Genomic DNA, 57671 nt, shown 5'->3' on the forward strand with positions numbered 1-57671 from the left:
ATGCAAACTGGATACGTGCCAGTTCCAGCGCGGTTAGCCCTAAATTCATGCTGCCTCCTGCTGATCAATTGAATACAGGGAGGACATCAACGGCGCTGATTGATGCAGTGAAACTGACACACCTTGCCGGACATTGATCCTCTGGTATAGAGATGCACCCCGTATACTGGATACTCTATAGACTTTTTTGAGGGCGAACGAAACCATTACGCTGTTAGCGAACAGCGAAAACTGAATTTTCATGATTAAAACTCTTTAAGATGCTGTGTAGTGCAAACAAAACAACTGTTTGACGTGACCAATCGTGTCCTAAAAAGTCAGAGGTGGCGCTCTGCCCTGTGGCAGCAAATACAGCTTCTGCAAGCTGAAATAGACATGCCGGAAGAAAGACTGATAGAAATTTAGTCGAACCTGAATCCGGTCCAGAACTTCATCGATGCCCAGTTTAAATGGCAGTACCAAATCACCATAGACAGTGCAGTATTGGCACTGATGATTATGCTGATGGTGATCTTGGGATTGCTGAGGAATCAAATCCTTGAGCAGCTCATGATGAGCCAAGTGGGCATGATGATCAGCAGACGAAAGAAGATTGTGGGTAATCGACATACAGACCGGAGCAATGTGAAATTTTTCCGGCAGCAGAGGCTGCAAATATACTGCGATTTGCAGAAGTAAGACTGCAAATGCAATAAAAAATCCACTTCGCTTCAGCAAACTTTCTCTCGACTGGAATCGAATTAAGAGGGATACATTGAATAAAAACATGAAATTTCAGAATAAATTCCTACGTATTTACTCGACTTTTCACTTTATAAATATATAACATATAACCAGTTTTGAAAAGCAAAAAAATTAAACGAAAGGTGAATTAAATTAAAGACTTAAAATAAAAAATAAACTTGTTCTGTATAAACTGCCGAATAAGTTTATTTATTGACTAAAGAGTGTCCACAAAAAAATTTACTGAATTGAAATGCATGAAAGGAAATTTTAAATAAGAGACGCTATTTTGTTCTAGCCAGGAAAAGCGTCATGCATTCCTAATAGATGTATTTGAGGATTAAAAAATATTGCCCCCTCGGACCAGCCAAACTTGTTTTATTTATTTAAATAAAACATCTCTTACTGCAGATTTAGCCTTTAGTTTTCGATACACGGCAAGTCATTTTTCCACCAGGATTTCATGCCACCTTTTAACTGTGAGACCGAATACCCCATCTTGGCCAGTTTACGTGTCGCAGGAATGCTTCGGTGTGCTGATAAACAGATCGTTACCACAGGTTGATCTGTTTTGAGACCTAATGAGCATATTGCAGATTCTGTAAACCGGGTAATCGGCAAATTGACGGCACCTTCTATATGGCTGTGTTTAAATTCTTGCTCAGTTCGAACATCCACAATTTGTACATTTCCTCGTTGCTCCCATAATTTCTTTGCCGGAGTTTCAGGCACCTTGCCCCAAGGGACATACATCAGAATGTTAAACATGATTTCCCTCTATCAAAACAATTCTTATCTATAATTTATAAGAATATAGAATAAAAATAACGATTAAAATCACTATAAATCAATATTGGATTGAACTCTAAGTTTATGCTTAAAAATAGATGATGCCTTCAAATCCAGCAGAAAAATAAAACTATGTTTAATAACAGATTAGAATTAATGTAATAGCTTATTTTTTTCAGTTCTAAATTTCATATTTTGTTATATTATAATTCATGCAATATCCATAAAAGCGTAGTGAAGTGCTCATAATGTTGGGAAGATTGTTGGGATTATCCGCAATCTTGTTACAGATCGCTGTGTTCCTGCAGCCTTTATTGCCAGAAAAGCACAGTGTTTTTTCGGTATGTAAAACTGTTGCCGTTGCATTAGATCTGCAAGTTAATAGCACTCACAAAACTCTTAATTTTCCAACATCCCATCCACACGTCCATCACACCAGTGCAGCAGATCAGAACGATGTACAGGTCGTCACCGACGTGCAGGATCAGCATGCACCACACCAACAGCAGAATGATTCACACACCACTCATGACTGCCAGTTCTGTCTGGTGCACAGCTATACCCTACCGCTACTGGACACCAAGCTCAGACCAGTACTGGTCAGAACTCAGACCTTACTTCTGTTCTTCAGTGCCTCTGTCCCGCATGTACTGACCCCACCCGCTCCCTGGTTCCTGATTCCTCAGGGCCGTGCTCCTCCTTTAACACTCACCCACTAAATCAACAGATGTGGTATCGCTGAGTAGTCTGCCTACGTTTGAATATCGATGCAGTATGGCTCTATCTATCGCAAGGCATCTCGTAACCCATATCTTCAGCCACAGTGGTCCAATCCGTAATAGGTGATCATGACGTTTAGTTTAACTGTGCTCAAACCTGCTTGGAGTTCAGTTGTTACTGTCTTAATTACCTTTGGATTTTTTTAAAGTGTTATTACAACTTTTTGATGTATCAATAAGGAGGAGATAATGATGAATCTACTTCAGCATGATCATGCACACTCGCAAAAAAATGATTTTAATAGCGGCTGTTGTCTAGATTTGGCGCAACAGATTGTCCGGATCAGACATGCCCTTAATATTTCACAGACAGAACTGGCGGCCAAACTGTGTATTTCTGCCCGTACCTTGGAGAGCTGGGAACGCGGAGTGCGTCATCCCTCAAGTTCGGCACAGGCTTTGATCAAACTATTTATAAAGTCGCCTCAATTTGTACTGGAAAATCTAGCTTGAGGATAATCGGGAATAATTTAAACCCTTATGATTATCATCAATTTAAATCAATATTGGTTTGGAATACACTCCATGTTAATTGTAATTACATCCCAGAACCGGCGTCACATTACTCCACATGCTGGAAAATGTCGAAAATTCTGGAAATATGAATTAAAAGATGAAAAAGTGACTGACAAACAGCTTATTGAAGTGGAAAAAGAAGATTCTTTTTCCCAATCTGGAGAAGTACTCGAAAAACTTTTGCCTATGGACATATTTGTGACCACAGGAATCGGAGATCGATTACGAGAAAAGCTCAGAAATATTGGTGTACATGTCATCGTGACTACAGAAATTGAACCAGAACAATTTATCTGCGGTTTGGCTTCAACTAAATAAACAATTTAGATTTATATCATCTTAACTTAAATAAAAGACCCTGCATCTGCAGGGTCTTTTATTTAAATTTCTAATTATTAATAAGTATACGAACTATCACACCATGTGTAGCGGCAACGTAGCCTGAAATGTTTTTATCCCGACTCAACCTAGCATAAATGCTGTATTTCACAATATCGCTCTGCTGTCTAATTTAATCTGACTTAAATCGCCTAGCTCTAAGCACTCTATTCCAATGTAATTTTTTAAACTGGTTCAGTTCCAACATGCACACCCATGCGTATACCCCAAATAGTTGGAATATCAGACATTTATTACCATTAAATACTTGTAATTTATACCAATCAGAATATTTTTAATAAGGGTGAAATTGAATAAGGCTATTTTGTGGGCATCGTTTCTGAATTTAAAAAATTTAATGCTGATCTTAAGAATCCGAACTGGTCGGTATCTTCAATTAGCTCTAACAATCAGCTAATTGTTAGTTTATGGGGACATAAACCTTTATTATCTAAACACCCAACTGAAAGAAAACAGGTCTATCGTGACCGTATTGATAGATGGTCGGGCAATGGACGTAATGAGTTTAAGAGAAATCTTGATCTTGCTTTGGAAGAAAACTTAAAAATTAGACCAATTATAGCAATGCTCAATAACAGTTCTGATTTTCAAAATATTTTAGAGGGTAAAGATGGCAGTAAATACCCGAAAAGATTTAATGCAAAAACAAATTGGATTGGTAAATTAACTGTTTGGGACGGTACTCAATTTGAAATTGTATTTAGGCTTGATCAATAACTTAAACTTAAGCTAGGTTTTTATTTAATGCTTACTATTAGCTTACGTTGCATAACCCTAGAAACAACAAAGCCCTGATCAATGATCAGGGCTTTGTTTTAAATTTGGCGGAAGCGGTGAGATTCGAACTCACGGAGGACTCACACCCTCGTCGGTTTTCAAGACCGGTGCATTAAACCGCTCTGCCACGCTTCCATGTGCGCCATGATACGGATCTTTTTAAAAACTGACAAGTAAAAATTACAAGCAAACTATTCAAATGAATATTGTTTCACCAAATTAACTTTAAAAATTATAATTTGGCTGCCAATTCAGCACCCTCACGGATTGCACGCTTGGCATCAAGCTCTGCCGCCAGTTTGGCACCGCCAATAATATGGTAATTCGCCAAGGTAAATTCATCCGCCGTTGGCATGATGTCTTTGACTGACTCCTGTCCTGCACACACTACCACAGTATCTACACGTAACAATTGATCGTGGCCATTGGTTTCAATCCATAAACCTTCATTGGTCACAGACTTGTATTGCACACCACGTAGCATCTTCACAGCGTGTTTTTTCAATTGCGCACGATGCACCCAACCTGTGGTTTTACCCAAGCCAATCCCCAGCGGTGTCGTTTTACGTTGCAAGAGATAAATTTCACGGACAGGATGAGCCACTTCGGCAGCTTGTATGCCACCCTCAGAAGTATAGTTCGGATTCGGGTCAATGCCCCACTCCCTTTGCCAGTCTGCTAATGGTTGCGGTTGAGGCTGATGTTCAGGTCTCAACAAAAATTCAGAAACATCAAAACCAATACCACCGGCACCAATCACCGCCACCCGATTGCCAACTGCTGCTCCACGCAACACTTCTGCATAAGACAACACTTGCGGTGCCTGACTGCCTTCAATATTTAAGGCACGCGGAACAACTCCAGTCGCAACCACGACCTCATCAAAGCCTTCACGCTCCAGTTGTTCACGGTTCACTTTGGTATTTAAGCGCAGTTCTACCCCAGTTCTTTCAATCTGAACTTTAAAATAACGGATGGTTTCATGGAATTCTTCTTTACCCGGTACCACTTTAGCCAGATTGAACTGGCCGCCCACTTCATGGCTTGCTTCAAATAATGTGACTTTATGCCCCCGACTGGCAGCTACCGTTGCAGCCGACATGCCTGCCACACCACCACCAACAACAGCAATTTTTTTCGGTGCTTTGGTTTTTACATACACCAGTTCCGTTTCATAAGCAGCGCGCGGATTGACCAGACAGGTTGCACGTTTATTTTTAAAGGTGTGGTCCAAGCAAGCCTGGTTACAGGCAATACAGGTATTAATTTCATCTACCCGATTGGTGGCGGTCTTGCTGACCCAGAAAGCATCCGCCAACAATGGTCGTGCCATCTGCACCATATCGGCTTTTCCAGCTGCCAAAATGGCTTCGGCTGTTTCAGGCATGTTAATCCGATTGGAGGAAATCACAGGAATAGCGACATGCTTTTTCACTTCTGCCGTGTAATCGGCAAATGCTGCACGCGGTACGGAAGTGACAATGGTCGGAATACGGGCTTCATGCCAGCCAATCCCGGTATTCAGCAAAGTAACTCCTGCTTTTTCCAAAGCCTGTGCCACGGTAATCACTTCTTGCATGGTGTTGCCATCATGTACCAGATCAAGCATGGACAAACGGAAACAGATAATAAATTTTTCACCGACTTTTTCACGAATGGCTTTGACAATTTCTACTGCCAAACGCATGCGGTTTTCAATGTCACCACCCCAGTGGTCGGTACGCTGATTGACATGACGGCTTAAAAACTGATTCAGCAAATAGCCTTCAGAACCCATAATTTCCACACCATCATAGCCGGCTTTTTTGGCAATGCTGGCCGTGTGTGCATAATCCTCAATAGTCTCTAAAATCTGCTTTTCACTCATTTGACGCGGTTTAAAAGGTGAAATTGGAGATTTAATCGGGCTGGCAGAAACCACAAAAGGCTGATAGCCATAACGGCCAGAATGCAAAATCTGCATTAAAATTTTTGCACCATGCTTATGTACAGCATGTGTCACCAAACGATGCGGCGCCACATCCGCCAAATTATTCATGGTACCGCCCGCAGGAAGCAACCAGCCCTGACGGTTTGGGGAAATCCCGCCAGTGATAATCAGACCTACACCACCTTTTGCCCGTTCGCCAAAATATGCGGCCAATTTAGGATAATTATAAAAACGGTCTTCCAGACCAGTATGCATGGAACCCATCACGACACGGTTTTTAATGGTCGTAAAGCCCAAATGTAGCGGTTTTAATATATTTGCATAGCGAGTTGTCATGATGGATCCTTTATATATTGGCTTTGCAACTTGTTGCATATTACTTTACCTATTTTTATTCTTTTGTTTATGACTTGTTTTACACATTGTCTGACGAAACAGTCAATTTTTCATAAAAAAAAGCGCAGTGCTTAGACTGCGCCTGAGATAGAACCCGTTATTTTTTATTATAATTCAGTTTTTTAATTTGTTTCTTGATTCCAGTATTTTAATTTGGAGGTATGACCAATCCCCACATTAAAGCTATTGGTCGGATCCAGTTTTTGATAATGGTTTTTTAGCGCAGGCTTGGCCACATATAAATGCCCGACATTATGTTCTGCAGGATATTCAGCCCCGCGTTCATCCAGTAAACTCCACATTTGATGTTCTATTACTAAAGGATCAACACCTTTTTTCACAATATAGTCCTGATGAAAGACATGACATAAAAAATGACCATAATACAGTTTATGGATAATCAGCTCATCCATTTCCTTCGGCAAAGTTTCTACCCATTCACGGTCATTACGGCGTAAGGCAATGTCCAACGCGACAATATCTTCAACTTCTGAACGATGGGTGTCGCGATAACGAATGGCTGCGCCGGCTACGGCAAAACGGTGTAGAAAGGCTTTACGTCCTTCTTCTTCGGTACAGTGGAAATAATTTCCAGTGGTATTGGCTGAAAAATAGTGCTGCAAAAATTGCTGAACCTGCTCCACATCCTGATTTTCGATACGTAGTACCAGATGATGCTCATACAAATCCCGGAATTCATTCATGCGTTTCGGTAAATGCGACGGTAAAAATTTGCTCAGCATTTGCAGGACTTTATCAGACAGCCCTTTCATGCCAACTTTTTCCAGGTAGCCATCGACCTTATCTTTCATGGCAAAAGCCGCCGGTACTTTGGCTGTTCCGAATTTTTCGATAAACATGAAGGTATCTTTGCCATATTCAGCACCAATATCGTAAGCCACCCGGTGAATATATTCGCCCGCAATCGGTAAACGCGCTAAACCCGTGAGTAGAAAACGGCGGATTGCGGTTAAATCTTGCTGGGTATTGGTGCCGACATAAAACACCTGACTGGGAATTTTTTCAAAGGTATCCAAACGTACCGCAAACACGCAGACTTTCCCTGCTGAACCTGACGCTTCATACAAACGTGATGGATCGGCATTAAAACGCGCAGGCGTGTTCTCATCGACTTGAGTCACGTCATGGGCGTAACGATGATCCGAAGCACAGCAATGCTGATCATTTTTAATATCAGCCAATTGATATTGCTGATTTTCAAGATTAGATAAAATTTCTTCTGGCGTTGAACCGAGCTGGATGCCCAAATGATTGATAAGTTCCAGTTGTCCCGATTCATTTACTCGGGCATACAGGGCAAGTTCCGTATAAGCAGGTCCACGGCGAACCAGCGCACCGCCCGAGTTATTGCAGACTCCACCTAAAACCGATGCACCTATACAGGAGGAACCAATCACCGAATGCGGCTCACGATTAAACACTGCCAGTTTTTTTTCCAGTTTGTCTAGTGTTGCACCGGGCAAACAAACCACTTGCTTCGCATCATTAATCACTTGAATGCCAACTAAGCGTCGAGTGTTGATCAAAATCACAGGACGGTCATAATCATCGCCAAAAGGGGTTGATCCACCGGTAAGCCCGGTATTGGCAGCCTGCATAATCACAATACAGTCTGCGTCCACCGCAGCCTGCAAAACTTGCCACTGTTCCAGCAATGAACCCGGGACGACCACGGCCAGCACTTGGCCGGAACCGTAACGACGACCTTGACGGTATAATCGTGTGTCATTGTCATCCGTGAATACATGTTGCTTGCCGACAATGTGGATGAGTTTTTGAATGGTTTGCTGTGCATCTAAATTGGATGGCATTTGTCATATCCTATTGATGAATTGTCGCGCTTAATCAACACGGTATTCATTACTGCGGAGTCTTTCCAATATTATTTATATATTCAGGAATTAACCTTCGGTTCGACCTACTTTTCTTTCGGGAAAAGTAGGCAAAACCATTGTCATCCGCAAAACTCGTCATATTCCGTCAAATCTTTATTTTCATCGCAGAAACATGATGTTAAGTATGAAGTCCTGCCTCAAACAGTTGCGGATGACGTTTACGCGTATCAAATTCAAGCTTTGACTAAATTTAATATTCAAAATTATTATTTAAGCCAACTCTCTATCTAACTTCACCAAACAATCCGAAGTAATATCGGCAATGGTTTTGGCACCAGTCAGCGTCATTGCTACGCGCATTTCCTTATCAATCAATTCGAGCAGATTGGAAACACCCTCACCACCGGCAGCGCCCAGTGCATAAACAAAGGCACGACCCAACATACAGGTGTCGGCACCTAAGGCCAGCATACGCACCACATCCAGACCATTACGGATACCTGAATCGGCTAGAATTTTAATATCACCTTTGACTGCATCGGCAATTGGCGGCAAAGCACGCGCAGAAGATAAAACACCATCCAGCTGACGGCCACCGTGATTCGACACCACAATACCATCTGCACCGAAACGTACTGCATCCTTGGCATCTTCGGGGTCTAAAATACCCTTGATCACCATTGGACCATCCCAGAACTCACGAATCCATTCCAGATCTTTCCAGGAAATCGAGGGATCAAAGTTAGAACCTAACCAGCCAATATAATCTTCAAGACCGGTAGGTTTACCCAAGTATTTAGAAATATTGCCCAAATCATGTGGACGTCCCATCAAGCCAACATTCCAGGCCCAATGTGGATGGAAACAGGATTGCATATAACGGCGCATTGCTGCATTCGGTCCACTCATACCTGAGTGGGCATCACGGTAACGTGCGCCCGGCACAGGCATATCTACTGTAAATACTAAGGTTGAGCAACCTGCCGCTTTGGCACGTTCCAGGGCATTTTTCATAAAGCCACGGTCACGCAGCACATACAACTGGAACCACATTGGACGCTGAATCGCTGGTGCCACTTCTTCAATCGGACAGACTGAAACAGTAGACAGGGTAAAAGGAATACCTTTTTTATCTGCCGCCACTGCCGCCTGAACTTCCCCGCGACGTGCATACATACCGGTCAATCCCACCGGAGACAATGCCACCGGCATCGACAGGGTTTCATCAAACAGTTTGGTTTCCAGACTTAACTGCGACATGTCATTCAGTACACGTTGTCTCAACGCAATTTTTGATAAATCTTCCACATTACGCTTCAGTGTATATTCCGCGTATGCGCCACCATCAATATAGTGAAAAAGAAAAGGGGGCAACCGGCGTTTCGCAGCTTCACGATAATCATTCGCAGAAGAAATAATCATGCTTATATCCTGTTTAATCTACTGGCACGCTGGCGACGAGCTTCTTCTTCATCAATCAAGCGTACCTGTTGTACTACAAACTCAATGTGTCCACAGACTGCACTGCGTGCAGCATCAGGATCACGGCGTTCAATTGCATCCATTACCTGAAAGTGCTGGTCATGCAATTGATCAAAACGGTGCGATTCGCTATAGACTTTGCGCCGGCCCAAAACCACATTGTATTTCAACAGGTCAAACAGGCTGCGCATCATCTGTATTAGCACTAAATTATGTGAGGCTTCGGCAATGGCTAAATGGAATTCAGCATCCGCTTTTGCTGACTGGTCATCATCCCCAATAGATTGATAATGGGCAATCCGATCGTAGCAGCGGCGAATATTTTCCAGGTCTGCTGCTGTTGCACGCTGAGCGGCATACCAGGCGGTACCGCCCTCTAAAACGCTACGGGCTTCCTGCACATCAAATCGGTAAGCTGGGTCCTGATCAATCAGATTGCCTAAAGGTTCTACAATTTGATGATTGGTCCAGGCGCTCGGTAGCAACTGCAAAAAAGTTCCCGAGCCAGCCTTGCTCAGCAACATACCCGTACTGACCAGATGCTGAATCGCTTCACGCAAAGATGAACGTGACACTCCGAGCTGTTCACATAATTTACGTTCTGCAGGCAAACGGTCTCCAACCTGCATATTGCTCTGTTCAATCAACATACGGAGCTGCTGTACGGCTTGGTCGGAAACTTTCATCTGCATTTCTCTACTCTTGCATCAATTCCAGTTTATGGAATCATCCATGGGAACACATAGGCTTGTAATGTGATGATAATACCAATCATCACGGTAAAGGAGATACTGTGTTTCACGGTAAAGCGGAACAAATCAGATTCTTTACCGACCAAACCTACAGCCGCACAGGCAATAGCAATCGATTGAGGTGAAATCATTTTTCCGGTTACACCACCACTGGTATTGGCCGCAACCAGCAGTACTTCTGGCACGCCAATCTGTTGTGCCGTGGTCGCCTGAAGTGCCGAGAAAAGCGCATTGGCAGACGTGTCCGAACCAGTCAGGAATACCCCTATCCAGCCCAGGAATGGAGAGAAGAAAGTAAATGCCTGACCTGTATGTGCCAGCGCTAAAGCCAGCGTGGCCGACATGCCTGAATAGTTCGCAATAAAGGCAAAGGCCAGTACCATACCAATGGAATAAATAGGAACTTTCAATTCATTGATGGTTTCGCCAAAAGTGATGACTGCTGCTTTGGGCTTCATTTTCAGGAAAATGATGGTGATAATGGCGGCAATGAAAATGGCTGTGCCTGTGGCAGAAATCCAGTCAAATTTATAAATCGCATCGTAGTCCTTAATTTCAGGGACCACCGGCGGAATCTTCTGGATCAGCTGATGCAAATATGGCACCTTGATGGAAATCACCATATCATGCAGCGTGCCATCTTTGGCAAATAAATCCTTAAAGGGCTTGATACTCCAGATGGTGACCATCGCAGTTAAAATAGCAAATGGTGACCATGCCTTGGCAATTTGAGCAATGCTATATTTTTGCTGTTTTTGAGCTGCAAGCTGTTGAGCAGCTGCTTCATCAACATTTGCGTCTTGGTCTGCAAAACGGAAAATATGTTTCGGTTGCCAGAATTTAAGCAAAATTGTTAAAGAAATAAGTGAAGCAATTGCAGCGGTAATGTCTGGCAGCTCAGGACCTACAAAATTAGAGGTTAGATATTGTGCTAGCGCGAATGATCCACCACCCACAATCACCGCTGGCCAGGTTTCTTTCACACCACGCCAGCCATCCATAATCGCCATAATCCAAAATAGAACAATGGGCACCATAAACGGCAACTGACGTCCGACCATCTGGCTAATTTCATGGGTATCTACCCCGGAAACCTGCCCGGCCACGATAATGGGAATCCCCATCGCGCCGAAAGCAACCGGTGCAGTGTTGACAATTAGGCACAAACCCGCTGCATATAGGGGTTTAAAACCTAATCCCACCAGCAATGCAGCAGTAATGGCAACCGGAGCACCAAAACCTGCCGCACCTTCCAGGAAAGTACCAAAGGCAAAACCCACAAAGAGCATTTGTAAACGCTGATCTTCGGTAATGGATAGAATGGAGGAACGAATAATATCGAACTGCCCTGTTTTAACCGAAATTTTATACAGAAATACGGCGCCAATGATGATCCAGGCAATGGGCCACAAACCATAGAAAAAACCGTAAATCATCGATGCAAAAGCCATCACGACCGGCATCTGATAGGAAAATAATGAAACCAGCAGCGCAAGGATCACGGTAATTGTTCCCGCTACACTACCTTTCATGCGGAATACCGCAAGCGCTAAAAAGAAGAAAATAATGGGGATCAGGGCAATCAAACTGGAAAGCCAGATATTGCCCATAGGATCGTAAATCTGTTGCCATTGTTGAAGCATTGTCCTCTCCTTGAAATGCTTTTCCAGAATACAAAATGGTCTGATCACCTACCAATTAACATCTTAATTGGTATGACCAATAATTATTTAATTAAAAAAATATATCAATAAACTTTAAATATGCTACTTTTTAACCAAATAAAGATCAATAAGCAATTTATTATTTAAAATTGGTCATACCAATATAATGCATGAAATATTTAAAATTTATACAGACCGAACTGATTAAAATTTACTCATATATTTTTAATTATTTCATTTTTATTATTTTTTTCGAAAAATAAAAAATCCGGGACAATCATCTAATACTTTAGTCGATAATATGGATTATTTGAACGATGCTTGCTCAAAGTAAAGCACTATTTATAACAAGCGTAAATACTGATCATTAGATCCTGGAGAATTAGATGCAGATAACAGGTGCAACAGAAAGCCATTCTGAGAGGAAATAAAATGCACGGACATGTTGCAAGCGGTCAAACTTTCAATGTGCTGCTCAAAATTGTTATCCACCTTCCTTTTAACTCCTGTTTATAAACCACAACTCTGCTCTGCTTCACGATTTAATCAAAATCTTTGCTTATAACCATATATTGAATCTATCAATTTCAAATTTTCAACGAGATTTTCTTTTGTAAAACCATTAGAAATAAAATAGTGCTACAATTGAAGAAATGTGTATTTTCTTGGGCCACCAAATTTCTCGGTGCCTATTTCATATCGTTAGGATTAACAATGTCTGATAATGCAACTATCTTGCAGAATGTCCCAGTAGGCAAAAAAGTTGGTATTGCCTTCTCTGGTGGTCTAGATACTTCAGCTGCTCTATTGTGGATGAAACAAAAAGGCGCAGAACCTTATGCTTATACAGCAAACCTGGGTCAGCCTGATGAAGACGACTATGATGCGATTCCGAAAAAAGCGGAAGCGTATGGCGCAGTAAAAGCTCGCTTGGTTGATTGCCGCTTACAACTTGCATTAGAAGGTATTGCTGCGATTCAATGTGGCGCTTTCCATATCAGCACTGGTGGTGTTCCTTACTTCAACACTACGCCATTGGGTCGTGCAGTAACCGGTACCATGCTTGTTACCGCAATGAAAGAAGATGATGTCAACATCTGGGGTGATGGTTCAACTTATAAAGGTAACGACATTGAACGTTTCTACCGTTATGGCTTGTTGACTAATCCTGCGCTTAAAATTTACAAACCTTGGTTAGACCAAACCTTTATTGATGAGCTTGGTGGTCGTGCGGAAATGTCACAATTCCTGATCGACAACGGCTTTGACTATAAAATGTCAAAAGAAAAAGCTTACTCAACTGACTCAAACATGCTGGGTGCGACTCACGAAGCGAAAGATCTTGAATACTTAAATGCCGGTATCAAAATCGTTGACCCAATCATGGGCGTTGCATTCTGGAAAGAAGAAGTCGAAATCAAACCTGAAGAAGTATCCATTACTTTTGAAGAAGGTTTCCCTGTTGCGATTAACGGTCAACGCATTGAAGATCCAGTTGAGTTCATTCTTGAAGCAAACCGTATCGGTGGTCGTCACGGTCTCGGTATGTCTGACCAGATCGAAAACCGTATCATCGAAGCGAAATCTCGCGGTATTTATGAAGCTCCAGGTATGGCCTTACTTCATATCGCTTATGAGCGTCTTGTGACTGGTATTCATAACGAAGACACTATTGAACAATACCGCATCAACGGTCTGCGTTTAGGTCGTTTATTGTATCAAGGTCGCTGGTTCGATTCTCAAGCGCTGATGCTTCGTGAAACTGCACAGCGCTGGGTAGCGAAAGCCATCACAGGTACTGTGACTTTAGAGCTTCGTCGCGGTAATGACTACACGATTATGAACACTGAATCGCCTAACCTTACTTATGAAGCTGAGCGTTTGACGATGGAGAAAGGTGATTCTATGTTTAGTCCTGCTGACCGTATTGGTCAATTGACTATGCGTAACCTTGACATTACCGATACTCGCGCAAAATTGGGTATCTATACAGGTACAGGCTTACTTTCTGTAGGTACAGGTTCAGCTGTTCCTCAATTAAAAGACAAAAACAAATAAGTTTGTTTTAGGTCAAAAAAACCGCTCGAAAGAGCGGTTTTTTTATCTGACCTGTTTATGATTTTATAAATTCAGTTGCAGCGATATTGGAACGGAGAGATTGATAATAAATCTGGTTACGACCTAAATTTTTGGCACGATATAAAGCCTGATCAGCAATTTTTAATAACTCTTCTTTACTTAGCTCAGCTTCGCCATAATAAACAGTAATTCCTAAACTAATGGTAATAAAATCAGAGATTGAAGACTTCTCGTGAGGAATTTCTAGACGCTCGATGGCCTTATAGATATTTGATGCTACGGCATAGGCACCATGAGCATCTGTTTCAGGCAGTAGTACCACAAACTCTTCCCCACCATATCGTGCAACAAAATCCATATGCCGAATGGCATTTTTAATCGATTTGGCGATAGAAGAAATCACATCATCGCCTTTCTGGTGCCCATAAAAATCGTTGTAGTTTTTAAAAAAATCAATATCAATAAACAGGATCGCCAAAGTACTTCGTTCTTGACGGGTTTGCTGGTAAAACACTTCCATCATTTCATCGAAACTACGACGGTTTGAGATTTTGGTCAGGTCATCATGCTGACTTAAATGCAATAATTCCGAATTATGAATCCGATGCATTTTTTCACTAATTTTGGTTCGCATTGTAAACAGATAAATCATTCGTTCACGCGCAAAAATCATATGACTAATCACATAACCAAACACACAACTGCCAAAAAGAATACGACCAAGTACCACGGCATCAAAATCAACATGAAGCAGAAAAAACAGAACGACTGTCAGCGAAGCCGCTAAAAATCCGGTCATCAACATCTGAAATGGTTTTACCCCGGAAATAAGGGAACCCATGATGTAAATCATGCATAGAATGGCCATGCCTTGTTGGCGTAAAGCAACAGTTTCTACAGTCAAAGTCAACCAGGACATGGAAGTCATGGCCCAAAACATAAGCCCCATGGAAGCCAGAGAAAAATAGGGACGCAATCTGGGAAAATGCGAAAAAGAAAATAAAATCAGCAGGCATACAGCACCATTGGCCAAACCTAGGCTACAGTTCAGAAAATCATGCCTGATATACTGTTTGTCAATCACCCAGTAGTCGCTGGGCAAAATCACCAGAATAAAAATAAAATAAGATAAAACGCCGCCCCACAGATATTTTTGTACATGCTTACGGGCACGCTCCAAATTTTTCGACCAAAATTCCTGTTCCATTTTTTTGGGAAAAACCTGACCTATACGCTGACTTTGCCGTATAATCAGTTCTTCTATTTTTTCTTTATCATATTGTAATTTCGCTAGATTATACTTGGATTCCATTGCCCAGCATTTCTTAATTCTTTTAGTTACTAAAAATAACATATTTTTCTTATTTAGAATTATGTATATATAACCATTTGTCTGTAATTCTCGTTACCATTTTCACACTTTATGGATTATCATCTGTTTTATTTCTTCGATTGAAATGACCTTGAATACAATCACTCTTCTCCAGCCAGATGATTGGCATGTTCACTTACGTGACGGTTTATCTTTAAAACGTACAGTTCCCGATCTTGCCAAGCAGTTTGCTCGTGCTATCTGCATGCCAAATACTGTCCCTCCGATCAAAACAGTTGAGGAAGCATTGGCTTATCGCGAACGCATTATGGCGCATGTCCCTGAAGGTGTCGCATTTGATCCACGTATGGTGCTTTACTTTACCGACCAGACTCAACCAAGCGAAGTCAAAAAAATTAAAGAATCTGAGCATGTCAATGCCATCAAGCTGTATCCAGCCGGTGCAACCACAAATTCAGACAATGGCGTCAGTGATATCAGTAAAGTCTATGCGGTGATTGAACAGCTGGAAGAACATCAGGTGCCATTGTTGCTTCATGGTGAAGTCACCCACAATCATGTCGATATTTTTGACCGTGAAAAACGCTTTTTAGATGAAGTACTTTCACCGCTTTTAAAACAGTTTCCAAAGCTTAAATTGGTTTTAGAACACATTACCACAAGCGATGCGGCACATTTTGTACTTGAACAAGACCGCAATGTGGCTGCTACCATTACCCCACAGCATTTACTGTTCAACCGTAACGATATGCTGGTAGGTGGTATTAAACCGCATTTCTATTGTTTGCCGATTTTAAAACGTCAAAGCCATCAGCAAACATTACTTGAAGTTGCAACCAGTTCTAATCCCAAATTTTTCCTGGGTACAGACAGCGCGCCGCATTCAAAAAATGCCAAAGAAAATGCCTGTGGCTGTGCCGGTTGCTATAGCGCCCCTACCGCAATTGAATTATATGCTCAGGCTTTTGATCAGGCAGGTCGACTGGACCGTCTGGAAGGTTTTGCCAGCCATTTCGGTGCGGACTTCTATGGCCTGCCGCGCAATACCAATACCATTACCTTGGTCAAAGAAGAGCAAGTTATTCCTGAAAGTTTAGACTATTTGGATGGTGAACAGATTATTCCAGTGTATGCGGGTAAGACCATCCAATGGAGAAAAGTGTGACAGATGAAACCACACCAGTAATTGGTCAGCGTTTCCGTGGATTTTTACCTGTTGTTGTCGATGTCGAGACAGCAGGTTTTAACTCACAGACTGATGCCTTACTAGAAATCGCAGCAATCCCAATCATTTATAATGAAAAAGGCCAATTTGTACCTGGTGAAGCGCACCATGCACATATTAACCCTTTTGCAGGGGCGAATTTAGACCGCCGTTCTCTGGAATTTATTGGTATAGATCCGTCAAACCCAATGCGCATTGCCATGGCGGAAGATGAAAAAAGTGCATTAAAACGCATTTTCAAATCGGTCAATGAAGTTCGTCGTCAGCAAAACTGTACCCATGCCGTTTTGGTCGGTCACAATGCACATTTCGATTTGGGCTTTGTACAAGCGGCCATTGCCCGTACGGGGACTAAAAATCAAAACCCTTTTCACAGTTTTTCGGTGTTTGATACTGTGACTTTAAGTGCCGTGATGTTTGGTCAGACTGTACTGGCAAAATCCTGTATTCAGGCTGGAATTGAGTTCGATGGTAAGGAAGCACACTCTGCTTTATACGACACTCAAAAGACTGCGGAACTGTTTTGCTATATTTTGAACAAACTCGCACCCCATCTACTTGACACCTTGGTGGCGGATCAATAAGATACCGCCATCTTCTAAACGTCCCTATCGTCTAGAGGCCTAGGACATCGCCCTTTCACGGCGGTAACCGGGGTTCGAATCCCCGTAGGGACGCCATCTATTTTTCTTATTTATTCTTCAATTTTTCTATCCTATTTATTTAACTATTCATTTATTTTTAGTTTTTTAATGCCCCCTCATTTTTATACATGAAAAGCATTTTGAGCTTTAAAGCCTCCATTCGTATATTGAAAAAATAAACCACCAAAAACTACCATAAGCTCGAATGAATCACCGAACATTATTTCTAGAATTACTCATCCCATCCTGAATATTCATTTTCAAAGCTTGTTTTTTAAAGTTTAGCCTTAAGCGCTACAGCACCCTTTTTTTATCGCCATTTGCATGCTAAGTTCACTCTATTGAAATCAATGACCCTGAAATCATGTTGAAAAAAGCTTTTATTGTTTTAATCATTCTTCTTCCCTCAGCTTTATATTTATATATCGTCAGCAAAGATAAAGCTCCAGACAAAGATTCATCAATCACGCCAGCAGCAGCTCCAGCACAAGAGCAACCTCAAAAATATCAAACACCAGACCACTAATTTGTGGTTTTTTAAATTTCAGTTTTCCGTCAACTCCTCTAAATCATGGAAAAGCAGCATTCCTCTGCAGGGAAACCTAATATATCGCTAAACAGAGAGACCACAACGGGCCATCTGTTTCAGTTGTTCTGTTCCTAGACGGTGCATTAATACAAATTGTATCGTGCTAAAAATTCATACTGTTTTAAAGTGACAAATCAAGTAGCTTTTAAAAACTGTGCTTTTTTTTATTTTAGATTTGTCATTTTTTATGCAATTAATTCAATATTTTAAAAATAACACAATTACAGGTTTGACAGCTTTATTAAAAATCCATAATATACGCATCACCTCCTAACGACCCTATCGTCTAGAGGCCTAGGACATCGCCCTTTCACGGCGGTAACCGGGGTTCGAATCCCCGTAGGGTCGCCATATATCGTGCTATACGATCATTCAAGCTTCAACACTTATCATTATTACATTGCAGATTTTTAGTTTTTCACTACAATAGTTCGCTTCATTTTTCTTTTTCATTTTCTCTTATGCAGTCATCTCATACTCCGAATGATGCTACGCATCAGGGCAATTCTGCGCCTTTAAAACGCGCTATGAGTACTCGACATCTGGTCATGATTTCGCTAGGCGGCGCAATCGGAACAGGGTTATTTTTAGGTTCGGGTGAAGTCATTGCACAAACGGGGCCTGTAGGTGCCATCATCTCCTATGTATTAGGCGGTTTAATTGCCTATGCAGTCATGCTTTGCCTGGGCGAACTTGCGGTACATATGCCCGAATCGGGTTCGTTTGGTACCTATGCCCGCAGATATATTGGTCCAGGTACCGGTTATATGATTACCTGGTTGTACTGGCTGACCTGGACTGCCACCCTTGGAACCGAATTTACCGCCGCAGCCTTGCTGATGCAGGAATGGTTTCCGCAAATTTCAGTCTGGATCTGGACCATCATTTTTGCAGCTATTGTGTTTGGGCTCAATATGAGTTCAACAAAGTTATTTGCAGAGTCTGAATTCTGGCTATCTCTAGTCAAAGTCGTGACCGTGATTAGCTTTATTATTCTCGGCTTATTGGCAATTTTTGGTGTGCTTTCGTTTCAGGGTCACAGTTCTGCGCCTTTATTTAGCAACATTACGGCTCAGGGCTGGTTTCCTCAAGGCTTATTTCCAATTTTCGCCACCATGCTGATTGTCAACTTTGCCTTCTCTGGCACTGAACTGATTGGTGTTGCCGCAGGTGAAACCCAGGATCCGGCTAAAAACGTACCCAAAGCCATCAATGCTGCCATCTGGCGATTACTGATTTTCTTTGTCGGTACCATTGTAGTCATTAGTGCGCTGTTACCGCATCAGATGGCGGGCTTGGGGGCTGAAGGTGTCAGTAGCAGTCCGTTTGTAACGGTATTTACCTATATCGGTATTCCACATGCGGAAGATATCATCCGCTTTGTGATTATCACTGCGCTGTTATCGGCAGCCAACTCGGGTTTATATGCCGCTTCCCGCATGATGTGGTCTTTATCTGACAAAAAACAGTTACCTGCCGTGTTCTCTAAAGTGAACCACCGTGGTATTCCTTTTGTGGCAATTATTGTCACCATGCTTGGTGCAATTCCGGGATTACTGTCAGAGCAGTTTGCACCGGAAACCATCTTCAAGAACCTGCTGGGTGTAGCTGCATTTACTATGGTGGTGGTCTGGATGAGCATTTGCTTAAGCCAGTTCAATTTCCGTCGTCAGTGGTATAAGGCCGGTCATACCGTGCAAGAGTTAGGCTTTGCAGCACCACTGTTCCCGATTGTACCGATTCTGGGTTTTGTGTTCTGTTTTATTACCTGTATCAGTATGGCAGCAGATCCGGAAATGCTGGCCGGCTTTATTGGCTGCCTGCTGTTTATTGCGGGTTGTTATCTCAGTTACCATGTTTTCTATCGAAAGCAAAACTAACACAGAAAAGGAGTGGTCAAATACCGCTCTTTTTTTTAAGCTCAATAAAGATAATCACTTCTACAAAAGCTCTGACCATGTATGAAAATCATTTTTATTCACGGCATGAATCAACAGAATTACGATCAACCCACATTAAAACAGCATTGGTTATCTGCTTTTCAGACAGGTTTAAGCAATTCTGGACAGAATATCAACCTTGACACTCTGGAGCTACGCTTTCCTTTTTATGGCGATTTGCTCAGCAAACATCATTTATATAACAGCCTGGATCTGGAGACCTTTTTACCCAAGTCCATCTCCCATTTACATCTTCCCTTTCATTTAAGACATAACACTACCATTGTCCCGGAACATCATCCCTGTGCGAGCAGATTACCGAGTATAAATCCCGAATGCTCTGAGTCATTCACTCAGCGATTGGCCCTCATTAGCGCACTCACCAGAGATCATGCATTTAAGGAACTGGCACTATTTCTCAATCATTATCCCAAACTGCATGAAACATTTATTCATAAATTCCTGATTGAAAGCTATTTATATTTATCTAACCCGGATTTCATGCATGAAGTCCATTACCGGATCATGTCTTATCTTCATCCCGAGCTAGATCATATTATTGTGGCGCATTCCCTCGGTTCGGTCATTACCTATAACCTGCTGCATCAATATCCACATTTTAGAATTCAGCGCTTTATTACCCTAGGCTCTCCCCTGGCTTTTAGAGTCATTCAGGAAAAACTCGTCACCCCGATTTCCAGACCACCCCAACTGCAGGGTGACTGGTTTAATTTTTATTCACCCGATGATTTTTTGACTGCTTTTCCTTTATCAGAAGCCCCTTTCAATTTTCAGCCACCCATCATTAACCAAGCGATTACTACATCTTTTTATAATCCTCACAGTATTATCGGTTACTTACAGCATCCGGCAGTGATCAACAGCATCATTGAGGGTTTAAGCGCAGAAAAATAGTGATTTTCAAAACACATTTCACACATTTGTTTTATTTTTATTCAGTTGAGTCTATTTTTAAAAATTATCCCGGAAAAAGGTTTGACAGGGTGTCCTATCCACCCTATTATACGCCCACCTCTGAAACGTCCCTATCGTCTAGAGGCCTAGGACATCGCCCTTTCACGGCGGTAACCGGGGTTCGAATCCCCGTAGGGACGCCAATACTTAGATGACCCTATCGTCTAGAGGCCTAGGACATCGCCCTTTCACGGCGGTAACCGGGGTTCGAATCCCCGTAGGGTCGCCATATTCGAGATAGCAATATCTCAACAAAAAAGCCTGATCATCATGAATCAGGCTTTTTTGTTTTTAAATAGAGTGAATTTCAACATTACTTGATCTTTGCTGCACATCTAAAGAAATCATAAAAATAGAGCAGACCTGCCTTTTAACGTGCATTGGAAAAAGGACAATGGTCTGCTGTGCAGTTTCAGTCTTATTGGGCTAAAGCATGGTAGCCTTAAGCACTACGACGTGAATTAATCTGCCCTTTGATAATGGCAGTAATGTTATTTTTGGCATATTTCAAGAAAACTTTGAGCGGTGACAGTTTTGGATTTGGACGTTTACCACACGCAATATCCTTAAACTGTGCGGCATACCAGATAATTTCCATAATTGCCATTTTATCGACCATCGGAATGCCGGTTTTAATTTTATTCACCGCATAACGAACGTCCTGTCCAGCGATCAGTCGATCGGTTAAATCGGTTTCCACCGCCAATGGACGGGCAATACCAATAAAATCACAGGCACCACTGTCGAGTGCTGCGTTCATCCCCACTACAGTACGGAAGCCACCAGTCACCATTAAATGACACTGCACTTCTTTACGAATTTTCTCGGCAAAATCGAGGAAATAGGCTTCACGTGCAATGGTACTGGCTTTGCGCTTATCCTCTTTCGCGCCCGCCATAGCTGGAGCTTCATAGGTTCCGCCAGAAATCTCGATCAGATCGATTCCAGCAGCATCTATGGCTTTAAAGACCGCAACCACTTCATCTTCGGTAATGCCGCCACGCTGGAAATCGGCCGAGTTCAGTTTCACGGAAATGATAAATTGATCCGAGGTTGCAGCACGGACAGCCTTATAAATTTCCAACAGGAAGCGCATTCGGTTTTCAATCGAACCACCCCATTGATCCTGACGCTTGTTGGTCAATGGCGATAAAAACTGGCTGATCAGATAACCATGCGCACCATGCAACTGTATGCCTTCAAAGCCAGCTTTCTCGCAGATTTGTGCAGAAATGGCAAAACGCTGGATAATGTCGAGAATCTCATCTTCACGTAATTCACGTGGTGTGCCAAAGGTAGTTGCCAGTGCAGGAGAAAAAGGCACAGCCGAAGGTGCTACAGTTTCCCTGTTTAGACCTTTAGGACACTGGCGGCCGGGATGGGATAATTGCACCAGTTGCACCATGCCATATTGTTTACCTACTTCTGCCCATTGTTTTAACTGAGCCAGATCACGCTCCGATTCAACGACCACCACGCCCGGTTCATTTTTGGCTCGAACATCCACCATCACATTACCAGTAATAGCACAGCCCAAGCCACCTTTGGCCCAGGTTTCATAAAGATTAAAATGCAACTGGCTGGGCTGACCCGCATCATTTGCCAGAGCTTCACTCATTGCGGCTTTGATAATTCTATTTTTAAAGGTGGTATGTCGAATGATGGTTGCTTCAGCAAGATGGCTCATCTCTCAATCCTGACTTATTTGTATTTATATAGAGTGAAAACTCTAACCTGAATATACAATTCGTCAATAGGCTATTTGACAATATGACTTGTCAGTAGTTTTAAACATACTGACTTGCTTCGATTAATTGACGGGTATATTCAGTTTGCGGATTTAAAAACAGCTGCTCAGTCGTTTGAAATTCCATGACCTGCGCATGGCGCAGCACCAGCACCTTCTGACACAAGGCTTTAACCACTTGCAGGTCATGGCTGATAAACAGATAACTGATCTGATGTTCCTGCTGTAAACGTCTGAGCAATTTCACGATGGCACGCTGCGTGGTACGGTCCAGCGCCGAGGTCGGTTCATCCAGTATCAGCAGTTTAGGATTCAACACCAAAGCGCGTGCCAAGGCGACACGCTGACGTTGTCCACCTGACAGCTCATGTGGATAACGAGTTCTAAAGCTGATTGGCAATTCCACTTTTTCCAGGGCCTCATCAATCCGCTGAGATATGTCTGTAGCAGAAAGTTTTTTTAAACCCAAGCCTTCACCAATGGTTTGCTCGACATTCAAACGCGGATTCAAACTGCTAAACGGGTCTTGAAACACCATCTGAAATTCGGCACGTAAAGGCCGTAACTGTTTTTCATTGCATTGGTTTAAATCGGTACCGAGCAGCACAATTTCACCGTCACTTTTGATCAAACGGCTAATAGCCAAAGCCAGTGAACTTTTACCCGAACCGCTTTCACCGACAATACCAATCGATTCACCTTGGACTAATTGTAAGTCCAAAGGCTCGACCGCAATAAAATAGTCTTTGACCCAGTTGAGTAATCCCTGCTTGATCGGGAACTTCACCGCAACCTGCTTTAAGGTCAATAAATTTTCAGCTTCTGGAATGTGTAGCGCCTCACCAAAATCATGATTCAGTAAATCTCGGGTATAGGCCTGCTTCGGCTGTTGAAATATTTCCGCTACGCTGCCCTGTTCTTCTACTACACCTTTGTTCATTACAATGACCTGATCGGCATAGCGACGTACCAGATTAAGATCATGGCTGATCAGAATCATCGCCATATTTCGGCTTTGCTGCAAAGATTTAAGCAGTTTGAGAATCTGTGCTTGCAAGGTAACATCCAGCGCTGTGGTCGGTTCATCGGCAATCAGAATGTCTGGATCTAAGGCCAGTGCCATGGCAATCATCACGCGCTGCCGCTGTCCACCGGAAAGCTCATGCGGATAACGGCGCAATTTCTCTTCAGGGTCGGTAATACCGACATCTTGCAATAATTCGATAATACGTGCCCGGGTCTTCTGTTTGGACCAGCCTTGCAGCAATAAGGTTTCACCAATAATTTTTTCCACCCTGTGCAAGGGATTTAAAGCCGTCATCGGTTCCTGAAAAATCATGGCAATTTTCTGGCCACGAATTTGTCGTAACTGTTCAGTTTTCAGTGCCAGTAGATTTTGCTGTCCCAATAAGGCCTGACCTTGAATCTTCAAAGTACTAGGTAACAGTCCGAGTAAAGCCAAACTGCTAATCGACTTACCCGAACCACTTTCACCGACCAGTGCAACGGTTTCACCAGCATGCAACTGAAAATTCAGGTCAGCTACCAGCACATGCTCTGCTTGCCGGATATTTAAATGCTGCACGCTTAACAAGGCTTGCGGATTATTGGCGTCTTGGATCGAATGCATCACGTGTCGCCTCCCCAATATAAATCAGTAAAGATAGGACAATAGCCAGAGTAAAGAAGCCGGACAGTGCCAGCCATGGTGAATTCAGGTTGGATTTACCCTGCAACAACAGCTCGCCTAAAGAGGCTGCATCCGGTGGTAAACCGTAGCCTAAAAAGTCCAATGCCGTCAGTGCAGTGATGTTGGCTGTGAGCATAAAAGGGAGCTGTGACAGGCTGGAACTCATGGCATTGGGCAAGATGTGGCGCAGCATAATGGTTCGGTCTGTGACGCCCAGACTGCGTGCGGCACGGACGTAGTCCAGATGACGTGCCTTTAAAAATTCTGCTCGAACCAATCCCACCAAAGTGGTCCAGCCAAATAACAACATAATCAGAAACAGCCAATAGACGTTTGGGGTGAACATGCTGACCAGAATCATCACCATGAATAGCATCGGCAAACCGCCCCATACCTCCAGGATACGCTGTCCCAATAAATCGACCCAGCCACCGTAATAGCCCTGAATCGCACCTACAGCAATACCTAAAATCGCTGATGCAATTGTGAGTGCAAAACCAAACAGCAGTGAAACCCTCAAACCATAAAGGATACGGGCCAGTACATCTCGTCCCTGATCATCAGTACCCAACCAGTTTTGCGAGGTCGGTGCAGATGGCACCGGTACTGCCAGTTCAAGATTGGGTGTTTGATAGGAATATTGAATCAGTGGCCAGATCGCCCAGCCTTTTTCATCAATCAATTGCTGCACGACTGGGTCTTTATAATCAGCTTCGGTTTCAAACACCCCGCCAAAAGTCGTTTCCGGATAAGACTTGAACACCGGCACATACAGTGAATGTTTATAACTTACCAACAGCGGTTTATCGTTGGCGATCAGTTCAGAGCATAGTGATAAGATAAAAATCACGGCAAAAAGGATTAAACAGCCAAAACCGAGTTTATTTTCCTGAAAGCGTTTCAAACGTGCTTGCATTAACGGGGACATTATTCAGCACCTCGCGAATCAAAATTAATCCGCGGGTCAATCACCTGATACAGCACATCACTGATTAATCGCAGAATCAGACCCAACAAGGTAAATAAGAACAGGGTTCCAAAAATAACCGGATAATCACGCTGCTGAATCGCTTCAAAACCCAGCAAGCCCAAACCATCCAGATTGAAAATGATCTCAATAAACAGGTTGCCAACAAAGAAAATCCCGATCAGGGCTTCAGGCAAACCGGCAATCACTATCAGCATGGCATTACGAAAAACATGACCATAGAGCACCCGTGATTCTGTCAGACCTTTAGAGCGCGCTGCCAGTACATACTGCTTGTTTAATTCTTCCATAAAGGAATATTTGGTCAGATAGGTCAACCCGGCAAAACCACCAATCACCATGGCCAGTAAAGGCAAGGTCATATGCCAGAAATAGTCTTTGATTTTGCCCAGCCAGCTTAGACTGTGAAAATTTTCCGATACCAAACCTTGCAGCGGGAACCACTGAAAATAGGAACCACCCGCAAAGAACACAATCAGTAACACTGCAAATACAAAGGCAGGCACGGCATAACCAATCGCCAGTAACAAGGAGGTAGATTTATCAAACAGCATGCCATGCTGACGAGCCTTTTTAATACCCAAAGGAATAGACACCAGATAAATCAGCAAAGTGCTCCATAACCCCAGGGACAAGGACACCGGCATTTTTTCCCACAGCAATTGCGTGACCGGCTTATCTTTAAAAAAACTGCTGCCAAAATCGAAGCTGGCATAACTTTTCAGCATCTCCCAGAAGCGGATGTGCGCAGGCTGATCAAAGCCATATTGGGCTTTAATCTTCTCCACCATTTCTGCACTTAAGCCTTTTGCTCCCTGATAATTATTTTTTGCAGCAGCAGTTTCGCCACCCGTTACACCCAGGCCCTGAAAAGCTTCTGCCTGTTGAATGGCTTGCTCAACCGGTCCACCCGGTGCAATCTGGATCACCACAAAGTTAATCAACAAAATGAAAAACAGCGTTGGAATAATCAGCAGCAGTCTTTTTAATATATATATGCCCATCGAAACAGTGTTCCCTGTGCCTGCGTTATGACTTATTGTTTATTTTTGACCTAAATACCGGGTGACTTTTTGCGCTTGCCCGGCATCACTCCACCAATAGTCAATGCCCGATGACAACTTCGGTTTCACTTTCGGTTGATGATACATGTTCCAGTAAGCAAACCAGTTTTCACCCTTGCCGTAGGTCGGAATTTGATAATAACCGGCACGCAATAAACGATCTAGCACCCTGGTTTTCAGCACCAGTTGCTCACGACTCGGTGCATGAATAACCTGCTGTACCATCGCATCAATCACAGGATTTTTAATACCGGCATAGTTGTAGTTTCCCGGCTGATCTGCTGAGGTACTGCCCCAGAACTGTGCCTGCTCATTGCCCGGATTGAGCGACTGCGGCATCACGTTGGTGGTCATGTCAAAATCCTTGGTCCGCATGCGTTCAATATACTGCGGCACATCGACATGGCGGATCGCCACGTCCACACCCAAACGTTTCATATTACGGATAAAGGGCATCAAGGTACGCTGCAAACCATCCTGATGGATTAAAAATTCAATCCGGATCGGCTTGCCTTGGGTATCGACCAAACGGCCATTTTTAAAAGTATAGCCGGCTTTGATGAGCAACTGGCGTGCAGTCAACAGATTATTGCGATTAAATCCGCTGGCATCCGACACCGGATATTTCCAGTTTTGCAGCACCCCCTGACGTTGAATCGGATTCAGTCGGGCTAGATAGGGTTTTAAAATGGCCAGCTCTGCGGGGCTGGGCGTGCCTTTGGCTTCCAGTTCACTGTTGGCAAAATAGCTTTGTAAGCGTCGATATTGTCCGTAAAACAGCGCCTTGTTTTGCCATTCAAAATCATAAGCGTAGGTGATGGCTTGGCGAAACTTAATATCCTGAAAAGGTGTGCGGCGGGTATTAAAGACAAAACTTTGTGTCGGAATCGGGTTCTGATGCTTGAATCTATATTTCACCACCATGCCTGCTTGGACGGCGGGAAAACGATATTCAGTCACCCATTTACGTGCGGTAAATTCTTCATGCAGGGTATATTGCCCCGACTTAAAGCCTTCAAAGGCAATATCCAGATTGCGGTAATACACATACTTCAAACGGTCAAAGTTATATCGACCTTTATTGACCGGCAAGTCTTTACCCCAATAGTTTGGATTGCGTTTATAGCTGATGCTACGACCAGCATCAATCCGTTCAATTAGATAAGGGCCTGATCCCAAAATCGGTTGCATGGTGACCCGGGTGAAATCCTTCTTTTGCCAGTCTTTTTTGGAATAGATCGGCATCTGCGCCAGAATCAGCGGCATCTCTGCATTATTGGCAGACTTAAAACTCATCTTGACCATATATTTGGACAATACTTCGGTTTTATCCAGATCGGCCAGATACATTTGCAGTCCCGGATTGGCCTTGGTTTGATACGTATCAAAAGTGAATTTGATGTCTTCGGCAGTCACTGCACTGCCATCACTAAAACGCGCTTTGGGATTAAGATGAAAAATGACATATCGGGTCTGCTTGGGATCATAAGTCACTTTTTCCGCCAGTAAGGGATACATCACCCCCGGCTCATCCAGCGAATTTGACATCAGCGAATCAAACAGATACTCCACCCCATCGGTTGAGCTGCCTTTGCCATTCATACTGTTTAAATTGTCAAAAGTCCCATTACTGGCAGTACTTAAATAACCGCCTTTAGGTGCCTGGGGATTGGCATAGGGCATGACCGACAAGCCAGCATATTTTGGCTGGCTATGAATGGCAATATAGGGCGTGGTCTGCACGGCAGCCCATAGCCCTTGTGTCAAAAGACTAAGCCCCCATGCAAAACCCCAATATTTCGCCCTGGCAAATGACATCTAAACTGACTCCCTGTCTTTGCGTATTGTTATAAGTTTGGAACTTTAATCACATCACCAATTCGCAATTGTTTATTGGGTTGCATATCATTCATTTCTGCAAGTTTGGAACTTTCCAGACCATAACGGCTGGCCAGCCCAATCAGGGTGTCACCACGTTTGACTTTATATTCAACCACAGTTTTAGGAATAACAATCTGCTGCCCCACACGTAAACCGGCACGAACATTCAAATCATTCATCGCCGCCAATTCAGCAACCGATACCCCTGTCCGGTTGGCAATGGCATTTAAAGACTCGCCCGCTTTCACAGTATACGCATCGGTATTTTTAGATGATTTCACTGCTTTTGCGATAGGCTCATCCACTTTAGCATCCAGTTTTGGCAGATCCCCGTCAATTTTTAAACGTTGCCCAATACGGACAGTAGAATTGCGGGTTAAGCCATTCAATGCAGCTAAATAATCCAGCTGTAAATGATATTTTTTCGCAATATTGCTTAATGTCTCGCCAGATTTAACCACATGGCTATCACTCTTTTCAAAGCTGACTTTTTCAATTTTCGCTTCTACTTTGTTAGATGCTGCGACAGGTTCTTCACCCGTTAGTTTCAAACGCTGTCCTAAACGTAAACCCGTATTGCGGTTAATACCGTTGATATTGGCAAGATAATCCATGCCTAAATTGTATTTGGCAGAAATGGCCGACAGGCTATCCCCGGATTGCACGGTATAACTCTCCGGCACATTTGAACTTACAGGAATCTTCAGGGTTTGACCTACCCGGACGCCACTGTTGTTGGATAATTTATTCAGCTGTGCCAGTTCGGTTAAGGCAATTTTCGATTTGGCTGCAATGCTCGACAGAGTATCGCCACGTTGCACCTGATAATTTTCCGTTTTATAGGATGGCTCAATGACTACCGGATCTATTTTAACCGGACTCACTTTTTCTTCCGGCTTGCTGTTTACTTCATGCAGTGGCACATTAATTTTTTGTCCCACCATTAAGCTGCTGCCCGCAGTTAATCCGCTGGTTAAATCGGCCAACTCCTGATTAGATAAGGCATAACGGTCAGCAATCAGTTTGAGATATTCACCACGTTTGACCACATAAGATTTGGTCTTCACTTTAGCAGCGGATTTTGAATTATTGTTCTTAGTTTCAACAATATCGGAATGACTTTGAGCAGTTTCTTTTAACGATAATTTTTGACCTACGCGCAAACCACTGCTGACCGATAAATTGTTGAAATCTGCCAGCTGCTTCACCGACAAGCCAAACTGGCTGGCCACTCCGGTCAGACTGTCATTGGCCTGAACTACATAGGTTTCAGGCTGTGCTTTAGACTTGGCCGATGAAGATGTTTCGGTATTTTTTTCGCTATTTTGTGGTTTAGCATCATATAAATAAATACTGGTTCCCACGTACAGCGGCGAGTTTGGATCAATCTGGTTCCATTTGGCTACATCACGCCAGTTCAGGCCATTTTTCATGGCAATAACGGCTAAAGTATCACCCTGTTGAACGGTATAGGTACTGCGTTTTCCTTTCGGTGCAACCACTACAATTTCAGTATCTGTCTTAACGTAATTTTTACCCTGGTTACGTTTAGCTTCATCTGAATCAGGCTTGGTACTTTCCGCCACGCCTTTTGGATAAGCAAAACCTTTGGTTAACTCCTTACCTTGCTGTTCAGCGACCGACAGGCTGGTTTGAATGGCCGTTAACTTAATTTTGCCGTCAAACGGATCAACAATTTCGGTGCCTTGCGGTGCAATCGCTTTAATTTCTGCTACGACTTTTTCCTGTTCAGCTTTACTGGCTACCGGTTGCAGTACCTGTTCTAGCGTTTTATTTTCACCTTCTGCTTTCACTGCCGCCATAATCTGCTCACGCTCAGCAGCAGACAATGGAGGTTCTACAGTGACAGGCTTGACATTCGCCACCTGACTCACCGCAACAGGAATACGTGGTGCACTTGGAATATCGCTATTTGCAGCAAAAGATGCCAAGGCATCAGAGCCTTGAGGCGTAGCCATACGTTTGCTACTTGAAGGCTCTGTTACGGCCACAGGATTTGTCGCATTCACTGGGGTAGCAGTGACTGGCTGAGAACTTTTAGGCGTGTTTGTAGCTAATACCGGTGGTGCTGTTTTTGCCGGATTAATCACTTGCGTATTTAGCTCAGGCGGATTGCTTCTTTCCGGAGTAAAGGGTTTTGCCGTGCTTGCCCATAGCACACCTGAACTTGGTGATAACTTTTTAAGCCGGACATCAATAGCAGGACTTAAATCCGCAGGAATAATGATCTTCATCGGGCTTTGTTCATCAACCCAGTCCCCACGATGTCCTGGATTTAACTGGTACAGCTCGGCACGGCTTAAACCGGTAATGGAGGCGACTTCATTTAAGTTTACCGGCCCGACCGATACCTCCCTAAAGTGAGGACGGTTGGCAATCGGTGGTAAAGACACCCCATAGGCCCCCGGATTTTTAATAATTTGCGCTACGGCCAGGAAGCGTGGCACATAGTTCATGGTTTCCTGAGGCAGTTTCAGTGACCAGTAATCTGTAGGCAAGCCAGCCGCCTTATTGCGGTTAATCGCCTGCTGGATCCGTCCCGGACCTGCGTTATACGCTGCCAAAGCCAGTTCCCATGAACCAAACTGGTTATATAAGCCGCCCAGAAACTCATAAGCTGCACGGGTCGATTCCACCACATCACGACGGCCATCATACAGGCTGGTCTGTCTTAAACCATAAATCCGTCCGGTACTTGGGATAAATTGCCACATCCCGGCAGCGGCTGCACTACTGGTCGCTGCAGGGTCATAGGAACTTTCAATAATTGGCAATAAAGCCAGTTCTGTTGGCAAACCACGGCGTTCCGCTTCTTTCACCGTATGATAAAGATAACGTGAAGCACGGGCACTTAAACGGTCCAGATAAGGTTGTCGGGAAATGAACCAGCCGCGCTGTGCTTCAATACGGGAGTCCCAATGGCTCTGATCCATCTTGAAACCGACGGTCATACGCTTCCAGACATCACCATGTTTCAAGATCAGCAGGCGATCGCCTTCTACTGCGCTCATGTCTGTTGCAGACAATAAATCTTCCAATGAATCCAAGCTGTCGGCATCCAGGTATCCGGATGAACCCACCATTTTCGATTTTGAGCCATGTGTCACACTTTGGCTTGAAGAACAGCCTGACAATCCCAATGCAGCTAACGCTGAACCCAGTACTGTTATTTTTAAAAAATTGGGTAATGTAGGCTGCCACAAAATCGCGGTTGGTTTATACATAAAAAAATCCAAACAACTCGTATAAAATTTATTTTTTAGATCTGCCATTGTAGTGAAGCATGAGGGAGACACAAGGGATTAATTTAGCGCGATTTCACTATAAATGTTACAAGAATTTAAAAAATAACCGTGTAATACACTTTTAAAGTGAAATTGCGTTATACAATATGCCAATCACCTGGTTTATTTGACTCTCATTTTAGCGTTCGGATTTGGTTTATATGACTCAAACAATCACTCTCTATGTCGATGGCGCGTGTCGCGGCAATCCTGGTTTAGGCGGTTGGGGTGCATATATCATTACAGAATCAGAAAAGCATAAATTGTGTGGCGGAGAAGCGGAAACAACCAATAACCGCATGGAACTCACCGCGGCAATTGAAGGTATCCAATTTTGTCCGCGCGATGCCAAGCTGATCATCTGGACCGATTCCAAATATGTCAAACAAGGCATTACTGAATGGATTCATGGCTGGAAAAAGAAAAACTGGAAAGATGTCAAAAATCCGGACCTGTGGAAATTACTGGATGCGACTTGTCAGGGTCGTGACATTGAATGGAACTGGATTAAAGGTCATGCCGGACATCCGGGTAATGATATGGCCGATCAACTGGCCAATCGGGGCGCCGATCAAACCTTAAAGGCCATGAAAAATCTACTATCATCTGCCGAAACTGTTTTAGAACAAGTGGATATGCTGGATAAAAAAAAAGCTGAAAAAGACTGGTTGTTAGATGACCCCTTTGGTTTCGACCTGATGGAAGCCGAGCTGCAAGATGACAGTGAGTCTTTGGGAAATGAGTCTTCAGAAAATGAAGTCTTAGAAAGCACATTCTTAGAAAACACAGAACAAGAAACCGAGCAGGCAAATAGTATGCAGGAACAAAGTGAAGATCTAGACACGATTGTACCTAACATTACGACTGCTTCCGAAAAACCGTTGCACCCGCATATCATGATTACGCCACGAAGCAAAGAAGTTCATGGTCCTCGCCAGCTAATTCTGGATACCGAAACCACCGGTTTCTATTTTCAGGACACTGACCGGATTATTGAGGTGGGCGCGATTGAAATGGTCAACCGCAAACTGACTGGTAGTTCGATTCATATTTATATCAACCCGCAAAAACCGGTGGGTGAATCTGAAAATATTCACGGTATTTCAGATGAGTTCCTGAAAGACAAACCACTTTATGCAGAAATTGCCGAGGTGCTGTTTGACTACCTAAAAGGTGCAGAAATTATTGCGCATAACGCAACCTTCGATATGAACTTCCTCGATATGGAGTTTAAACGTGCAGGTTTTGTGGCCTTATCGGAAGTGTGTGAAGTGACCGATACCTTGGCCATGGCCAAGAACAAGCACCCGGGACAAAAGAACTCTCTCGATGCTTTGGTGCGCCGTTATGAAATTCCGCAGCGTGACCGTACTTTCCACGGTGCCTTACTCGATGCCGAAATTCTGGCGGATGTCTACCTAGCCATGACCGGCGGTCAGGTGTCTTTCGATATGGATACCCTGACCGAAGCCGAGCAACAACAGAGTCAAGCAGTCCGCTCCACTGTACAAATAGAGCTGCCTGTGATTTTACCTTCAGCCGAAGAATTGGAAGAACATGAGAATTGGGTCAAACAATTTGAAGAAAAACATGGAACAGCTTGTCTTTTTGCAAAATAAAATCTACATTTCTAGTGGTTTTTTGTATTTAAACGTTTAACAGTTACGTTATAGTTAAACGCAAAGAAGTTTGGCCTTGAACGGGCTACTCATAAACAGATAAAACACTAGGAAAGGTGCAGATCCATGTCTTCTTACCAAACCTCTATTCATTTTGACCCGACTGCATTGCTGATAATAAAAAATGAGGTTGATAACTCAATTAAATTAGTTGAATCAGCGGTGAGTTCTTTGGCAGAAGACCACACTTTACCCTTTGGTATTGACGATGCACTAAATCAGTTTGAACAATGTGCCCAGGTGCTGGCGCTCATTGATATGCAAAGTCTGGCTAAAATTGCCCAGTACTCAGCAGAGTTAATGCGCAAGATTATGCAGAATCCTGCGCAAATTAATACCCAAGAAGTGGTGGCCTTAAGTGAAGGCACCACCATGTTGAAACGTTACATCGAATTTATTTGCTTACGCGAAGTTAAAATTCCACAATTCCTGCTCGAAACCCTGAATCGTCTGGAAATTGTGCTGGGTAAACCGATTAGCCATGAAGGTCAGTATATCGAGCCATTACTGGACTGTATTACTCCTGATTTTAAGCTGCCTCAAGCACCAAGTCTGGAAAAGTCACAATATGTACATCGCCTGTACAAACTGTCTTTAAACAAGCTGCTGAAACAGGAAGAAACTGAATTTGACCTGCAGGCGATCAAACTGGTCGGTGCCTATTTGGCAGGTCTGGCAGAAAATACGCCAAGCAAACAATACTGGAATCTGGTGCATGTGGCATTTAATCAGGTGAACCATTTATTGATCAATGATGTACGTTTACGCACCCTGATCGGTATTGAACGCAATATGGCACAATATTTTAGTGCTCCAGATCGCTTCAAGCCAAGTCTGTCTGATCTAGCCAACATCTTAAGCTTGTGCATTAGCCAGGAAGATGAGACGGCTCAATATATCCGTAGCCAGTTAAACATTGGTGAAGATCATCTGACCGATACCCAATTGCAGGTATTTAGCCGCCATCTTTATGGTCCTGATTTTGATACCATGCATACCATTAGTGAACTTGTGACCACAGAAATGGCGCAAATTCGTAATGATATCGAATTCAACTATCAAAACATGACCGCTGAGAAAACGCAGCAACTACAAGCTCAATTACTCAATCTTGCCAATATCTTTAAAGTATTGAACCTGAATGAAGCATATAACGATTTATCGCGTCAGGCTGCATCACTTAGCCAAGGTGATATCTTAAAAGATGAAAATTTTGCACAGCAGTTGATGAATTGCATTTTGTCTGCCATGAACTCGATTGGTGTTCTGGAACGCCATTACACCTCAAGCCGTTTACAACTTCGTGTAAATAATATGAACATTTCTTTAGACCGTTTAGATGAAGCACATGAGGCTTTACTGAACGAAACTAGAGCCGTGATTGAGCTTTCCAGCCAAATCTTGATGCAGTACCTGCAAGATCAAAATCTGGCTGTGCTTGAGAATATTCCAACCCAATTGCGTGAAATTGGCGGTGCCCTGCTGTTCTTAAATGCCGAATCGGGTCGAACTTCATTGAATACGGCTGCGACCTTTATTCAACAGCAAATTGAAAATTCTGCAACGATTACTGCTGAACAAATCAACCACACCCTCGATACTTTAGCCAGTGCCGACATGCTGATCGACAATTTAAAATCGAAACAGCCTGTCCTGCAGTCGATGTTTGATGTAGCATTGCAAAGTAGCGAAAAACTGAAAACTGTTGCCTAATGTCTGAATTGTCACTTGCTTATATCTTCCATCAACATCAACTTCTAGTCGATGAAAACTTTCAGCTCCCTCGGGTAGAACGTTTAGCAAGTGACCTTCACTTCAACACGGGTGATCAGGTGATTGCCCGTGACCTTCTCGAAAATGAGCCTCTTCCTGTAGGCTTGCAACTGGTTCCTATCCGTCAATTGTTAACCTTGTGGAATACCCAACAGTTTGAAGCCGCCAGTCGTGCCATCCAGCTGTTAGAATGGCGCCGCAACCACAAGTTCTGTAGTCATTGCGGACATCCAACTGAAGCCCATGCGACTGAATATGCCATGGTTTGCCCAGCATGTGGTTATCATCAATATCCGCGGGTACAGCCCTGCGTCATCACCATCATTACCCGTGGTCAAGATGAAATTCTGCTGGCTAAAAATGCCAACAACAAAAGTAATATGTACGGTCTGATTGCCGGTTTTGTTGAGGTAGGAGAAACGCTGGAAGAAGCTGTACGCCGTGAAACTTTTGAGGAAGTGGGATTAAAAGTAAAAAATATTCAGTATCTTGCCAGCCAGCCCTGGCCTTTCCCTAGTAACTTGATGCTCGCCTTCCGTGCTGAATATGCTTCTGGAGAAATCAAGCTGCAAGAAGAAGAAATTAGCGACGCGCAATTCTTTAAAATGGATCAACTGCCTGAAATTCCATTTAAAGGCAGTATTGCCTACGCCATGATTAAACATATTACCGAAGGTCATCCTGTAGCAGATGACACCCGTGAATGGCTGTAAACTAGGGTTTTAAAGCTTCATCCAGAACCGCCAAAATTTGTTTCTTGGTCTGGAAATAGCGACTGAACAAACTGGAAACTGATCCCATAATCGACACATGTCCAGTACCCGGGATGGTAATCATCTGGCTATGATTACCCTTTTCCTGCAGAATACGATGTAGATCTTCGGAGTTATTGTGACCAACCACCTGATCATTTGCCGCTAAAAATAGGTAATGTCGCACGGTATTGGTTTCAACAAAATAATAAGGCATCACTTGTTGATAAGGTACGCTTTGGTCAAAGGCATCTGCACAGATCGGATCATCTTTATAATCAAAATGATAAGGGCCAGACAAACCAATAATGGCTCGAATCTGGCTGCGGCATTGCAAAGGGTAAGGTGTCGGATGATAGAGTGCCGACATGACATTAAATGCACCGGCTGAATGGCCCATCAATACCAGTTTTTCCGTCTGAATATTGTATCTGGACTGATGCTGAGTCAAATAGTTTAATGCCAGGCTCAGATCATCAATATAACTGGGAAATACATGCTCGGGAGCAAGATGATAATTAATTACCGCAACATCATAGCCTTCTCTGGCGAAAGCCTCTCCCACAAAGCGGTAATCTTTTTTATCTCCATGCAGCCATGCCCCACCATGCACAAATACAATTAAAGCACGCTGTTTACGCGGCACTTCGCTGGTAAAAATATCCAGGCGTTGCCGGGCTTTCAAGCCATAAGCAATGTTTTCAATTACCGTATAGCCTTTACGTGGGGTTAAACGGTTTAAGGCATAGCTACCAAAATCGTAAAGGCGAAAATCCTTGTACAGGATTTGCACTTTTTCTACTTTTTGCTGGATTTCCTTTCTAACTGTTTCTACAACCTTATTGAGCATAGGTGGGCTCTGCTTGATCCGGATCAATAGCCACTGGTGTCTGTTCGACAGGCTGTGCATTCACGACAGGGCTACTAAAACTTGAAGTCCTTATAGCGGACTGTTCCACATTGTCAATCAGGGTAATAATTTTGGTGACATTGCCGACTTGTTGCAGCACCTGATTCAGATCATTAATTTCTGCAGTATTTAAACGCCCCATCACATATAAAACCCCATCTTCAGTGTGAATGCGCACTTTGCTATCAGACACCACCACGGCTTTCATAATCAGACCACGTGTATTCGCAGTTACCGTGGTATCTTGCATAATAGTGCTATAACCAATCTGGTTACCCACAGCAATGTAATTATGGACTGTTTTTACATCACTCATGGCACGGACATTATCTTCAGCTAACTGTTTTAAGTGTGCATCCGGCACTTGACCGGTTAATAATACATTGCCATGAAAACTTTCAATATTGACACGAGATTGTTTAAAGCGACTGTCTAATTTATATAAATTAATTTTAGCGGTACGTTCTATAGAGGAATCGATAAACACCTGTCCAAGAGAACGGGCGCCACTTTCTGTACCTACCGGGGCCGATCCTGTGCCACTCGAGATAAAACTTGCACAACCAGATAAACTTGCTACACACAGTAACGTCATTGCAATACGGTTAAACACTCAGCAAGACTCCTCATTATTCAGTTCTATTTTATGTCAGCATTTACGCTATGATTTTGTTCAAAGATTAATAAACTCTTCATCAAAAGTAAAAGCATTTTCAATCCATTGTTGATCATAAGTGAATTTAGAAAAATCTTGCTGTATGGTTTTTGCAAATTGTTGAAGAAAATCAAAACAAATCACATCAAAACGACAATAAAAGGTTTGCAATTCCGGATGGGCATGCAAAAAGCACAGCGCCGATTTCATAATTTTGCGCTGTTTGGAAAAAGAAATGCTTTCGAAGGACTGGGCATACTGGGTGACTGAACGTGCTTTGACTTCGACAAAAACCAGTTCCTGAGCCTGCTGTACAATCAGGTCAATTTCCCCGTAACGGCAATGATAATTTGCCACAAGCAGCTGGAAGCCTTGAGCCTGCAATAATATTAGAGCCTGCTGTTCAGCCCATTGCCCCAAATTTAAATGTGCCGCAAGCTTTGTCATAACAATGCCCGGATTCCCTTTTTAGTATTTTCGAAGCAATGTGGAATACGCTGGATTTGATTGTTATTGACTTGAATTAGTCCGGTACGTCCCTGAAACTGCATACTTTTTAAATTGGGTTCAGCCAAATACTGGCTCGCAATATGCCAGGCATCGCCACCAAAAGCGATCAGGCGCTGATAGGCCATGGGAATGGCATTTTCTTGAATGGCCTGGATGACATCTCGCCATTCCGAGCCATATAAGGCCGGAGCATCACAAAACTTTGCCCCTACCGGCAATGTCTGACCTTGTTCAACGGCATTTGCTAAAATATAAATGTTTTTATGCGGCAGCTGGGTCAGTTTATTCAGCCAGGCATTATTCCCCAGTAACAATAAACCGGTATGCTTATTTAACTTTTTGGGTGCTTCCTCAATTAAATTCAGTGCGTAATCTGTCTGGGTAAGTAAAGAAATCAGAAACAGTTCATTGTCAATTTCAGCATCCTTTTGCTGTAACACATAGAGCTCTTTGATTTTGTCATTCTGCAATACCTGATTCAGTGCCACCGCATCATCCTGCTTGGACAGGCTAAATTGTCCTACCTTTGCAGATTGTGAGAATCCTTCATTTAGGGCCAAAACCCGAACCTTCGGCTTTGCCTTGATTAAAGCTTCCACATCCTGACGGGCTAAAGGTCCGATCACCATCTGGGTTTTTTTATTGACATTTTGTTTAAGCAACTGCGCAATCGGTTTTTTGTCCGAGTTTACAAATTTAATGGGAGTTTCCAGCTCTGATGCGTGATAAGCACTCATAAAACCCTGTTTGACACTTAATCCGGCTCGCGCCAAAGGCCCCGATTCGGGTAAAATGACCAGTAGTTCAGCTTGAGCGTGATTGAAAATGCAATACAGGATGAAGCCAATTAATTTTTTATTATTATTCAACATTGGAGAAACCTTATGAGTGCTCAGTTATTTGTTGTAGCGACCCCAATTGGGCACTTAGATGACATTACTTATCGTGCTATTGATATTCTAAAGTCTGTAAGTATCATCGCGGCAGAAGATACGCGTACTTCCGCTCAATTATTAAAGCACTTTAACATATCAACTCCACTAACTGCCTGTCACGAACATAATGAAAGCAATAAAATTGACATCTTGATCCAGCGCTTGCTGAATGGCGAAAATATGGCACTGATCAGCGATGCAGGTACGCCGCTGATTAGCGATCCGGGGTTTAAACTGGTTCGTGCAGCCCAAGAACATAACATTCGCGTTATTCCTGTTCCCGGTGCCTGTGCAGCCATTGCAGCACTCAGTTCTGTTGGTTTACCGAGTGACCGCTTCAGTTTCGAAGGTTTCCTACCTTCACGCCAGTCACAACGTCTGAGCCAGCTGGAAAAACTGAAAGATGAAACCCAAACCCTGATTTTTTATGAAGCACCGCATCGCATTTTAGAGTCGGTCAAAGATATGGCCCAGGTATTTGGTGCCAATCGTCCTGTGGGTTTTGCCCGTGAAATTACCAAAACCTTTGAAACCATCAAAAAGATGACTTTGACAGAACTGGTTCAGTTTATTGAAGCTGACCACAACCAGCAAAAAGGTGAAATTGTGCTGGTCATTGGCGGTGCAACTGAAGAAAAGGATCTGGAACAGGAAAAACTGGACCAGCTATTGACCCGTTTATTACAGGATTTATCCGTAAAAGCCGCTTCACAACTGGCCGCAGATTTAACCGGAATAAAAAAGAAAGTAGCGTATCAACGCGCGTTGGAACTGAGTAATAAAGTCTGAGGACTGGTCGATCAAAAGTAAAAAGCATCACAAAAGTGATGCTTTTTTTATTCTGTAGCGAAACCCGACAAAAGAATCTATTAATCTTTTGCCGACTCGTCTGCAGGCACTTCAGTAATACGACCGCCACGCGCAAGGAAAGCAGCCACCTCATCTTCCAGTGCTTGACGCTGTTTCAGTTTAGCAGTCACTGTCAGTGTTTCAGCTTCAGCCACATCACCATCAGTTGCAACTGAATCACTGTCAGATGCACCTTTTTCAGCAGCTTTTGCTTCATCTTCATCTACTGCAGTATCTTCTACATCATCGTAGTCATTCATATCTGTCATCTTTCTTTCTCCCCAAAAATGACGTCTATCACTTCAATTTGAATTGATTGCGAACTAGGAAGAAATTTAGCAATCTCTGTAGGTTTCGCATAGAGTCAATTTAAAAAAAATCGTATCTTTTTTAACAAAAAAAGTAACCTTGTATAAATATTTGTACAAAAAACAGTTTTTCAGCCTTAAACCGCATATCGTGTATCTTTTAAGATCTGCAATCCATTCGCTTGAGCCATGAAGGCATCTTTTAATGCCGCATGTTGTTCCACTTGTTTTAAGCCAAAATTTCGTGCCCAAACTACGGGAAACAGTTGGGTCGTTTCCATCCATCCAATTGCAGACATGCTGTGCATCATGGCATCGTTTTGACCTTTACGGCGGTGTTCATAGCGCTGTAAGGTTTGTTCATGCGCCCATACTCCACGTTTCAAATCATGCAACAGTACATCACATAAAATGGCTGCGTCCAGACAGCCAATATTGACCCCTTGACCAGCTAGTGGATGAATCACATGTGCGGCATCTCCAATCAAGGCTAAACCGGCTTTGACATACTGCTGTGCGGCACGTGCTTTAAGCGGAAACTGCGCTCGTGGCGTTGCCTCTAAAACCTCACCCAGCATGTGATGACTTTCACGCGTGAGCAACGCAGTAAAATCGGCATCATTTAAAGCGGCATATTCTGCTGCATAATCATCTGGTAATGTCCAGACAATGGATTGCCAATAGCCTTGCTGTTCCGGCTTTAAACTGGCCATCGGTAAAAAGGCCAATGGTCCAGTTTCCAGAAAAATCTGACGAGCCACATGTTGATGCGGCTGGGCAGTTCGAATGGCACAGCTCAACCCGGCCTGTTTATAATCCAGAATATCGAGATCAATAAAGGCCTGTTCACGAACAAAGGAATTTGCACCATCCGCGCCAATCAGCAGTCTGGTTTTTAATTGGGTGCCATCTGCCAGGTGAATCTGCCAGATTCCCGCTACACCCTGCTCTATAGCTGTGACCTTAACCTGAGTACGATAATCCTGAAGCTGCTCCAGCATTTTTTCTTGAATGGCCAAGTTCAACAAACTTGGCTCGACCATTGAACCCAAAGCTTGCTCAACCGATGGCATTTGCTCTGCTGCATGCCCAAAGTTAATTTCACCATAGCCATTTTTATTCCACACTTGCATGCCTGTGTATGGCTGTTGGCGTGCCAGTCTGTCCCAGACACCGGCCGTTTTCAATAAATGAATAGTCGCCTGGCTGAGCGCCAACACACGTGGGTTGGCAACACTTTTGGTTTTCTCGGCATCCAGAATGGGGGCTGCATCCAGTACCGTGGTCTGCACACCACCTTGAGCCAATAACAATGCAGTCAGACCACCAACCAGACCACCACCAATAATGACGACATCTAAAACATCAGACTGAACCTGGTTCATGCTTTTAACCCCATTGCATAATTGGCCACCAGCGGCTTAATGCCTGGAATGGTATCAAAAGCAACCAAGCCGGTATTACGAATGAATTTTAAAACAGGGTTGCTATTGCTAAAGCCACGGACTACCGAATCACAGAACTTGATCACACGTTGCTGATCGGTCAGACGGGATTTTTCATAGTCTTGCAGCATGGCTGCATCACCTAAGTCGGCTTGTTGTGCGACTTGTTCGCTTAAATAACGGAGCAAGACATAGGCATCACGCATACACAGGTTAAAGCCCTGACCGGCTACCGGGTGGATGGTATGGGCTGCATTGCCCATCAGTACCACACGTCCAACGGCCTGTTTTTCTGCCAAAACTTGCGACAAAGGGTAACTAAAACGCTTGGCAGTTTTCTGGAATTTACCCGCACGGTCACCATAGGTTCGCTGTAAAGCATCAAGGAAGTGCTGGTCATTTTCATCATCTAGCCATTCGCCTTCTGTACCTTTTTGCACCGGCCAAACCACTGAACGGCGGTATTCACCCGGTAATGGTAACAGCGCTAAAGGTCCAAGCGGGCTAAAACGTTCAAAGCCGACATGGTTATGCGGTTTTGAGGTTTGTACAGTCGTAACAATAGCCACTTGATCATAGTCATGTACCGATGCACCAATGCCCAAGGCTTTACGGCAAAATGAATCGCGGCCATCGGCAGCTATGACCAGCCTAGATTGTAAAGCTAAGGTTTCTTCACCACGTTGCGCTGCGATATAAGCAAAGTCAGCATCTTGGGTCAGTGAGGTCACTTGAACACCATCAATCAGTTCAATCAATGGCTGTTTGCGTACTTGTGTAAGCAATACACGGCCGAGCCAGGCATTTTCAATGACCTGACCAAAACTTTCGACTTTTTCCTGTTCTGCTTTTAAACGTGCCTTGCCAAAGCTGCCTTGTTCGGTGATATGTACTTCCAGAATTGGCGTGGCATGTTCCTGCAAGGCATTCCATAAGCCCAGTTTCTGATAAATTTGTACGCTACGGCGTGACAAGGCACTGTTACGTGCATCAAAACTGGAATGATAGGGTACAAGATTGGCCTCATCATAATTGGGGTACTTAATTGCTTCGAGCAACTTCACTGCAATATTTGCCTTAGCCAACATCAAGGCTAAACTTAGCCCGACCATACCACCGCCTACGATGATTACTTCTTGCTGCATGTTTTGATCCTTTTATGTCGTATCTATCAGGTTGAGATACTTATAATCTTGATTGATTTTATATTACCTCAAAGAAATTCATTTTTATAATGAATTAGCGCTGCACTTTTAGATGATATCCAATTATGAATGGATTTCAGCCAGATTAAGCCGATGATCTAGCTGTCTTGGCTCCATAAAAAGTGTTTAGTGCTTACGCTGTAAACATCATAGGGGTATTGCTTAAATCTCAACCATGAAAAAATATGTGGAAGCAATCGGTTTCAAGTCTATATGGCTGTGAAGCTCCCCCACAGAAACCTTCAGCTTGCAATGTAGAAGCAAAAACGGAGCTTAAGCTCCGTTTTTACAGACTCAAATGAAATTCTCATAACACGATGATATAAATTACAGAAAATCGCCTTAATGAGGTTTCTAATTGAGCTTTGTATTCAGTCTGCTAACGTACCACTCTTGTCTGAGGCTCATGATGTACTGTTTTGCCTAATTTCGTGCCTGTATAAATCAGATATAGTGCCGACAAACCCACCAAGATATAAATAATCCTAGATAGAGCACTCATTTCACCAAAAATAGCAGCGACTAAATTGAAATCGAATGCACCAATTAAGCCCCAGTTCAGGCCACCAATAATCGCCAAAGCGTAAGCAATCCAATCAATAGTATTTAATCTCATCATTTTTCTCCCACTGTTCTTTAGTTTATTTAAGGATCAGAGGAATTATCTGAAGAAAAGCAGATTTAATATGTTGCTTTGATGCTAAAAACCGATTTTATATGTTGAATTCATGTCAGTTTTTAAACTTTAAATTTTAACTGGGTTGGTTTTATTTAAGTTATTCGAGATAAACGTAAATCAAACCATTTTTCGCATTTAATGCATATCCACCCGAATTGCATCAAATATTGAAATTTTTTAATCTCGTCGCAAGAAAATCAAAAACAGTCAAACCACCCAATTGATCTGGAATTTGTTATGACGAGCAATAGTTACATCGATTATATACACCACAACTGTAAGATTGGTTTTTATGGCAAAATCTAAAAATCATGCTCCAATCAGACCATATCTTTAATAAAAAAGCCGATCAGATGATCGGCTTTTCATCCTAAAAATCGCTTAGGCTACTTTGGCTTTTGCCATCAGGGCTTCAATATCTTCTACTGTTTTGACCACATCTTTGGTGAGCACCAGTGGCCCATTTTCGGTAGCAACCACATCGTCTTCAATGCGGATACCAATGCCACGCCATTTGGCATCGACAGTTTCATCATCTGGTGCAATGTACAGCCCCGGCTCAACCGTCACCACCATACCCTCTTCATAGGCACGCCATTCGCCATCCCGTTTATATGAACCGACATCGTGTACGTCCATACCCAACCAGTGTCCGGTACCATGCATGTAGAACTGACGGAAAGTTTCTTTTTCGATAATTTCCTCAATATCACCTTGCATAATGCCAAGGTCTAATAAACCTTGAACTAGAATGCGTACCGCCACATTATGCGGCTCTTTGTAAGAATTACCAACACGTACTGCATCAATCGCAGCCAGTTGTGCTTTTAACACCAGCTCATATAAGGCTTTTTGCTCAGGGCTGAATTTACCATTCACCGGGAAAGTACGGGTAATGTCTGAGGCATATAACTGATATTCGCAAGCCGCATCAATCAGCACCAGATCACCATCTTTCAGCACTTGGTCATTTTCTACATAATGCAAAATGCAGGCGTTGGCACCGCCACCGACAATACTGTTGTAAGAAGGCACGCAGCCATTTTTACCAAAAATGTAATTCAATTCTGCTTCCAGTGCATATTCCATCATGCCAGGTTTCACCGTTTGCATGGCACGGGTATGCGCTTCTGCCGAAATATCCGATGCAAGTTGCATCAACTTGATTTCTTTTTCAGATTTATGCAGACGCATTTCATCGACAATTCGGTCCAGCTGAATCACTTGTGCAGGTGCAGAAGTACCTTTGCGTGATTCACCATTAGCTTTGGCAATCCATTTCGCTACACGGGCATCAAAATCGGCCTGATGACCAATACGATAAAACAGTTTTTGTTTATTGTGCAGTTTCTCGATAATTTCTTCATCCAGCAGGTCAATGGCATAGGCTTCATCCGCCTCGTAATCATCCACTGCACCGTCTACACCGGCACGGTAACCGTTCCAGATTTCCATCTCGCGGTTACGTTCACGGCAAAACAGACTATAGGTATAACCTTCATCAATCGATTCAAAAGTTTCAATCACGGCTACTGCTTCAGGCTCTGCAAAGCCGGTCAGATAGAAAAAGCTGCTGTCTGCACGGAATTTATAATCCGCATCGCGGTTACGCATAGCAACCGGACTAGTGGCAATAATTGCAATACTGTGCGGACCCATTTCTTCTGCCAGGCGGTCACGACGTTCCTGAAAATCTGCTTGAGTCAGTTTCATCATTAAGTGTACTTTTGTCTTTTATGAGGAGGTTATAACTTTTAAAGGGTTTGTTCTTGAACACAATCGCCCGAATTAGCTCGGACGATGTGGAGTAAACATTTCCACTACACTGCTGGCTTCTGTAGTCGCACTATTTTTTTGCAACTGCGGCTGGATGTCTTGCAGCAATGGGGTTTCTGCCACTTCTACCTTTTTACGACCTAAAGACAGGCTGACAGGAATCAAGCGCACAAACTCGTAAAGTTCCTGATAGCTTTCTTCGCCTTCTTCGTCATCATCCGACTCATCAAATTCAACCGCTGCCACATCTTGCAGATGTTCAATCAGTTCCATTTCATCCGGACGGATATGTCCTGATGCCAGACCAAATCCCAATACGACACCGGCACACCAGTCCGCCAAGGCTTGTACACGATCCGCAAGAACGTGTTCATCATCCGGAAGCAAGGGTAAATAGTCGAGTTCATCTTCAGATAAAGCATGGGCAATATCTTCTGCTTCATCAGCTAATATCTCTAAAACCTGCTGCTCTAGCGCAGGAATTTCAAGCGTGGCTAAAATTTGTTGCCATTCATCACCGGTCGGTGCCTGAGTAACACAAACAATACCCGTTAGTAACCCATGTAACTCACTTGGGCTTGAAATCTCTTCAATTTTTGAAAAATTGTGGTGCCATTCCGACCAACCTGAAATATCGTCTTGCATTCGCTTATCCAATCTCTATACTTCTTATATATTACCTTTGTTTGCGATACTGTGCGACCACGATATGTTAGAAGAATTACAGCGTCTACAGGCGCATATTGGCGTTTTAAAAACGCGACTTGCGCATTATGAAAGTGAAAATGCTGCACTTAATGCTGCAAAAGCAGATTCCAACGAGCACTATCATGCCCAAATTGTGCAAAAAAATGGCATCATCACTCAAAAACAAGAAGAAATAGATAATCTGAGTGAGCAATTAAGCGAAACCCAATCGCAATTCAAGCAACTGAATAGTGATGCAGCCGCTTTAGCAGACCGCTATAGCCGTTTGGAAAAAAGTTGTACCGATCTTAAAAACCGTTTTCAGGAAATTCTGGCTGAACGTAATGAATTACGTGTCATTAAAGAAAAAATGCAAAATGATCACCGTGTTGCTCAACAGGAAATTCAGGGATTGCAACAGGAACGTGAAAGATTGTTACAAAAAAATGAACATGCTAAAGCCAAAGTTGAAGCCATTATTCAGCGTCTTGCAATTTTAGGTACTGCTCAAGATCAGCATGCGCAAGAAATTCAACAGCTTGCTCACCCAGCCGATGCAAATGAGGATATTTAATCATGAGTGAACAAATTGCCGTTGAACTGCGTGTGCTGGGTCATAATTTTCGTTTAGCAACCACAGAAAAGGAAAAAGCTGGTTTAGAACGTGCAGCTGAATTGTTAAATGAAAAATATGATGATTTTCGCCGTAAAGCACCCCGTGTTGAGCCGAGTAAACTGATTATTATGGTTGCACTTGAACTGATGCAGGAAGTTCTTTCAATGAACAAATCCTTGCAAGAGTATGCACATTGTGATCGCTTGCTGGCGACTATTTTAGAAGACCTCGATGATTTGGTTTAATTTCCTATAAAATTGAATAAACTATCAACGTTTGTGATTTAACTTTACAGTTGTTGCACATTGAGGATTTGCCAACACCTCATTATTGGTTATACTTACTCTATCTCTGAGGTGTTCGCCAGCGCGTCTATATCCCTGCCGATACTTAAATCTACGGATTGTGTTCTGCATATTTAGAGTGTATGCCCATCTTCGAATGGGAAACCCAGCAAGTATGCGTCGCGTCCACCTTGAACTTCTTCGGGTTCAGGGTAACGACATGCAGCGGCATCTTCGGAGTGTTTTTTCTTATTATTCTAAGTGTCATTTATTACAATACTTATTCATCTATTTTACATTTTAAAGAATTTTCGTTTTTAAATTTCATTTCATTCTCCGCCATATTCATCAATATTTTATGCAAAAAAATACCCAAGATTTTCATCTTGGGTATATCACTTAAGTTCTGGCATTCAGTTATTTAGACTTTTGCAGCCGCAAAGCATTGATGACTACTGACAATGAACTGAGCGACATGGCAACCGCTGCAAGCATCGGAGTCAATAACAGTCCAGTCAGAGGATAAAAAACACCCGCTGCAACAGGCACACCCAAGCCATTATAGACAAAGGAAAAGGCCAGGTTCTGCTTCATGTTCTTCACACCTAACTTTGCCATATGAATGGCATCCGCCACACCGCGGATATCCCCTTTGACCAAAGTCACTTGAGCCGTCTGTTTGGCAATATCGGTACCATTACCCATCGCCACCCCCACATTGGCCTGGGCAAGTGCCGGTGCATCATTAATACCATCGCCAGCCATCGCCACAACTTTGCCTTGAGCCTGATATTTTTTTACCAGATCCAATTTTTCAGTCGGGGTACAGTTGCCATAAACCTGCTGAATCCCCAGCTCAGCCGCGACCAGTTTGGCATTCTGCTCGTGGTCACCAGTCGCCATCACCACTTCAATACCATCGGCCATCAGTTGATCAATCACCTGATAGGCATTGTGTTTGATCGCATCGTGAATGGAGATATAAGCCAAAACTTCTTGCTGATTGGCCAGAAAGCTAATCACATTACCGCTCTCGCGTTGTGCATCCAGCTTCACTTGAGCATGTTCAGGCAGCTGCAACCCCAATTGATCAATCAGCTTTTGGCTGCCCACATACAGGGTTTGACCCTCAATTTGACCTTTCACCCCAAAACCGGTGACATCTTCAAAATCACTAACTTTTAGCAATTGATCATGCGGAACAAGCTTGGTTAAAGTCTGGGCAATCGGATGAGTTGAATATTGCTCAATCGAGGCAATCCATTGTTCCACTTGCACTTGCTGCACTGTATCTGAAAGCAGTTTAATCTCTTTCAGACTCGGTTTACCTTCAGTCAAGGTTCCGGTTTTATCGACAATTAAAGTGGTGACTTTGCTCAAGGCTTCTATGGCTTCAGCATCTTTAAACAACACGCCTTTTTGCGCTGCCCGCCCTGTGGTTGCCATCACCGACATCGGCGTGGCCAGACCTAAGGCACATGGACAGGCGATAATGAGTACAGCTACTGCACACATCAGCGCCAGATCAAATTGCGCTTGGCCAAACAGCATCCATGCCATAAAGGTCAAAACGCTAATCGCTAAAACAATTACCACAAAATATTTAGCAAATACATCGGCAAGTTTTTGTAACGGCGCTTTGGAGCGCTGTGCTTCCGCCACGGTCTGAATCATTTTCGCCAAGGTAGTATTGGCACCCACTGCCGTGGTTTGAATACGAATACTGCCCCGCTGGTTCACCGTCCCGCCAATCACCCGGTCATCAAGTTCTTTTTTCACCGGAACAGGTTCACCGGTCATCATGGCTTCATCAACATAGGTTTTGCCTTCCACCACAATGCCGTCGAGTGGAATTTGGTCCCCTGAAGAAATCTGCAAGATATCGCCCTGGTTCACCATGCCAATATCCACCTCAACAACCTGATCATGCTGTACCAATTTTGCCGTATGCGGTTGCAGTTTTAGCAAGGATTTAAGTGCGTCAGCGGTTTTGGCACGGGCTTTTAACTCCATGATTTGCCCAAGCAAACTCAAGGACACAATCATACACGCTGCTTCATAATACACAGCGACCCCATGACCGGTTTTGGCCTGCATCGGAATCAGGGATGGAAAAACTGTCGCTACAATGCTGTAAATAAATGCCGCCAGCACCCCGACCCCAATCAGGCTCCACATATTCAGATTGCGGGTTTTATAGGAAATCCAGCAACGCTCAATAAATGGCTTGCCTGCCCAAAGTATGACAGGAATAGACAGCACCAGTTCAATCCATGGCTGAATATGCTGCGGAATAAAGGCATGAATATGCGAACCCATGGCCAATACAAAGACAATTAAAGTCAGTGGTAAAGTCATCCAGAAACGGTGACTGAAATCGACCAGTTCAGGATTCGGTGCATCATTTAAGGTCGGTTGCATCGGTTCCAAAGCCATACCACAGATTGGACAGGTTCCCGGTCCTTTCTGCACAATTTCAGGGTCCATCGGACAGGTATAATCCATGTCAGCAGCACCTTCCGGCACAGGTCGCTGATCTGCTGGAAGCAAATAAAATTCAGGGTCTCCTTTAAACTTTTCCAGGCAAGACGGATTGCAGAAATAGTAAGTTTTACCCGAATAATCAGTTTTTAAATCGGTTGAAGTGTCTACCGACATGCCACAGACAGGATCGACCTCAGAATGAGGTGATGATGCAGGATGAGTTCCGCCACAGCAGCTGGATTTCTTTTCTTCAACTGCCACTTTTGCTGTTGAAGCACAGCAGGAAGATGCTGTTTGCAGAGTTTGTAAATATTGTTCAGGTTGCTGGGTAAATTTATTCAGACAGCGTTCTGAACAGAAATAATAATCTTTTGATTCAAACTGGCTATGCCATTTAGAATCCGTTTTAACCTGCATGCCACAAACCGGATCAACTATTGTTTCACTCACCTGCTCTACGGTTTGTGCTTTATTTCCCGCACAACAGCCTAATGATTGCGCTACGGGTGGTTGATTTTGAGAACCGCAGCAAGATTTTTTTTCATCTGTTTTTAATTGAGATGCACAACCGCAGCCCGAAGTTTTAGATTTATTTTTTTCTAAATACTGTTCTGGATTGGCCTGAAATTTATTCAAACAGCCCTGACCGCAAAAATAATAACTTTTATCTAAGTATGTAGTGTGCGGCTTGGATAAATCCGTCACGGTCATACCACAGACGGGATCAATATACTGTTGTGACTCAGCTTTTTGACCGCCACAACATGAAGATGAGGCCGCTAAAACTTTAGCTTTATTTGCACAGCCACAGCCTGATTTAGGCGTGGTTTCTTGAAGGTAAGCTTCAGGATTTTTAATAAACTTTTGTTTGCAGCCATCACAACAAAATAAATATTTTTTCCCCTCAAATTCAAAATAATGTGCTGAACTTTCCGAAACGTTCATTCCACAGACTGGATCAACTTTCACTAATTCAAGGACTGAATCCTGTTTTGCACAGCAGGCAGATTTTTGTTGCTCATTCATCCGACTCACCTATTTTATTCTTGCATTGTGTTAGCATAAAGTCTGTACCCAAGTACAGAGTCAAGTCATTTGAGGATATTTTATGCTCACTATCGGAAAACTGGCCAAACACTGTCATGTAAACGTCGAAACCATTCGCTATTATCAACGCATCGGTTTAATGCGCATACCTGAATCCACGCAGAGTTACCGTTATTACAATGACAAAGATATTGAAACCTTAAGCTTTATTCAAAAAGGCAAAGATGCAGGCTTGCAACTCAGTGAAATACAGGAATTACTGCAACTTCAACTCGAAGACCGTGAACAGGTGCGACATGTCATTGAGCAACGATTGGAAAAAATTGATCAACGAATTCAGGAATTGCAGGCACTCAAAACCCGTTTAAGCAGCTGGGTAGATGAATGTAAAACCACCAATGAAAGCTGTTGCCCGATTTTGAAAGAGCTGAAAAACAGTTAAACTGCTTTTACGATGAAAATGTATATATTTTTTGGGAATCTATAACAGATGTCAGTGGATTTAAAAGTTTTACGCAAGCAACTTCGACATCAGCGCAGAGCCGTTTCCAGCTTTCAACAAAAACAGGCGCAACAAAAAGTACTTCAGCAACTGATCCGGCTAAAACCTTTTCAGCATGCCAAAAAAATCGGCATCTATCTGAATGCCTTTGGTGAAATCCATACCCAAAAAATCATTGAATACTGCTTTAAACAGCATAAACAGGTTTATCTGCCGATGATTTGCACCATGAACCAGCAATTGCACTGGGTCAAAATCACGCAACAACAATACCGAAACAATCAATTTTCATATCATCCACTCGGCATGAAAGAGCCTATGGCCGGGCGTGGCCTGCATGTTTCGACGCTGGATTTTTTAATCATGCCTTTGCTGGCCTGTGATATTCACGGTACCCGCATTGGGATGGGCGGCGGTTTCTATGATAAAACCCTGGCCAGCACCCCCCATAAACCCTATCGGCTTGGTATTGCACATGCCTTTCAGCTGATTCAGCAACCTTTATATCGTGAAGTCTGGGATCAACCTCTCGATGCCTTACTTATTCCTGCAAAATATCTACACTTTAAGCGTTGAATGGGTATTTTTGACTGACAAGAATATTTTAAAATCACACATTTACTCATTTTTTATACATTTTCATTTGCCCTGCCCTTGTATTTTTTAAAATACCCATCACTATAAAAAACATGGCAACACTGTTGTTACTCATTAGGAGTGCCCATGTCTGAAATTATTATGAATCAAGAAACCTTAGATACACAGGTTCCAAGCGTATTACCACTTTTAGCGCTACGTGATGTGGTGGTTTATCCACACATGCAAATTGCGTTATTTGTAGGTCGTGAAAAATCGATCAAAGCAGTTGACGTGGCCCGTAACAGTGACAATCTCGTATTTGTAGTTGCACAACAAGATTCTCTTACAGAAGAAATTGATCACGACAACTTATATCAATACGGTACTGTCGCGAAGATTGTGCAAGTTGTGAATCATGAAAATGATGAAAACTGTATAAAAGTACTTATTGAGGGTCTACACCGTTCTAAACTGGTGAAAATCATCGAACATGATGAATATTTATCAGCCGAACATGCCCTTAGCCCAATGACGGTCAATGTTGCAGCTGACTCTCAAGCAACGCGTGTGCAAGAACTGCGAACTTTATTTGCCCAGTATGCAGAAGCCAAATTACGTAATGCACGTGAATTGGTTACTGCTGCAAATAAAATCGATGACTTGTTGCAACTGTTGTTCTTTGTTGCCACCCGTGTCCCACTGAACATTGATATCAAGCAAAAGTTTCTGGAACAGGATGACTTTGAAGCACATTTGACTGAGCTCATGACTTATTTGTTGCAACAGTCTGAAGAACAGCAGATTGAACAAACCTTGCATGACTCGGTAAAACGCCAGATGGAGAAAAACCAGCGCGAATATTTCCTGAATGAAAAAATGAAGGTGATTCAGCGCGAGCTTTCCGACATGAATGGCGGTGCTGAAGATGATGTCGCAGAAATTGAACGTCGTCTGGAAGAAGCCGATTTACCGGAACACGTGCGTAAAAAAGCCGAATCTGAATTCCGTAAGCTCAAAGCCATGCAACCGGCTTCAAGTGAAGCTGCTGTGGTGCGCAACTATATCGAGGCGATTTTAGATACGCCTTGGAATAAAGCCAGCAAAGTCAGCATCAATTTGGCGAAAGCACAAGAGATTTTAGATGCCGATCACTACGGTTTAGATGAAGTCAAAGACCGTATTGTGGAATATCTTGCAGTACAATCTCGTGTGAAAAAGCTCAAAGGTCCGATTCTTTGTCTGGTTGGCCCTCCTGGGGTAGGTAAAACTTCACTGGGTGAGTCGGTTGCTAAAGCCACAGGTCGTGAATTTGTGCGTATGGCCCTAGGTGGCGTACGTGACGAAGCGGAAATCCGCGGTCACCGCCGTACTTACATTGGTGCGATGCCAGGTAAAATCGTGCAATCACTGACAAAAGTTGGCGTGAAGAACCCGCTGTTCTTGCTCGACGAAATTGACAAGATGGCACAGGATTACCGTGGCGACCCTGCTTCTGCCTTGCTTGAAGTGCTTGATCCATCACAAAACAGCAAGTTCAACGATCACTACCTCGATCTTGATCTTGACCTGTCTGAAGTGATGTTCATCTGTACTGCAAACAGCATGAATATTCCTGAGGCTCTTTTAGACCGTATGGAAGTGATTCGTCTGCCGGGTTATACCGAAGAGGAAAAAGTCAATATTGCCGAGCGTTATCTGGTTCCTAAAGCCATTAAAGACAATGGTTTACGTGCAAAAGAATTGACCATTCATGAAGAAGCGATTCGTGACATCGTGCGTCGTTATACTCGCGAAGCCGGTGTGCGTAGCCTGGAACGTGAAGTGTCAAAAATTGCCCGTAAAGTGGTGAAAGAAGCGGTCAGCAAAAAAGCCAAAAACTTGCATATCGATGTCACTGCTGAAAACCTGTCTGATTACCTGGGCGTACATAAGTTCGACTTCGGTATGGCAGAAGAAGAAGCACAAGTGGGTCGTGTCAATGGCCTGGCTTGGACTTCAGTTGGTGGCGAATTGCTTTCGATTGAAGTTGCTGCGGTAAAAGGTAAAGGTAAATTCATTACCACCGGTTCACTCGGTGATGTGATGAAAGAATCCATTACCGCTGCAATGACTGTGGTGCGTACTCGTGCCGATGCCTTGGGTATTGAGGCTTCAAGATTTGAAGAAACCGATATTCATGTGCATTTACCTGAAGGTGCAACACCGAAAGATGGTCCATCTGCAGGTTTGGCCTTAACTACCGCACTGGTTTCAGCTTTCACAGGCATTCCAGTACGTGCTGATATTGCCATGACCGGTGAAACCAATCTGGGCGGTCGTGCAATGCGCATTGGTGGCTTGAAGGAAAAACTTTTAGCTGCACATCGCGGTGGCATCAAGCTAGTATTCATCCCTCAAGAGAACGCTCGTGACCTGGTGGAAATTCCAGAAAATGTTAAAACCGGCCTTGAAATTAAGACCGTGAAAAGCATCGATGAGATCTTGCCATTGGCCTTGGTGGAAGCACCAAAACCTTTGGTGAAAGCACCGATTGTTAAACCAATTGCAGAAGGCAAAGCAGCGCGTCATTAATTGCATTTTTCTACAAAAAGAGGAGAGCTTCGGCTCTCTTTTTTTGTGTAAATTTTTTACCATATTCATAACACATCAGCTTGAAAAACCAGCAGCTCATCCCCATTTAATATGGTATAGATAGTGATGCGCTGTAGGTTTCTGATTTATTTCTACTTAAAAAGTTATTAATAAGTTATGTGAATGGTCATCTACATCTCCAGGTGGATGACCTTTTGATCGCAGTCCCAATATTTCATTAGGGGACTGCGTTTTTTATGCGTTCTTATTCATCAGCTTGAATTATTAAACTATAAGCCAGACCATCTATGACACTGGCCATTTTGGCAATATTTAAAGTTTTCAAGGTATCCTTGGCGCTGTGATAGTACCTGTTACGAAAACGCCCCGTATCTGTAATCATCATGGCGGGAATATCCAGCTTCCAGTAATTGAGATGATCTGAAAACTCCATCCCCGTGATAAAAGACGGTGCGACCAGTCGTTGACACTCCAGGCGCTTCAGTATTCGCATGGATTCACAATATTTTGCACCCAAATCATACGACTGCAAATTACTGACAGCCGCAATAAAGTTACCATGTTGCGGATAAACCCATTTCAGGCCGGCAGGATACTCCTGTACCAGATTTTCATCAAAAAACCCGATCATCTCTAAAATATAAACGCCGCGGATATGATCTTTCTGAGTCTGGATGGATTTTGCATGTACAAAACTGCCCATATGTTCGGTCTTGAAAAATGGCGGCTCCTGCAAGGTATAAAATACAAATTCAACATTATAGGGCAGTTGCGATTTCTGCTGTGACAGTATGCGTGCGGTTTCAATCACCCCTGCCACTCCGGAAGCATTATCATCTGCACCTTGAGTTTCACCAAACACATCATAATGCGCGCCGACAATCACTTTGTCAGCATGACCTGCAGTTAAGGTACATACTACGTTGCGATAACCCAGACCATTCACCGAATAATTTTGATACTGGCACGGGATACCAAACAAACGCATCTGTTCTTTAATCCAGGCAGAAACGCGTTGTAGCTCTTGTGAGTTTTTATAATTACGATGCCCCTGCTGACCTATAATTTGCTCCAGATAGACCTTTAAATTATCGCTACTGGCAGGTGCTATGCTCGGTAATGCCCAACTTGAAGTATTGAACAAAAGAGTGCAAAGGAAGGTGCTCAACCATAAGCCTAAATTTTTATCCCTTTTTAATCTCATTTATTATCTTCCTCTCTTCTTATGCATATTCAATCCATTGCTGAAGATTAAAGCAGCATCTGGCACGCCTTTTCAATTGCAATTTGTTGCTCAAAAACAAGTAAAATCAGTTTTAGCGTTTATAATAAAGATGAGTCTTAAATCATCGAATCTTATGAAAATCCGTATTATTACCATCGGTCAAAAAATGCCAGCCTGGGTGCTCACCGGTTTTGAAGATTACTTCAAACGTATCCAGCCTTTTGTGCAGACCCAAATTATAGAATTACCTATGGCAAAACGCGGAAAAAATGATTCTGAAGCCGATATCCTGAAATATCGCCAGATTGAAGGTGAAAGCATTCTGAATGCACTGAAACATAATGAAACCCTGATTGCCCTTGAAGTCGGGGGTAAAGAATTCAGTACTGAAAAACTGGCTGAGACCATGAAACAATGGATGCTGGAAGGTAATGATGTTGTCTTGGCGATTGGCGGTCCGGATGGTCACTCCGAAGCGGTACGTAAAGCTGCTGCATGGCACTGGTCTTTATCCAAACTCACCCTGCCTCACCCTATGGTGCGCGTGATGCTGATTGAGCAGCTCTACCGCGCAATGAGTATCAACCATAATCACCCTTATCACCGGGCGGGTTAAGCAGGTTCAGAACGGGATGATTTGAGCCTGGAAAAATCGTGTAAAGCGAACATATTCCTGAGCTTGAGTCATCAACTGGATCAGACCGTGCATTATTGTTCTAAAAAAGGAACAATATGTTGATATAAATTGTATTTATTCTATTTCTCTTTATTTGGCATCATAGCCTCAATCGATGTTATTTAAATTAGGCGCATCAACATGAATCTACAAACTTTACCCGGTTTATTTATTTCACATGGCTCACCCATGCTGGCGCTGAATCCGGAACAGGTAGGTCCTGCTCTGGAGCGATTGAGCTTAAATCTGCCTAAGCCTGCAGCCATTGTTGTGATGTCTGCGCACTGGGAAAGTAATGCGCTTGAAGTGAGTAGTAGCGTTCGTCCAGAAACCTGGCATGACTTTCGTGGTTTCCCGCCTGAGCTGTATGAAATCCGCTATCCGGCACCGGGTCAACCTGAACTTGCAGAACAGGTTCTGCATCTTTTGGCCAATGCTGGCTTTACAGCCCATGCCAACAGCACTCGTCCACGGGATCATGGCGTGTGGATGCCATTGTTGCATATGTATCCCGAGGCTGATATTCCTGTGGTAGAAATCTCTTTACCGATGAACATGTCTGCTGAGGAGATTTATAAAATTGGTCAAACCCTGGCACCATTACGTGAAAAACAAATATTAATAATCGGTTCGGGAAGTATTACCCATAACCTGCGTGAATTGGCATGGCATGGTGAAGCTGCTACTGTACCCGAGTGGGCATCGACTTTTCGGAATTATGTGGTCAGCAAAATGAATCACAGCGATTATGCTGCGGTTCTGGACTGGCAAAGTATCCCTTATGTAGAGCGTAATCATCCTACCTTAGAACACTTTGCTCCCCTGTTCTTTGCGATGGGGACTGGGCATCGTTTCAGTATTGTGCATAGCAGTTTCAGTATGGGTTCTCTGGGCATGGATATTTACCGTTTTGACTGATGCATATCAAATCATAACTTTTCATTAATAATTAACAAAATTATTGTTATGGATACATTTTGCTACTGAATTCGTCAGAATGTATCCATATTTTTTAAGTACCTATACGTTATTCTATTAAAAATTCTTCAAAACCAAGTACTTTTAAAATGAAAGTTAAACTTTTAGCAATGGCTCTTTTTCCTCTCATGCTCGCAGCCTGTCAATCTGGCGATATTCAAAAAGTTGGAGATGTCGCCGTGTCTGTCCTTCAACAACAAAATGCAGATAAGACCTTGAGCACTTATCAATGGCGTACGGCTACAGGGTCTGCACCAAAACCTCTGGTGCTGAATTTTGATGATAAAGGCCGTTTAAGTATTGCCACCAGCTGTAATGGCATGGGCGGTAGCTGGAAAGTGGAAAACAATCAGATTGTAACAGGGCCTTTAATGGCAACTCAGATGGCATGTCCAGAAGCTTCTATGCAGCAAGAAAGTATTGCCAAGGATCTGTTTAATGACCGCAAAGCACCTTTTGTATTGAACCTGAATGATCCTCAACAACCGACATTAACCCTCGTTTCAGCCACAGGTCAGAAATACGTTTTCACTGGCACCATGACCCCTGAAAGCAAATATCAGACTCAGGCTGAAACCATTTTTCTGGAAATTTCACCTGAAACTAAGCCATGTAGCGGTGTCGCCCCACAAAACTGTTTACAGGTTCGGGAAGTTAAATACAGTGAAAGCGGGATAAAAACCCAAGTCGATAACGACTGGACTTTATTCTATGATCAAATCGAAGGTTTTACCCATAACCCCAATGAGCGACAAATCATCCGGGTCAAGCGTTATGAAATCAAGCATCCTGCTGCAGATCAGTCGAAATATGCTTATATCCATGACATGACCGTTGAACGCTCAACTGTTAAGTAAATAGTTTATTCAGGACATAAAAAACCGGGGCATTTGCCCCGGTTTTTTTAAAGCTTAAACTAAGTCAGACTTAGAATACGCCTTGAGCAAGCATAGCATCAGCCACTTTTACGAAGCCTGCAATGTTCGCACCATCAACATAGTT

Annotated in this window: 49 protein-coding genes, 5 tRNA genes and 1 other RNA gene (1 of these 55 running past the window's edge); 27 read left to right on the forward strand and 28 right to left on the reverse strand. The window is 43.2% G+C overall.

Features of this window, described 5'->3' with window-relative positions; all coding sequences use genetic code 11:
* Positions 1 to 309: 309 nt before the first annotated feature.
* Positions 310 to 717 (reverse strand): DUF2946 domain-containing protein, encoded by a 408-nt coding sequence (locus GTU69_RS12480; protein ID WP_166170919.1) that lies wholly within the window; start codon positions 715 to 717, stop codon positions 310 to 312.
* 426 nt (positions 718 to 1143) lie between these two features.
* Positions 1144 to 1491: a rhodanese-like domain-containing protein gene (locus tag GTU69_RS12485; RefSeq protein ID WP_086194965.1), complete on the reverse strand. Its 348-nt coding sequence runs from the start codon at positions 1489 to 1491 to the stop codon at positions 1144 to 1146.
* Positions 1492 to 1760: 269 nt separating this feature from the next.
* Between GTU69_RS12485 and GTU69_RS12490 the strand changes: the two genes are divergently transcribed.
* The 4 genes from GTU69_RS12490 to GTU69_RS12505 all read left to right on the forward strand — a co-directional run bounded on the left by GTU69_RS12490 (position 1761) and on the right by GTU69_RS12505 (position 3923).
* Entirely contained in the window at positions 1761 to 2231 is a 471-nt protein-coding gene (locus GTU69_RS12490; protein ID WP_205683515.1) for a DUF2946 domain-containing protein, read from the forward strand.
* 252 nt (positions 2232 to 2483) lie between these two features.
* Complete coding sequence (locus GTU69_RS12495; protein WP_166171018.1) at positions 2484 to 2744, forward strand: helix-turn-helix domain-containing protein; 261 nt, start codon at positions 2484 to 2486, stop codon at positions 2742 to 2744.
* A 72-nt stretch (positions 2745 to 2816) separates the two neighbouring features.
* Positions 2817 to 3125 (forward strand): NifB/NifX family molybdenum-iron cluster-binding protein, encoded by a 309-nt coding sequence (locus GTU69_RS12500; RefSeq protein WP_166170923.1) that lies wholly within the window; start codon positions 2817 to 2819, stop codon positions 3123 to 3125.
* A gap of 387 nt (positions 3126 to 3512) precedes the next feature.
* Complete coding sequence (locus GTU69_RS12505; protein WP_166170925.1) at positions 3513 to 3923, forward strand: hypothetical protein; 411 nt, start codon at positions 3513 to 3515, stop codon at positions 3921 to 3923.
* Positions 3924 to 4028: 105 nt separating this feature from the next.
* Here the strand turns inward: GTU69_RS12505 and GTU69_RS12510 are convergent.
* From GTU69_RS12510 to lldP, 6 genes are all read right to left on the reverse strand, one after another.
* Positions 4029 to 4118, reverse strand: a tRNA-Ser gene (locus tag GTU69_RS12510).
* A 97-nt stretch (positions 4119 to 4215) separates the two neighbouring features.
* The gene (locus GTU69_RS12515) at positions 4216 to 6249 is read right to left on the reverse strand and encodes an NADPH-dependent 2,4-dienoyl-CoA reductase (RefSeq protein WP_166170927.1); all 2034 of its coding nucleotides are present in this window, start codon (positions 6247 to 6249) and stop codon (positions 4216 to 4218) included.
* Positions 6250 to 6431: 182 nt separating this feature from the next.
* A complete protein-coding gene (gene dld / locus GTU69_RS12520) occupies positions 6432 to 8141 on the reverse strand; it encodes a D-lactate dehydrogenase (RefSeq protein WP_166170929.1) in 1710 nt (569 codons plus the stop codon).
* 294 nt (positions 8142 to 8435) lie between these two features.
* Positions 8436 to 9587 carry an FMN-dependent L-lactate dehydrogenase LldD gene (lldD, locus tag GTU69_RS12525; RefSeq protein ID WP_166170931.1) on the reverse strand — a complete coding sequence of 384 codons (1152 nt, stop codon included), beginning with the start codon at positions 9585 to 9587 and terminating at the stop codon, positions 8436 to 8438.
* Between the two features lie 2 nt (positions 9588 to 9589).
* Positions 9590 to 10333, reverse strand: a complete 744-nt coding sequence (gene lldR / locus GTU69_RS12530; protein ID WP_166171020.1) for a transcriptional regulator LldR — start codon at positions 10331 to 10333, stop codon at positions 9590 to 9592.
* A gap of 32 nt (positions 10334 to 10365) precedes the next feature.
* The gene (gene lldP / locus GTU69_RS12535; protein WP_166170933.1) at positions 10366 to 12042 is read right to left on the reverse strand and encodes an L-lactate permease; all 1677 of its coding nucleotides are present in this window, start codon (positions 12040 to 12042) and stop codon (positions 10366 to 10368) included.
* A gap of 735 nt (positions 12043 to 12777) precedes the next feature.
* On the opposite strand from lldP, the gene argG reads away from it, so the two are divergent.
* Positions 12778 to 14121 (forward strand): argininosuccinate synthase, encoded by a 1344-nt coding sequence (gene argG / locus GTU69_RS12540; RefSeq protein WP_166170935.1) that lies wholly within the window; start codon positions 12778 to 12780, stop codon positions 14119 to 14121.
* 55 nt (positions 14122 to 14176) lie between these two features.
* Here the strand turns inward: argG and GTU69_RS12545 are convergent, their stop codons facing one another.
* Positions 14177 to 15454: a GGDEF domain-containing protein gene (locus GTU69_RS12545; RefSeq protein ID WP_166170937.1), complete on the reverse strand. Its 1278-nt coding sequence runs from the start codon at positions 15452 to 15454 to the stop codon at positions 14177 to 14179.
* 151 nt (positions 15455 to 15605) lie between these two features.
* On the opposite strand from GTU69_RS12545, the gene pyrC reads away from it, so the two are divergent.
* The 9 genes from pyrC to GTU69_RS12590 all read left to right on the forward strand — a co-directional run bounded on the left by pyrC (position 15606) and on the right by GTU69_RS12590 (position 21077).
* Positions 15606 to 16640, forward strand: coding sequence for a dihydroorotase (gene pyrC, locus GTU69_RS12550; protein ID WP_166170939.1), 1035 nt, complete (start codon positions 15606 to 15608; stop codon positions 16638 to 16640).
* Positions 16625 to 17284: a ribonuclease T gene (rnt, locus tag GTU69_RS12555; RefSeq protein ID WP_166170941.1), complete on the forward strand. Its 660-nt coding sequence runs from the start codon at positions 16625 to 16627 to the stop codon at positions 17282 to 17284. Before pyrC ends, rnt begins: the two co-directional genes overlap by 16 nt.
* A 20-nt stretch (positions 17285 to 17304) precedes the next feature.
* Positions 17305 to 17380 (forward strand) — tRNA-Glu (locus GTU69_RS12560).
* A 328-nt stretch (positions 17381 to 17708) separates the two neighbouring features.
* Positions 17709 to 17870 carry a hypothetical protein gene (locus tag GTU69_RS12565; protein WP_166170943.1) on the forward strand — a complete coding sequence of 54 codons (162 nt, stop codon included), beginning with the start codon at positions 17709 to 17711 and terminating at the stop codon, positions 17868 to 17870.
* A 338-nt stretch (positions 17871 to 18208) separates the two neighbouring features.
* A tRNA-Glu gene (locus GTU69_RS12570) sits at positions 18209 to 18284 on the forward strand.
* Positions 18285 to 18394: 110 nt separating this feature from the next.
* Positions 18395 to 19813 (forward strand): amino acid permease, encoded by a 1419-nt coding sequence (locus GTU69_RS12575; RefSeq protein ID WP_166170945.1) that lies wholly within the window; start codon positions 18395 to 18397, stop codon positions 19811 to 19813.
* 81 nt (positions 19814 to 19894) lie between these two features.
* Complete coding sequence (locus tag GTU69_RS12580; protein ID WP_166170947.1) at positions 19895 to 20788, forward strand: alpha/beta hydrolase; 894 nt, start codon at positions 19895 to 19897, stop codon at positions 20786 to 20788.
* A 127-nt stretch (positions 20789 to 20915) separates the two neighbouring features.
* Positions 20916 to 20991 (forward strand) — tRNA-Glu (locus GTU69_RS12585).
* 10 nt (positions 20992 to 21001) lie between these two features.
* Positions 21002 to 21077 (forward strand) — tRNA-Glu (locus GTU69_RS12590).
* Between the two features lie 213 nt (positions 21078 to 21290).
* Here GTU69_RS12590 and GTU69_RS12595 read toward each other — a convergent pair.
* From GTU69_RS12595 to GTU69_RS12620, 6 genes are all read right to left on the reverse strand, one after another.
* Complete coding sequence (locus GTU69_RS12595) at positions 21291 to 22535, reverse strand: NADH:flavin oxidoreductase/NADH oxidase family protein (RefSeq protein WP_166170949.1); 1245 nt, start codon at positions 22533 to 22535, stop codon at positions 21291 to 21293.
* A gap of 100 nt (positions 22536 to 22635) precedes the next feature.
* Positions 22636 to 24225, reverse strand: a complete 1590-nt coding sequence (locus GTU69_RS12600) for a dipeptide ABC transporter ATP-binding protein (protein WP_166171022.1) — start codon at positions 24223 to 24225, stop codon at positions 22636 to 22638.
* Positions 24200 to 25213, reverse strand: coding sequence for an ABC transporter permease (locus GTU69_RS12605; protein ID WP_166170951.1), 1014 nt, complete (start codon positions 25211 to 25213; stop codon positions 24200 to 24202). Before GTU69_RS12605 ends, GTU69_RS12600 begins: the two co-directional genes overlap by 26 nt.
* Positions 25213 to 26277: a microcin C ABC transporter permease YejB gene (gene yejB / locus GTU69_RS12610; RefSeq protein ID WP_166170953.1), complete on the reverse strand. Its 1065-nt coding sequence runs from the start codon at positions 26275 to 26277 to the stop codon at positions 25213 to 25215. The genes GTU69_RS12605 and yejB overlap by 1 nt, the downstream gene beginning before the upstream one ends.
* Before the next feature lie 39 nt (positions 26278 to 26316).
* Positions 26317 to 28155, reverse strand: a complete 1839-nt coding sequence (locus GTU69_RS12615) for an extracellular solute-binding protein (RefSeq protein WP_166170955.1) — start codon at positions 28153 to 28155, stop codon at positions 26317 to 26319.
* Between the two features lie 29 nt (positions 28156 to 28184).
* Positions 28185 to 31463, reverse strand: a complete 3279-nt coding sequence (locus tag GTU69_RS12620) for a LysM peptidoglycan-binding domain-containing protein (protein WP_166170957.1) — start codon at positions 31461 to 31463, stop codon at positions 28185 to 28187.
* Positions 31464 to 31684: 221 nt separating this feature from the next.
* On the opposite strand from GTU69_RS12620, the gene dnaQ reads away from it, so the two are divergent.
* The 3 genes from dnaQ to nudC all read left to right on the forward strand — a co-directional run bounded on the left by dnaQ (position 31685) and on the right by nudC (position 35688).
* The gene (dnaQ, locus tag GTU69_RS12625) at positions 31685 to 33142 is read left to right on the forward strand and encodes a DNA polymerase III subunit epsilon (protein WP_166170959.1); all 1458 of its coding nucleotides are present in this window, start codon (positions 31685 to 31687) and stop codon (positions 33140 to 33142) included.
* 126 nt (positions 33143 to 33268) lie between these two features.
* The gene (locus tag GTU69_RS12630; protein ID WP_166170961.1) at positions 33269 to 34915 is read left to right on the forward strand and encodes a chemotaxis protein; all 1647 of its coding nucleotides are present in this window, start codon (positions 33269 to 33271) and stop codon (positions 34913 to 34915) included.
* Positions 34915 to 35688, forward strand: coding sequence for an NAD(+) diphosphatase (gene nudC / locus GTU69_RS12635; protein WP_166170963.1), 774 nt, complete (start codon positions 34915 to 34917; stop codon positions 35686 to 35688). The genes GTU69_RS12630 and nudC overlap by 1 nt, the downstream gene beginning before the upstream one ends.
* Position 35689: 1 nt before the next feature.
* On the opposite strand, the gene GTU69_RS12640 is transcribed toward nudC, so the two are convergent.
* From GTU69_RS12640 to GTU69_RS12655, 4 genes are read right to left on the reverse strand one after another with little or no spacing between them, the layout of a single operon-like run.
* Positions 35690 to 36577, reverse strand: coding sequence for an alpha/beta hydrolase (locus GTU69_RS12640; protein WP_166170965.1), 888 nt, complete (start codon positions 36575 to 36577; stop codon positions 35690 to 35692).
* Positions 36567 to 37250 (reverse strand): BON domain-containing protein, encoded by a 684-nt coding sequence (locus GTU69_RS12645; protein ID WP_166170967.1) that lies wholly within the window; start codon positions 37248 to 37250, stop codon positions 36567 to 36569. Before GTU69_RS12645 ends, GTU69_RS12640 begins: the two co-directional genes overlap by 11 nt.
* Positions 37251 to 37310: 60 nt before the next feature.
* Positions 37311 to 37739: a YraN family protein gene (locus GTU69_RS12650; RefSeq protein ID WP_166170969.1), complete on the reverse strand. Its 429-nt coding sequence runs from the start codon at positions 37737 to 37739 to the stop codon at positions 37311 to 37313.
* Positions 37736 to 38674, reverse strand: coding sequence for a penicillin-binding protein activator (locus GTU69_RS12655; RefSeq protein WP_166170971.1), 939 nt, complete (start codon positions 38672 to 38674; stop codon positions 37736 to 37738). The genes GTU69_RS12650 and GTU69_RS12655 overlap by 4 nt, the downstream gene beginning before the upstream one ends.
* 12 nt (positions 38675 to 38686) lie before the next feature.
* Here GTU69_RS12655 and rsmI point away from each other — a divergent pair, with 12 nt between their 5' ends.
* A complete protein-coding gene (rsmI, locus tag GTU69_RS12660; RefSeq protein WP_166170973.1) occupies positions 38687 to 39526 on the forward strand; it encodes a 16S rRNA (cytidine(1402)-2'-O)-methyltransferase in 840 nt (279 codons plus the stop codon).
* Positions 39527 to 39606: 80 nt separating this feature from the next.
* On the opposite strand, the gene GTU69_RS12665 is transcribed toward rsmI, so the two are convergent.
* From GTU69_RS12665 to GTU69_RS12690, 6 genes are all read right to left on the reverse strand, one after another.
* Positions 39607 to 39855, reverse strand: a complete 249-nt coding sequence (locus GTU69_RS12665) for a hypothetical protein (RefSeq protein ID WP_086194938.1) — start codon at positions 39853 to 39855, stop codon at positions 39607 to 39609.
* Positions 39856 to 40031: 176 nt separating this feature from the next.
* Complete coding sequence (locus GTU69_RS12670) at positions 40032 to 41279, reverse strand: FAD-dependent monooxygenase (RefSeq protein WP_166170975.1); 1248 nt, start codon at positions 41277 to 41279, stop codon at positions 40032 to 40034.
* Positions 41276 to 42484, reverse strand: coding sequence for a 2-octaprenyl-6-methoxyphenyl hydroxylase (gene ubiH / locus GTU69_RS12675; protein ID WP_166170977.1), 1209 nt, complete (start codon positions 42482 to 42484; stop codon positions 41276 to 41278). The genes GTU69_RS12670 and ubiH overlap by 4 nt, the downstream gene beginning before the upstream one ends.
* A gap of 439 nt (positions 42485 to 42923) precedes the next feature.
* On the reverse strand, positions 42924 to 43160 hold the full coding sequence (locus GTU69_RS12680) for a DUF378 domain-containing protein (protein WP_086194935.1): 237 nt from the start codon (positions 43158 to 43160) through the stop codon (positions 42924 to 42926).
* A 444-nt stretch (positions 43161 to 43604) separates the two neighbouring features.
* Complete coding sequence (gene pepP / locus GTU69_RS12685) at positions 43605 to 44936, reverse strand: Xaa-Pro aminopeptidase (protein WP_166171024.1); 1332 nt, start codon at positions 44934 to 44936, stop codon at positions 43605 to 43607.
* A 75-nt stretch (positions 44937 to 45011) separates the two neighbouring features.
* On the reverse strand, positions 45012 to 45644 hold the full coding sequence (locus GTU69_RS12690) for a UPF0149 family protein (RefSeq protein ID WP_166170979.1): 633 nt from the start codon (positions 45642 to 45644) through the stop codon (positions 45012 to 45014).
* 64 nt (positions 45645 to 45708) lie between these two features.
* Between GTU69_RS12690 and GTU69_RS12695 the strand changes: the two genes are divergently transcribed.
* The 3 genes from GTU69_RS12695 (at position 45709) to ssrS (ending at position 46831) form a co-directional block, all read left to right on the forward strand.
* Positions 45709 to 46260 carry a hypothetical protein gene (locus GTU69_RS12695; protein ID WP_166170981.1) on the forward strand — a complete coding sequence of 184 codons (552 nt, stop codon included), beginning with the start codon at positions 45709 to 45711 and terminating at the stop codon, positions 46258 to 46260.
* Between the two features lie 2 nt (positions 46261 to 46262).
* Entirely contained in the window at positions 46263 to 46547 is a 285-nt protein-coding gene (locus GTU69_RS12700) for a cell division protein ZapA (RefSeq protein ID WP_166170983.1), read from the forward strand.
* Positions 46548 to 46647: 100 nt separating this feature from the next.
* A non-coding RNA gene (ssrS, locus tag GTU69_RS12705) (6S RNA) lies at positions 46648 to 46831 on the forward strand.
* A 172-nt stretch (positions 46832 to 47003) separates the two neighbouring features.
* On the opposite strand, the gene GTU69_RS12710 is transcribed toward ssrS, so the two are convergent.
* Positions 47004 to 50096 carry a heavy metal translocating P-type ATPase gene (locus GTU69_RS12710; RefSeq protein ID WP_166170986.1) on the reverse strand — a complete coding sequence of 1031 codons (3093 nt, stop codon included), beginning with the start codon at positions 50094 to 50096 and terminating at the stop codon, positions 47004 to 47006.
* 82 nt (positions 50097 to 50178) lie between these two features.
* Between GTU69_RS12710 and GTU69_RS12715 the strand changes: the two genes are divergently transcribed.
* The 3 genes from GTU69_RS12715 to lon all read left to right on the forward strand — a co-directional run bounded on the left by GTU69_RS12715 (position 50179) and on the right by lon (position 53769).
* The gene (locus GTU69_RS12715; RefSeq protein ID WP_166170988.1) at positions 50179 to 50559 is read left to right on the forward strand and encodes a MerR family transcriptional regulator; all 381 of its coding nucleotides are present in this window, start codon (positions 50179 to 50181) and stop codon (positions 50557 to 50559) included.
* Positions 50560 to 50607: 48 nt separating this feature from the next.
* The gene (locus GTU69_RS12720) at positions 50608 to 51195 is read left to right on the forward strand and encodes a 5-formyltetrahydrofolate cyclo-ligase (RefSeq protein ID WP_166170990.1); all 588 of its coding nucleotides are present in this window, start codon (positions 50608 to 50610) and stop codon (positions 51193 to 51195) included.
* Between the two features lie 147 nt (positions 51196 to 51342).
* Complete coding sequence (gene lon, locus GTU69_RS12725) at positions 51343 to 53769, forward strand: endopeptidase La (RefSeq protein WP_166170992.1); 2427 nt, start codon at positions 51343 to 51345, stop codon at positions 53767 to 53769.
* Between the two features lie 265 nt (positions 53770 to 54034).
* Here lon and GTU69_RS12730 read toward each other — a convergent pair whose 3' ends face one another.
* Entirely contained in the window at positions 54035 to 54994 is a 960-nt protein-coding gene (locus GTU69_RS12730) for a M28 family peptidase (protein WP_166170994.1), read from the reverse strand.
* Between the two features lie 154 nt (positions 54995 to 55148).
* On the opposite strand from GTU69_RS12730, the gene rlmH reads away from it, so the two are divergent.
* The 3 genes from rlmH (at position 55149) to GTU69_RS12745 (ending at position 57526) form a co-directional block, all read left to right on the forward strand.
* The gene (gene rlmH, locus GTU69_RS12735) at positions 55149 to 55631 is read left to right on the forward strand and encodes a 23S rRNA (pseudouridine(1915)-N(3))-methyltransferase RlmH (RefSeq protein WP_092819942.1); all 483 of its coding nucleotides are present in this window, start codon (positions 55149 to 55151) and stop codon (positions 55629 to 55631) included.
* 201 nt (positions 55632 to 55832) lie between these two features.
* Positions 55833 to 56609, forward strand: coding sequence for a class III extradiol ring-cleavage dioxygenase (locus tag GTU69_RS12740; RefSeq protein WP_166170996.1), 777 nt, complete (start codon positions 55833 to 55835; stop codon positions 56607 to 56609).
* A gap of 149 nt (positions 56610 to 56758) precedes the next feature.
* A complete protein-coding gene (locus tag GTU69_RS12745; RefSeq protein ID WP_166170998.1) occupies positions 56759 to 57526 on the forward strand; it encodes an META and DUF4377 domain-containing protein in 768 nt (255 codons plus the stop codon).
* Between the two features lie 70 nt (positions 57527 to 57596).
* On the opposite strand, the gene gdhA is transcribed toward GTU69_RS12745, so the two are convergent.
* Positions 57597 to 57671, reverse strand: partial view of an NADP-specific glutamate dehydrogenase gene (gene gdhA, locus GTU69_RS12750; protein ID WP_166171000.1) — the final stretch only. Its footprint extends 1269 nt past the window's final position; 75 of the gene's 1344 nt are visible here — the last part of the coding sequence; the start codon falls outside the window, past its right edge; its stop codon occupies positions 57597 to 57599.

The sequence above is a fragment of the Acinetobacter sp. SA01 genome, assembly GCF_011319235.1.
Lineage (GTDB): Bacteria > Pseudomonadota > Gammaproteobacteria > Pseudomonadales > Moraxellaceae > Acinetobacter.

Excerpts from the sequence above, each read along its gene's own strand:
- lldP (WP_166170933.1), bottom strand. The coding sequence starts at position 12,042 with ATGCTTCAACAATGGCAACAGATTTACGATCCTATGGGCAATATCTGG.
- lon (WP_166170992.1), top strand. The coding sequence starts at position 51,343 with ATGTCTGAAATTATTATGAATCAAGAAACCTTAGATACACAGGTTCCA.
- GTU69_RS12665 (WP_086194938.1), bottom strand. The coding sequence starts at position 39,855 with ATGACAGATATGAATGACTACGATGATGTAGAAGATACTGCAGTAGAT.
- GTU69_RS12680 (WP_086194935.1), bottom strand. The coding sequence starts at position 43,160 with ATGAGATTAAATACTATTGATTGGATTGCTTACGCTTTGGCGATTATT.
- GTU69_RS12565 (WP_166170943.1), top strand. The coding sequence starts at position 17,709 with ATGTTGAAAAAAGCTTTTATTGTTTTAATCATTCTTCTTCCCTCAGCT.
- GTU69_RS12575 (WP_166170945.1), top strand. The coding sequence starts at position 18,395 with ATGCAGTCATCTCATACTCCGAATGATGCTACGCATCAGGGCAATTCT.
- GTU69_RS12710 (WP_166170986.1), bottom strand. The coding sequence starts at position 50,096 with ATGAATGAGCAACAAAAATCTGCCTGCTGTGCAAAACAGGATTCAGTC.
- GTU69_RS12700 (WP_166170983.1), top strand. The coding sequence starts at position 46,263 with ATGAGTGAACAAATTGCCGTTGAACTGCGTGTGCTGGGTCATAATTTT.
- GTU69_RS12715 (WP_166170988.1), top strand. The coding sequence starts at position 50,179 with ATGCTCACTATCGGAAAACTGGCCAAACACTGTCATGTAAACGTCGAA.
- nudC (WP_166170963.1), top strand. The coding sequence starts at position 34,915 with ATGTCTGAATTGTCACTTGCTTATATCTTCCATCAACATCAACTTCTA.
- GTU69_RS12690 (WP_166170979.1), bottom strand. The coding sequence starts at position 45,644 with ATGCAAGACGATATTTCAGGTTGGTCGGAATGGCACCACAATTTTTCA.
- ubiH (WP_166170977.1), bottom strand. The coding sequence starts at position 42,484 with ATGCAGCAAGAAGTAATCATCGTAGGCGGTGGTATGGTCGGGCTAAGT.
- argG (WP_166170935.1), top strand. The coding sequence starts at position 12,778 with ATGTCTGATAATGCAACTATCTTGCAGAATGTCCCAGTAGGCAAAAAA.
- GTU69_RS12670 (WP_166170975.1), bottom strand. The coding sequence starts at position 41,279 with ATGAACCAGGTTCAGTCTGATGTTTTAGATGTCGTCATTATTGGTGGT.
- GTU69_RS12485 (WP_086194965.1), bottom strand. The coding sequence starts at position 1,491 with ATGTTTAACATTCTGATGTATGTCCCTTGGGGCAAGGTGCCTGAAACT.
- GTU69_RS12615 (WP_166170955.1), bottom strand. The coding sequence starts at position 28,155 with ATGTCATTTGCCAGGGCGAAATATTGGGGTTTTGCATGGGGGCTTAGT.
- GTU69_RS12695 (WP_166170981.1), top strand. The coding sequence starts at position 45,709 with ATGTTAGAAGAATTACAGCGTCTACAGGCGCATATTGGCGTTTTAAAA.
- rnt (WP_166170941.1), top strand. The coding sequence starts at position 16,625 with ATGGAGAAAAGTGTGACAGATGAAACCACACCAGTAATTGGTCAGCGT.
- dnaQ (WP_166170959.1), top strand. The coding sequence starts at position 31,685 with ATGACTCAAACAATCACTCTCTATGTCGATGGCGCGTGTCGCGGCAAT.
- rsmI (WP_166170973.1), top strand. The coding sequence starts at position 38,687 with ATGAGTGCTCAGTTATTTGTTGTAGCGACCCCAATTGGGCACTTAGAT.
- GTU69_RS12740 (WP_166170996.1), top strand. The coding sequence starts at position 55,833 with ATGAATCTACAAACTTTACCCGGTTTATTTATTTCACATGGCTCACCC.
- GTU69_RS12600 (WP_166171022.1), bottom strand. The coding sequence starts at position 24,225 with ATGCATTCGATCCAAGACGCCAATAATCCGCAAGCCTTGTTAAGCGTG.
- GTU69_RS12640 (WP_166170965.1), bottom strand. The coding sequence starts at position 36,577 with ATGCTCAATAAGGTTGTAGAAACAGTTAGAAAGGAAATCCAGCAAAAA.
- GTU69_RS12495 (WP_166171018.1), top strand. The coding sequence starts at position 2,484 with ATGAATCTACTTCAGCATGATCATGCACACTCGCAAAAAAATGATTTT.
- GTU69_RS12595 (WP_166170949.1), bottom strand. The coding sequence starts at position 22,535 with ATGAGCCATCTTGCTGAAGCAACCATCATTCGACATACCACCTTTAAA.
- GTU69_RS12745 (WP_166170998.1), top strand. The coding sequence starts at position 56,759 with ATGAAAGTTAAACTTTTAGCAATGGCTCTTTTTCCTCTCATGCTCGCA.
- GTU69_RS12580 (WP_166170947.1), top strand. The coding sequence starts at position 19,895 with ATGAAAATCATTTTTATTCACGGCATGAATCAACAGAATTACGATCAA.
- lldD (WP_166170931.1), bottom strand. The coding sequence starts at position 9,587 with ATGATTATTTCTTCTGCGAATGATTATCGTGAAGCTGCGAAACGCCGG.
- GTU69_RS12545 (WP_166170937.1), bottom strand. The coding sequence starts at position 15,454 with ATGGAATCCAAGTATAATCTAGCGAAATTACAATATGATAAAGAAAAA.
- dld (WP_166170929.1), bottom strand. The coding sequence starts at position 8,141 with ATGCCATCCAATTTAGATGCACAGCAAACCATTCAAAAACTCATCCAC.
- GTU69_RS12650 (WP_166170969.1), bottom strand. The coding sequence starts at position 37,739 with ATGACAAAGCTTGCGGCACATTTAAATTTGGGGCAATGGGCTGAACAG.
- GTU69_RS12630 (WP_166170961.1), top strand. The coding sequence starts at position 33,269 with ATGTCTTCTTACCAAACCTCTATTCATTTTGACCCGACTGCATTGCTG.
- lldR (WP_166171020.1), bottom strand. The coding sequence starts at position 10,333 with ATGAAAGTTTCCGACCAAGCCGTACAGCAGCTCCGTATGTTGATTGAA.
- pepP (WP_166171024.1), bottom strand. The coding sequence starts at position 44,936 with ATGAAACTGACTCAAGCAGATTTTCAGGAACGTCGTGACCGCCTGGCA.
- GTU69_RS12515 (WP_166170927.1), bottom strand. The coding sequence starts at position 6,249 with ATGACAACTCGCTATGCAAATATATTAAAACCGCTACATTTGGGCTTT.
- GTU69_RS12490 (WP_205683515.1), top strand. The coding sequence starts at position 1,761 with ATGTTGGGAAGATTGTTGGGATTATCCGCAATCTTGTTACAGATCGCT.
- GTU69_RS12720 (WP_166170990.1), top strand. The coding sequence starts at position 50,608 with ATGTCAGTGGATTTAAAAGTTTTACGCAAGCAACTTCGACATCAGCGC.
- GTU69_RS12730 (WP_166170994.1), bottom strand. The coding sequence starts at position 54,994 with ATGAGATTAAAAAGGGATAAAAATTTAGGCTTATGGTTGAGCACCTTC.
- GTU69_RS12605 (WP_166170951.1), bottom strand. The coding sequence starts at position 25,213 with ATGTCCCCGTTAATGCAAGCACGTTTGAAACGCTTTCAGGAAAATAAA.
- GTU69_RS12620 (WP_166170957.1), bottom strand. The coding sequence starts at position 31,463 with ATGTATAAACCAACCGCGATTTTGTGGCAGCCTACATTACCCAATTTT.
- GTU69_RS12655 (WP_166170971.1), bottom strand. The coding sequence starts at position 38,674 with ATGTTGAATAATAATAAAAAATTAATTGGCTTCATCCTGTATTGCATT.
- yejB (WP_166170953.1), bottom strand. The coding sequence starts at position 26,277 with ATGGGCATATATATATTAAAAAGACTGCTGCTGATTATTCCAACGCTG.
- GTU69_RS12500 (WP_166170923.1), top strand. The coding sequence starts at position 2,817 with ATGTTAATTGTAATTACATCCCAGAACCGGCGTCACATTACTCCACAT.
- rlmH (WP_092819942.1), top strand. The coding sequence starts at position 55,149 with ATGAAAATCCGTATTATTACCATCGGTCAAAAAATGCCAGCCTGGGTG.